Consider the following 56,432-nt stretch of genomic DNA (forward strand, 5'->3'; position numbering starts at 1 on the left):
TACGGCGGCGGGTCGGCGGCGGTGTACCAGCCGCTGGCCCGGGCGCTGGGCGACCGGGTGGAGGTGCTGTCCGCCGAGCTGCCCGGCCACGACCCCGCCAGGTCCGACGAGCTGCCGCTGCCGCTGGCGGAGCTGGTGGATGTGCTGGCCGCCGAGGTGGCGGCGACCGCGTCGGGCCCGGTCGCGATCTACGGCCACTGCGTGGGCTCCGCGCCCGCCGTCGCGCTCGCGCGGAAGCTGGAGGCCGACGGCGTGCCCGTGCTGGGCGTGATCGCCGCCGCCAGCTTCCCGGCCGCACGGCTGCCCGGCCTGGCCAGGAAGCTGTTCCGCGGCGACCGTCTGGTCTCCGACCGGCTGTTCCGCGACGCGCTGCGCGCCTCCGGCGGGCTGCTCGACGACATGGACGAGGCCGCCAAGGCGACCGCGGTGCGCGCCATGCGCCACGACTCCACGCAGGCGCAGGAGTGGTTCACCCGGGAGCTGGCCGCCGACGGCCCGCGACTGACCGCGCCGATCCTGTGCCTGGTGGGCGAGCGGGACCGGGCCACCCAGCTGCACGAGGAGCGCTACGCCGAATGGGGAGCCTTCGCGTCGAGGGTGGCGCACGCCGTGCTGCCCAGGGCCGGTCACTACTTCCTGCGTCATCAGGCCGAGCCGCTGGCCGCCCTGCTGTTCGACCAGCTACGGCGCTGGTCGGACGGCGAGCTCCCGGATCCGGTGCGCGCGCCGGACCGGACCGGCCTGCGCTCCTTCTACACCGTCGCCGGCGGACAGTTCGCGTCGGCGGTGGGCAACGCGCTCAGCGCCTTCGCGCTGGGCATCTGGGCCTACCAGCGCAGCGGCGAGATCCTGGACCTCGCGCTGGTCACGATGCTGGCGCAGATCCCGGCCGTGCTGCTCACCCCGCTGGGCGGCGCGCTGGCCGACCGGGTGGACCGGCGGCGGATCATGCTCGCCTGCGACGCCCTGTCCGGGCTGGCGATGGGGGCGCTGGTGCTGCTGATGGCGACCGGCCGGCTGGAGTTGTGGAACGTCTGTCTCGTCGTCGCCGTCACCTCGATGGTGACGGCGTTCCACCAGCCCGCCTACCTGGCCGCGATCGCGCAGCTGGTGCCCAAGCCGTACCTGCCGCAGGCCAACGCCATGGCCAACCTGGGGTTCGGCGCGGGCAACGTGGTCGCGCCGCTCGCGGGCGGCGCGCTGATCGGCCTGTTCGGGTTGTCGGCCGTGATCTCCATCGACGTGGCCACCTTCGCGATCGGCGTGGGCACGCTGCTCGCCGTCAGGTTCCCCGACCGGCTGTTCCACCGGCGTGAGGAGAGCTTCCGGGCCGCGCTGAGCGGCGGATGGCGCTTCATCCGCCGGCGGCGGCCGCTGCTGGTGATGGCGGTCTTCTTCGCGGTGGTCAACTTCTGCACCGCGCTGATGTGGGTGCTCATCACCCCGATCGTGTTGTCCATCGGCAGCTCGGCCGACCTGGGCGTGGTGACGGCCGCCGGAGGTCTCGGCGTGGCGGTGGGCACGGGCGTGATCCTGGTGTGGGGCGGCAGCCGCCGCCGGGCGACCGGCATGATCGCCTTCGTGATCGGCTCCGGGGTCGGTGTCGTCCTGATGGGCGCGTGGCCGGTCGTGGGGCTGGTCGCGGTCGGCCTGTTCGTCCGGCTGGCCTGCATGAGCATCGGCAACGCGCACTGGCTGTCGGTCATCCAGACCAAGGTGGGCCCGGATCTGCAGGGCCGGGTGCTGGCGGTGAACGTCATGCTGGCCACGGCCATGCAGCCGCTGGGCTTCCTGTCGGCCGGGCCGCTGGCCGAATGGGCGGAGCCGCTGACCTCCCGGCCCGGCGGCGGCGCCGCGGCGGTGTTGCTGGCCAGCGGCGTCCTGCTGGTGATCTGGGGCCTGCTCGGGCTGCGTCACCGGCAGCTGCACCACATCGAGGACCTCATCCCCGACGCGGCGCCGCCCTCGGAGGCCGCCGCCGACCTGAACGCGATCCAGGAGAAGGTGCTGAACGGATGACCTTGGTATCCGCGTCCGACGTGCGGGCCGCCGCGGCCCGCATCGCCCCGTTCGTCCGGCGCACGCCGCTGCTGCGGCTGCCCGGCGAACGCCTGTGGCTCAAGCCCGAGAACCGGCAGCCCACCGCCTCGTTCAAGGTGCGCGGGGCCGCGAACGCGGTGGCCCGGCTGGCCGGGCGGGGCATCACGCATGTCGTGGCCCAGTCCTCGGGCAACCACGCCCAGGCCATCGCCTACGCCGCCGCCCGGCACGGCCTGCGGGCCACCGTCGTCCTGCCCGACACCGCGCCGGAGCTCAAGGTGGAGGCCGCCCGCGGGCTCGGCGCCGAGGTGGTCATCGTGCCGCCGGCGCTGCGCGAGATCACCTGCCTGGCGCTGGCCGACCATCTCGGGGCGACCGTCGTGCGTTCCGACGACTTCGACGTGATCGCCGGGCACGGCAGCGCCGGGGCGGAGATCGCGCTCGACCTGCCGGAGGCGGGCACGATCCTGGTGCCCGTCTGCAACGGCGGGCTGCTGGCCGGCGTCGCGGTGGCGGCCAAGGCCGCCGACCCCGCGATCACCGTGATCGGCGTCGAGCCCGAGCTCGCCGCCGACGGCGCGGCCAGCTTCCGCAGCGGCAGCCGGACGGCCTGGCCGGTGGAGCTGACCTACCGCACCCGGGCCGACGGGTTGCGCGGCCCCGTCCTCGGCGAACTGGCCTGGGAGCACATCCGGCGGCACGTCGACGACATGCTGACCGTTCGCGAGGACGACATCGACGCCGCCGCCGACCTGCTGTGGGACCGGCTGGGCGAGCGGGCCGAGCCCAGCGGGGCCGTGACCACCGCCGCCTACCTGGCCCATCAGGCGCTTCTGCCGGACGGGCCGGTCGTGGCGATCATCTCCGGCGGCAACGTGGCGCCCGCCCTCCAGCCGGCGGCCCGGCAGGCGGAGTGACGCCCGCCCGCGCGTCCCATGACGGCTGCGGTCCCATGGGACGCGAGGGCGGGACGGCCGCTACGCCTCTTCGGAGACCCCCAGGTACATCACGCTCGGGTGCGCGGGGTTGAAGGCGATCGAGGTGACCCGGTCGTAGGCGTTGTGGTTGACGGTGACGCGGTCCTTGCGGGACTCGTACTTGTAGATGTCCGTGCCGATCGCCGACCATCCGGTCCCGAAGTCGAAGTAGAGGACGTCCGCGTCCTTCGGGTGCGGGGCGAGCAGCGGGCCGTTGGGGATCGTCACCACCGCGTCCTGGTCCACGGCGGGGGTGAAGTTCCGGCCGCCGTCGTCCGAGCGGTAGATGTGCCGGCCGCCGGACGGCACGCCGGCGTCCAGCTCCGCCAGGTTGAGCCCCATCGCCCACACGACGTTCCCGGCGGCCGGGGAGATCGCGGCGCTGAACACGTTGACCCGTTCGCCGTCCCCGGCCAGCCCCGCCGCCGAGGTCCAGGTGCGACCGCCGTCGAAGGTGACGCGGGCGCCGGTGTCGGAGGCGCCGAGCACCACGTGGTCCAGGTCCTGCGGGTCGAACACCGCCGTGTAGGACATGCGGGTGTCGCTGGGTGACCAGGCCGGCACCCCGACGGGCTGCCAGGTGCGCCCGCCGTCCCGCGACTCGTGCAGCTGGCCCTGCAGGTCGGACGCCCGCAGGCGGTCGCCGTCGCCCCGGTCCACGCCGATCCCGATCAGGTCGCCGCCCGGCCCGCTGAGCGGCGTGACGCCCTCGGGCGTGGCGAGCGCCAGGTTGCCGTCGCGGTCCCAGGCGTAGGCCCGGCCGCCCTGGGCGGCGACCAGCTCGATGTAGGAGCCCTTGACCTCGCCGGCCACGTTCCAGGTGCAACCCGCGTCCTTGGAGGCCAGCAACTGCCGGTTGGACATGGCCAGCAACTGGTTCGGCCGGTCGAGCGCGACCAGCCCGGTGGTGTAGACGACCGGGCCGAGCACCTTGCTGGTGGACGCGATCTTCTTGCCGTCGTTCCACGCGTACGTCACGGAGCCGTCACCGGCGACCGTCTGGCAGACCGGCCGGCTCCAGCCCGAGCCGTCGAAACCCTCACTGGAGGTCCTCGCCATGGCGGGCGTGGCGGCGGACAAGACCGTCAGCGCGGTCGCGAGCCCGATGGTGAACGCCTTCTTCAACACTGCCTCCCCGACAGGAATCTGGTACGCGTTCGTTCCTATCGGTGAATTCGATGCTCAGGCTAGGTCTGACCGCGGCTGGTTCACGCCATGGCAGGCATCTGACACACTGTTCGATCATGAACGCGGATGACAACGCCCTCGCCGCCGTCGGCGTGGACGCCGAGGACGAGCAGATCTACCGCACCCTGTTGCGCCGGCCGCGCACCACGCTGCCCGAGCTGGCCACGCACACCGGCCGCAGCACCGTGGCCCTGCGCCGGGCGTGCTCCCGGCTGGAGGCGCTGGGCCTGGTCAGCCGCATGGCCGGCCGCCCGGTCCGGTACGTGCCGACCAGGCCCGACGTGGCGGTGGCCGCCCTCATCTCCCGCCGCGAGGAGGGGCTGGCCCAGGCCAGGCTGGCCGCGCTCGCGCTGCTGGCCGAGACGCCGCGGACGGAGAACCTGGCCCCCGAGGAGCTGGTCGAGGTCGTCCAGGGGCAGGCGGCCGTGGTGCAGCGGTTCACCCAGTTGCAGCAGACCGCGACCGAGGAGCTCCTGGTGCTCGACCGGCCCCCGTACGCCCAGGACCCCTCCCAGCAGAACGCCCCCGAGATGGAACGCCTCGCGCACGGCCTCGTGGTGCGCGGCATCTACGACGCCTCGGCCCTGGAGATCCCCGGCAAGCTCCGTCTCGCCCAGGAGTCGGCGGCGGCCGGGGAGCAGGCCAGGGTGAGCCCCGAAGTGCCCATGAAGCTGGCCATCGCCGACCGCAGGACCGCCATCCTGCCGCTGAACGCCGACGCCTCGGCCCACTCCGGCAGCGCGGTCATCGTGCACTCCTCGTCGCTGCTCGACGCGCTGGTCACCCTGTTCGAGGTCCTGTGGCGGACGGCGCTGCCGCTCCCGCTCTACGACGCGCGCTCCCGCCCGGCGGACCTGCCGGACCCCGAGCTGTTCACGCTGCTCGCGGCCGGGCTCAAGGACGAGGCGGTCGCCCGCCAGCTCGGGGTGAGCCTGCGCACGGTGCACCGCCGGGTCAGCGAGCTGATGGACCGGCTCGGCGCCCGTACCCGCTTCCAGGCCGGCCTGCTCGCGGCCCGCCGCGGCTGGTGCGACGTGGACGCCTGACCGCCGGTCCGGACGGACAGGAGCCTTGTAGCATCGGGGCATGATCTTCACAGCGAGCGCCGCCGACGTCGCCGTCGTCCTGGGGCCGGGCGGTCCGGTGGGCACGGCCTGGCTGCTCGGCCTGGCGGCGGGCCTGCGCGCGGCGGGCGTGGAGCTCGCGGACGCCGACCTGCTCGTCGGCACCTCGGCGGGCGCGATCACCGCCGCCGCCCTGGCCACCGGACGAGACCTGGACGAGCTCGCCGACCTGCCGCCCGCGCCTGCGGGCCGGCGGGCCGGGGACCCGACCGTGATGCCCCGCGTCCTGCAGATCCTCAACGCGCCCGGCGCCGACCCGCGGGAGGCGCTGCGCCAGGCCGGCGCGCTCGCCCTGGAGGCCGACGCGCTGCCGGAGGAAGACCACCTGACCGCCATGCGACGGCTCGTCGGCACCGGCCCCTGGCCCGCCCGCCCGCTGCTGATCACCGCCGTGGACGCCGTCAGCGGCGAGCCGGTGGTCTGGGGCGGCGACAGCGGCGTCCCGCTGCACGCCGCCGTCGCCGCCAGCAGCGCCGCCCCCGGCCACGCCGCCCCGATCACCGTCGGCGCGCGCCGGTACATGGACGGCGCGCTCGGCGGCGGGTCCAACGCGCACCTCGCCGCGGGCGCGGGCACGATCGTCCTCGTCGAGCCGCTCGGGCACCTGTTCCCGGGCCCGGAGATCGAGCGGGGCGTGCGGATCCTGCCCGACGAGGCCGCGCTGGCGGCGTTCGGGCCGGACCTCGGCGACCGGAGCCGGTGGGGGCGGGTGTACCTGGAGGGGCACCGCCAGTCCGCCGGGCTCGCCGACCTGGTCGGGCCGTACCTGCCGGGCCGCTCCGCCCCGGCCTGAACCGGGGCGTGCCCGGCACGCAGCGGATCGGGGCAGGTGCGCGTTCCCTGTGCATGAAACTTGAGATCGTCGCCCGCGCGTCCCCGCCGCCGCCGGCCGACGCCGCCGACGCGGTGGTGGCCGGCCTGTACCGGGAGCACCGGCTCGCCCTCGTCCGCCTGGCCCTGCTGCTCGTGGGCGATCGGGAGAGCGCCGAGGACGTCGTCCAGGACGTCTTCTCCAGGTTGCACGGCAAGAGCCCGGCAACCCTCACCCTGCCGTACGTGCGGGTCTGCGTGCTGAACGCCTCGCGCTCGCTGCTGCGCAGGCGCAGCGTCGCCGCCAGGGCGATCCTGCGGCGGCGCGACGACCCGGTGGACTCGGCCGAGACGATCGCGCTCCTGGGCGAGTCGCGGCAGGAGATGCTCGCGGCGCTCGGCCGGTTGCCCCGGCGGCAGCGCGAGGTTCTCGTCCTGCGTTACTACCTCGACCTGTCCGACGCGGACATCGCCGAGGCGACGCGCCTGCGGCAGAGCACGGTACGGTCCACCGCGTCCAGAGCTCTGGAGCGGCTTGAGCGCGAACTGGGAGGCCGAGCATGACCACGATCGAGGACCGGCTCAGGGACGCGATGGCGGCCAGGGCGGAAACCGTTCAGGACGACGGGCGGCCGTTGGTGGCGCCGTCGCCGCGCCGGGGGCCGGCGGCGGCCCGGTGGTGGTGGGCGCCGGTGGCGGTGGCGACCGCGACCGCCGCCGTGGTGGGCGTCACCGTCCTGGGGACCCGGACGATCGGCTCCCCGCCGCCGTCCGCCGCGGCCCCGGCGGCCGCCGGCAGCCTGTCGCCGCCGGTCGAGAAGGTGTGGCCGGGCGCGGTGCACGAGATCCCGGCGACCGGCCCCGGCGGCCGCACCTTCACGCCGGACGTGTTCGTCGCCGACCGGGTGGTGGCCGGCCGGGGGCTCACCGGCAACCGGCTCGACGGCATCTGGTCGTACGACCTCGACAAGCGCGTGTTCACCCAGGTCGCGCCGCTGCAGGACGTCACGGTCATGAACGAGCCGCTGGTCTTCGGCGACGGCTACCTGGCCTGGTCGACGCTCAGGGACGACCGGTCGGAGATCTGGGCGGTGCCCGTCACCGGGGGCGTCCCGCAGCGGATCGCGGCGCTGACGGCCGTGCTGACCAGCGACAACGCCTACACCGGGATCAGGAAGCTGGCCATCGCCGGCGGCATGGCCGTGTGGTCGCCCGCCGACGGCGGCGTCTACCGGGCCCCGCTCAAGGGCGGGAACGTGTCCCTGATCAGCGGGACGAGGGGCTTCTACCTGGTCGAGTGGCCCTGGGCCGGCTGGCCGGCGCACGACCGGACGGTCGACCATCCCATCGACCGGCCTCTGGAGCATCTGAAGAACGTGCTCACCGGCCGGTCCAGGAACGCCGTCGCGGCCAAGAAGCGCTCGTCGTGGACCGACTGCGGCCCGGTGTGGTGCCTCAACAGGACGACGGCCTGGCGGCGCGACGGGACGGACCGCCGCGACCTGCCCGGCAACGCCACGGGAACGCTCATCTCCGGCCGCTTCGTCCTGCTCAACCAGAAGGACGCCGGCGGCGGCCAGGTTCTGGCCCTGCACGACGTCGCCACGAAGCGCACCGGCCGGCTGTTCCCCGTGCCGACGCGCAGGGGCGACAAGGCCCCGCCCACCCTGCACGCCCAGGAGGGCATGGTCTGGTTCCGGACGGCGCGGGGCGCCCAGGTGGTGATCGACCTGAAGGCGGCCGGCCGCTGAGCGAGGGCCGCCGCCCGGGAATCGTCCGGCCGGACAGGCATAGCGGGAGCCGCCCGCGCGCGTCTCAGGGGTGTCATTCACACGTTAGGAGGTGGTCGTGGACCCTGCGGACGAGCAAGGCTTCCGCGAGTTCGTCTCTGCGCGCTCGCCTGCCCTGATGCGGCTCGGCTTCATGCTCAGCGGCGGCGACCAGCACGCGGCGGAGGATCTCGTGCAGGCGGCGCTGGCCAAGCTGGCGGCCCGGTGGCGGCAGGTGGACGCCCCCGAGGCGTACGTCCGGCAGATCATGTACCGGCAGCAGGTGAACTGGTGGCGCGCGATCGGGCGGCGCGGCGAGGTGGTCCAGGCGGAGCTGCCCGACCGGCCGGGGGCCGACGGCACGCACCAGAGCGACCTGCGCATGGTGCTGCGCGCCGCCCTGGCCCGGCTCACCCCGAGGCAGCGCGCCGTGCTGGTGCTGCGTTACTTCGAGGACCTGCCGGAGGACCGGATCGCCGCCATGTTGTCCTGCTCGGTCGGCACGGTGCGGAGCACCACGTTCCGGTCGCTCGCCCGGCTGCGGCAGATCGCCCCGGAACTGGCTGCGGAACTGGAGGTCACCACATGAACCGGCTGCTTCGCGACACCATGGAGGAGTGGGCCGACGAGGTGCGGCTGCCGCACGACCTGGCCGACCGGGCGCTACGGCGGCGTGCCCGGCCGCCGGTCATGGCGGTGGCGCTGGCCGCCGGGCTGGCCGTCGTCGTGGCGGTGCTGGCCGTCGGGCTGCACGGCCGGAGCACGACCGTACGCCCGGCGAACGGGGTCACCGTGCCCGTCCGCCCCTCGGTGACGTCCACGGACGTGCGGGCCGACGTCGAGAACGCGCCGCCGAAGAAGTTCGTGGCGGCGGGGGACGTGGCCGTCTCCGCCTACTTCACCACCTGGCTGGAGAAGACGCCCGGCGGCGGCGAGCGCGTGCGGCGCACCTGGCACCTGTACGACCCCCGCTCCGACGGCTACGAGAAGACGCCGTGGGCCTGGCTGGACGTGGCGCCGGGGCTCCAGCTCGCCGCGGTGCTCCAGGGCGAGCGGATCGGCAGGCGGGTGGGGATCGTCGACATGAACACCCGGCAGGCCCTGGCCTGGATCGACCTGGAGCACGACGTCGGCTCGCTGGTCTGGTCGCCGGACGGCACCAGGGTGCTGGCCACGGCGTACTCGCGGTACCCGGAGCGGAGCCGCAAGCAGATGGACAAGAACTCCTACACCGTCGAGGAGTTCGCCCAGCCCCGGATCGGCTACTACGTCATCGACGTGGCCACCGGCCAGGCCGCCTACCACCCGCTGCCGTCGCTGGACCGCGACGACAACCCCGGGAACATGAACGCGCGCCAGGACCTCGGCTGGAGCCTGGACGGGTCCATGCTCTGGGAGCCCACCGACACCATGCCCGACAGGTTGTGGCTCGGCCTCGACGGCGCCCGCCGCGACGGCCCGGCCGGCGACCGGTACATCGACTACTCGGGCTGGTCGAAGGTCTCGCCCGACGGCAGGCTGGTGCTGGACCGAGACCTGCCGCCGTCGGTGCCGGGCCGGCAGCTGGTGCTGCAGCACCTGGCCTGGGCCGACAACGAGAACGTGGTGGTGCTGGGGTGCGCGGGCGCGTGCAAGAACGAGTTCGACAACGGCCTGGCGCTGGCGAGCGCCGACGGTGAGCGGATGATCCAGCTCACCGGCAGCCGCGACCGCGGCGGCGACGAGACCTGGCAGTGGGTGCTCACCCGCCGGAACTAGCTCCGTCGTCGGCCCCGAGCCCCGTGCCCCCTCGGGCACGGGGCTTTCCCGTGCCACTTGCCAGCCACTGAACATGTGTTTAGTCTACTGAACATGTGTTCAGACCTGACCGCTCAGGCCAAGATCCGCAACGCGGCCATCGCGCACTTCGCCCGTGACGGCTTCGCCAGGACCAACCTGCGCGCCGTGGCGGCGACCGCCGGGGTGAGCCCCGCCCTGGTCATCCACCACTTCGGCAGCAAGGAGAAGCTCCGGAGCGCCTGCGACGGCCACGTGCTCGGCGTCCTGGTCCGGCGGGCCGGCCGCGCCCGCCCGAGCGGCATGCAGGACCTCTTCCGCGAGTACCTGTCCAACCCGGAGGAGTACCGCCTCCAGGTGCGGTACATGCTGCGCGCGATCGAGGAGGACACACCCGCCGCGGCCACGTTCGTCGAGACGCTGGTGGAGGAGTCGGAGCAGGTCCTGCGGGCCGGGATCGCCGACGGCTCGATGCGGCCGTCCTCCGACGTGCGGGCGCTGGCGGTGCTGACCGTGCTCAACAGCGTGGCCACGCTGACCATGCCGCCGTCCCTGGCGCGCGCGCTGGGCCACGAGCAGTTCGGCCCCGACGTGCTGCGCCGCCTCGCGCTGCCCACGCTGGAGCTCTACACCCACGGGCTGTTCACCGACGACGCCGCCCTCAAGGCCGCCCGGGCCGCCCTCGACGACTCACCACAGGAAGAGGACTGACACGATGACCATCCCCCTCCCCGGCCTCACGCCGCTGGAGAACACGCTCTGGCTCACGCTGGCCGGCAAGGCGCTCGACTACCGGGCCGAGCACCCGATCCTGCGCGACCGGACGGCCTACGACCTGGCCGCGAGACTCGACCTGGACGCCGCCCGGTTCAAGCTCTCCGCCAGCCCCGTCGTGGGCATCGCCCACCGCTCCCTGGTCATGGACGACATCGTGCGGCGGTTCGTCGCCCGCCGTCCCGACGCGGTCGGGCTCGACCTCGGCGCCGGGCTCGACACCCGCGTCCACCGCGTCGACCCGCCGCCCACCGTCGACTGGTACGACGTCGACCTGCCCGGCGTGGCCGAGGCCCGGCGCCGGCTGCTGCCGGAGCGGCCGCACGCCCATGTCATCGGCCGCGACCTCAACGACCCGCACTGGCTGGACGAGGTGCCCTCCGACCGTCCGGCCGTGATCGTCGCCGACGGGCTGATCGGGTTCCTGTCGCAGGAGGAGCTGGCCACCCTCCTCGACCGGCTCATCCGCCACTTCCCCGAGGGCGAGATCTGCTTCAACGGCTACACGAGGTTCCACGTGTGGGCGGCCAGGAGGTATCCCGGCACCCGGTCCGTCGCGCCCTTCCTGAAGTCGCCCGGATACGACACGCCGCAGGACATCGAGCGCCTGGAGCCCCGGCTGAAGCTGGTGCGCGAGATCTTCCTGACCCGCGAGCCCGAGGTCGCCGGCTACCCGTGGACGACCCGGCTGGCGAGCCGGCTGACCTCCTGGAGCACGTCCCTGTCCCGCAAGGGCACCGCCGTCCAGCACTACCGCTTCTGAGCCACGGGCTCGGCCCGGCCCTACCTTCGACTGGCTCTCCACCGATCCCGAGGTAACGGCGGCGAACTGGAGCTGGGTTACCTGCTGCGCCGCGGCGCGTGGGGCGCGGGCTTCGCGTTCGAGGCCGCGACGGCCGTGTTGCGCGCCTGACCGCGCCCGCCGGGGTCACAGTCCCGACATGGACGCGGCCAGGTACTGCCCGAGCTGCGGGATGCGGGCGTCGGACAGGCGGCTGGACGGGCCGGAGATGCCGGCCGCGCCGATCAGGGAGCCGCGGATGCGCACCGGCACCGCGACGCACCGGACGCCGTCGAAGGTCTCGTCCCGGTCGACCGCGTAGCGGGCCTCGCGGGACTCCTCCACCCGGCGCCGCAGCTCGATGGGGCCCTTGGCGGCCTTCTCCGTGCCGCCCGCGTAGGACAGGCGGGCCAGGTGGGTGTCCAGGGCCTCGGGGTCGAGGGCCGACAGGTAGGCCTTCCCCAGCGCCGAGCAGTGCATCGGCCGGATCGTCCCTAACTGTTCGGAGACGGCCACCACGTGCCGGGTGGGGAAGAAGGCGAGGTAGACCATCGTGTCCTTGGCCGGCACCGCCAGGATCGTCGCGTCGCCGCACTCGTCGCGGATCGAGGCGAGCACCGGGTCGATGATCTGGCTCCAGTCGGTCTCCGGCGCCTGGATGAGCCCGTAGAACTTGGCCGGGACGATCGTGTAGCGCTTGGTCGCCTCGTTGCGGGCCACGTACCCCGTGGCGACCAGCTCGGCGAGCAGCCGCAGGGCGGTGCTGCGGTTGACGTCGAGCTCGCGGGCGAGCTCGGCGGCGGTCAGCGGTTCGCCGGAGAGCAGTTCCAGCGCCCGCAGCGCGCGCTGTATGGGAGAGGCGGTACGGCCGTCGGAGAGGTCGTTCGTACTGGGGCCCTGGTTCGTCGTCATGACAAGGATTGTCCGCCGTTCAGGCCGAAGAGGTGATCAACTGCTTCGCGGTTGGCCCTGAAGGATCTCTCGGCCTGGTCCTCCCAGCCGAAGACCTGCACGGTGAGGATGCCGTCGAACTCGACCGACGCGAGCGCCCGGCGCACCTCGGCCCAGTCGATCTCGCCGCGGCCCAGGTCGAAGTGCTGGTGGATCCGGCACGGGACGCCCGGCGGGTTGACGATGGTGCGGCCGGGCCGGAAGGTGTCGGCGACGTGCACGTGGTCGAACCAGCCGCGGGCGTACTCCACCTGCTCGGTGGTGCTGCCCTGGAGGTGGTAGGCGTGCGGCACGCAGTGCAGGTAGCGCAGCCGCGGGCTGCCGATCTCCTTGATCAGGTCCACCGCGCCGGCGGTGGTCTCGACGAAGTCCCACGGGTGCGGCTCGGCGACGAGCTCGACGTCCTCGCGTTCGAGCACCGGAAGCAGGTCCTCGATCGAGCGCAGGAACGCCTTCCGGCAGGCGTCGGGCTGGTCCGGGTGGCCGGACAGCTCGGTGTTGATCCGCCGGCAGCCGAGCTCCACGGCGGCGGCGATGCCGTCCCGCCACCAGGCGACGGCCTGCCTGCGGACGTCCTCGTCGGGGCTGGACCACGCCTGGATCACCGCGACCGAGACGATCTCGACGCCGCAGGCGTCCGCCGCGTCGCGGAAGCCGCGCAGCTCGGCCGCCGAGGCGTGCATGGGGCCGAACGCCGGGATGAAGTCGTCGCGGTTGCCCATCTCCAGATGGCGGTAGCCGGCCTCGGCGGCCGCGCGGGCGGCGAGCTCGACCGGCCTGCCCTGGAGCATCGCCGGGTCAAGAGCGATCTTCATGCCACTTCTTCCTTCCAGACGCTGTCAGGGACGATGACCGCCTTGCCGGGGACCTGCCGGGCGCGAAGCGCGTCGAGCGCGTCGTTCACCTCGGACAGCCGCCACCGGGCGGTCGGTGAGAGCCGGATCTTCCCGGCCGCGGCCAGCACGATGATCGACTCCAGGTCCTCGCGGCGGCCCGACCGGATGCCCCGGATGCGGGCCTCCTTGCGCGCGACGACGGCGAAGTCCACGTCCGGGACGCGAGCGTACCCGGCCAGCAGGTATGTGCCGTGCGGGTTCAGAGCGTCCAGGCCCGGCGCCAGGACGGCGGGCACGCCCGTGCAGTCGATGACGGCGTCCACGGGCACGCCGGCCTCCTCGATCGAGGCGACGACGTCGTGGCCGACGGCCTGCAGCGCCCGGCGGCGCAGCGGACCGGGCTCGACGACCTGGACGGGCACGCCGCGCACGCGCAGCAGCTCGGCGCACAGGTGGCCGATGGGCCCGGCGCCGAGGACGAGCACGCGGCGCGGATCGTGCTCCAGCGCCACCCGGACGCTGTTGGCGGCGGTCGCCCCGCCGTCGACCAGCGAGGCGGCCTCCTCCCACGACAGCCGCGACGGCAGCTCGACGAGCTGGGCCGCCCGGACACGCAGGTGGTCGGCGTAGCCGCCCCAGGCGCCGAGCACGCCGGTGATCGACACCAGCTCCGGGCAGAGCCGCTCGTCGCCGGCCCGGCACGCCGCGCACGAGCCCTCGCCGGTGAACAGGGTGATGGTGGCCCGGCGGCCGAGCCATTCCCGGGCCCCGGCGCCGGCCTCCACGACCACCCCGACCGGCTCGTGGCCGAGCACGAAGGGCGTCTCGGGCCGGTAGGAGTGCCCGGCCAGGACGTGCAGGTCGGTGCCGCAGATGCCGCAGGCGTGCACCCGCAGGACGACCTCGTCATCGCTCTCGGGCGCCGGACGCGGCACGCGCGTGACGGCGAGCCGTTCGCTCGGGATCGAGGTGGCCACGGCGGCCTGCATGGTGGCCGTGGCTGACGGTGCTCCCACTGGGCGCCTTCTTCCGGGGGCAGGTTCGGTGTGCACCACAGCATCCACAAGTGTTGCGAAAGATGCAACCCCTTGACGTCTCACGCAACACATTGTCCGAATGCACTGAGCAGTGAATTGCCAGGAAACATGCGGGTCACGGGGGTTGACATGCCTGGAATGTCCCCCATAGCGTCGGGCACCACTAACGTCCCTTGGTGCAACACAGTTCGTCTGACGCAACACCTCGCTGCTGATCACAGCGAGAGGTCGAGCCCCCCAACGGCCGCCCGCAGGTGCTCTTCGTCGCCGACCTTGTGGATGAGACTTCAGGACGCGAGGAGTCACCGCCATCGAAATCCCTCCGGAAACCCCCTGCCCCGGAGGCTTCATGGCTCATTTCAAGGAGGACAGGATGCTCCGACACCATCGCTCCGCACGAGCTCTGACCGCTGTCGCCACCGCCGCCGCCATCGGCGCCACGGGCTGCGCCGGCTCCTCGATCACCACCAAGCCGGCCGCCGCGCCGACGGACGTGGGCACGTCGTGCGCCAAGTACGGCACCGTCAAGCTCACCGTCGGCATGTCGGAGGCCGGCGAGGCCATCGCCAACGGCTTCAAGGAGCAGGTGAAGTCCTTCCAGGCGGCCAACAAGAACGTCACGGTCGACCTGCAGATCAAGGACTGGGCCTCCTCGGCCAGCACCATCAAGCTGGTGATGTCCGGCAACAACCCGCCCGACGTCATGCAGGGCAACTCCGGCTGGGCCATCAACGGCGCCCTGTGGAAGGCGGGCCTGCTGCTGAACCTGGACCCGTACGCCAAGGCGTTCGGGTGGGCCGGGAAGTTCCCCGAATCGGCGCTGACGGTCAACAGGTTCACCGCCGACGGCAAGGCGCTGGGCGAGGGCAGCCTCGTCGCCGTCCCGCCCGCCATCCAGTACGTCGGCGTGTTCTACAACAAGGCCGTCCTGGGCAAGCTGGGCATCGACCCGGCCGGCCTCGACGACAAGGCGGCCTTCCTCCAGGCGCTGGACAAGGCCAAGGCGGCCGGCGTCACCCCCGTCATGCTCGGCGACTCGGAGAAGTGGCCGGCGCTGCACAACCTGTCGCTGTTCAACGGCTGGTACGTCGCCCCGGACACGATCAACAACTGGGTCTACAACAAGCCCGGCAGCACCTACGACGACGACGGCCACCTGAAGGGCTCGACCGACTTCCGCGCCTGGATGGAGAAGGGCTACTTCAACTCCGACGCGCTGGCGACCAGCTTCACCGACGCCACCAGCCGCTTCGGCAAGGGCCAGTCCGCCTTCTTCGTCACCGGCTCCTGGGCCCTCGGCGACGTCGGCAAGGCCCTGGGCGACGACGCCGGCTTCATGCTCTTCCCGGCCGGCGACAGCGGCAAGCACGCGGCCGTCGGCGGCTACAGCCTGCCCTTCAGCATCTCGGCCAAGACCAAGTACCCCGACTGCGCGGCGGCGTTCATCGACTACGTGACCGCCGGCGAGGAGGCTGTCGCGGCCCAGATCGCGGCCGGCCGTCCGTCGGCGACCAAGGCGGGCGTCAACGCCAAGATCGACGACCCGCTGCTGAAGCAGATGGTGGACGCCTACGAGCGGCTGTCGTCCGAGAACGGCCTGTTCACCTGGGAGGACTGGCCGACCCCGACGATGCTGACCTTCCAGGGCGCCGAGGCCCAGCGGCTGCTGTCGGGCGAGATCACGCCCAAGCAGTACAACGAGTCGGTCCAGAAGAACTGGGCCGACTACATGAAGACCCGTTCCTGACCCGGCGGGCGGCGCACGAGGCGCCGGCCCCGTCCCCCCCGTGAGAAAGGCTGTTCGTGGACAAGGTAGTCATCACCGTAACCGTCGACTGTTCCATGTCGTATCCCGGTTTCAAGGGCATGCCGAGGATCGACGACGTGCCCGCCGTCGCCGGTGAGTACGTACGGGCGATCGACTCCGGCGCGTCGCTCGTCCACCACCACGGCGTGCACTACCTGGAGGACTCGATCCAGGAGGACGGCCGCCAGCTCTCCCGCACCGACTACGACGGCTGGGCCGACCTGACCGACCGCATCCGCGCCGAGCGCGACTCGATCATCCAGTTCGGCATCGCCAGCGCCCGGCTGGAGGAGAAGGTCGCGCTCATGAAGCTGCGCCCGGACATGATGTCCTACGCCTTCAACGTGCACGACGAGTACTTCCGGCCCGACCCGGCCTATCCCGCCAACGAGCAGTACGCCATCCACACCCGCCCCGAGCTGGAGGCCTTCTGCAAGGCGGCCAAGGAACACGGCGTCAAGCCCGAGGTCGAGTCCTTCTACACCGGCGCGTTCTGGAACCTGGAGTTCATCCGCGACCAGGGCCTGCTCGACGACCCGGTCTGGACGACCCTGTTCCTGGGCTGGCCCGGCGGCGCGTGGACGCCCCCCACCGAGGACTCCCTGCTGTACCTGGTCCGGCACCTGCCGCCGCGGGTCAACTGGAACGTCAGCGTGATGAACCCGAAGATGCAGTGGCGCCTGCTGGCCATGGCCATGAGCCTGGGCGGCCACGTACGGGTCGGCTGGGAGGACAACCCGTACCTGCCGGACGGATCGCCGTCGCGCTCCAACGCCGAGCTCGTCGACGAGATCGTCAAGATCGCGCACCTGATGGGCCGCGAGGTGGCGACCCCCGACGAGGCCCGCGAGATCATCGGCCTGCCCGCGCGGCAGGGCGCGGCCCAGCCGGCGGCCGCGGCCGCCGGCCAGAGCGCCTAGGAATCCGTCAGGACACGCCGGCGCCCCGGTGCGGCGCGGAAAGACCGCGCCGCGCCGGGCGCGCCACGTAGGGAAGTGGATCGCACCATGGCCGTCACGGTCACCACAGACGCCGGCCCGGCGACCCCCGCCGGCAGGCGCCCCCGCCGGGGAGTCCGGCGGGGCGAGGTCCGCGGGATGCCGTACCTGCTCATCCTGCCCGGATTCATCTTCTACGCGCTGTTCGTCCTCGTGCCCATCGCCGACACGGTCCGCCTGTCGTTCCTCGAATGGGACGGGCTCTCGCCGCAGACGTGGGTCGGGCTCGACAACTACCTCCAGGTGCTGACCGATCCGAACACCTGGACCTCGTTGCGGGTCTCGCTCGTCTTCGTCGTCTTCGGCTGCGTGCTGCCGGTGGCGCTCGCCCTGCTGCTCGTCGGCATCATCGCGCGGACCAGGATCCGGGGGCTGAGCTTCTTCCGGTTCGTGTTCTTCCTGCCGTACACGATCGCCCTGGCGGTCGTCGCGATCGCCTGGCGCTGGCTCTACTCGCTGGACGGCTCGCTCAACGCGATCATCAAGGCCGTCCTCGGCGCCGACCTGGTGCGGCCGTTCCTCGGCGACGCCGGCCTGGCGCTGCCCGCCCTGGGCGTCGTCGCGCTGTGGGCGACGTTCGGCTTCGTCGTGGTCATGCTGCTGTCCGGCACGCAGCACATCCCGAAGGAGCTGTACGAGGCCGCGCGCATCGACGGCGCGGGACCGGTGCGCGAGTTCTTCACCGTGACCCTGCCCGGCATCCGCCACGAGCTGCGCGTGTCGCTGGTGATGACCCTCACCCTGTCCCTGCGCATCTTCGACCTGCCCCTGATGGCGACGCAGGGCGGCCCCGGCTACGCCACCACCACGCCGTCGCTGATGATGTACCGCGACGTCTTCGTCAACGGGCAGATCGGTCCGGGAGCGGCCATCGCCGTGCTGCTCACCCTGGTCATCTTCATCGGCGTCGGCCTGGTCAACCGGCTCGTCAGATCGGAATAACACGATGGTCTCCCGCCGCAGCAACACCATGTCCTACGTGGTCCTGCTCCTGTTCGCGGCCTTCGCGATCTACCCCTTCATCTCCACGACGCTCGTCGCCTTCAACCCGCCGGACGCGTCCGTGAGCGGGCTGGCCTGGCCGAGCCGGTGGTCCCTGGACAGCTTCGTCAGCGCCTGGGACAACCCGGACGCCGGCATCGGGCGCTCGCTGCTCAACAGCGTCCTGCTGTCCGGGGTGGTGGTGAGCGTGTCGGTCTTCTTCTCGATCCTGACCGGCTACGCCTTCGGGACGATGCGGTTCCGCGGCTCGTCGCTGCTGTTCCCGCTGTTCGTGCTCGGGCTGATCGTGCCGTACGAGGCGACCGTGATCCCGCTCTACTACCAGTTCAGGGCCTACGACCTGATCGACACCTACTGGTCGATGATGCTGCCGTGCATCGGCGGCTCGATGGCCTTCGGCACGTACTGGATGACGTCGTTCTTCACGTCCTTCCCCCGCGAGCTGCTGGAGGCCGCGCGGACGGACGGGTCGAACCGGTGGCAGACGCTGTGGCGGGTGGTCGTGCCCACGGCCAGCTCGCCGATCTTCGCCCTGGCCACCATCCTGTTCATCTGGACGTGGAACAACCTGCTGCTCGCGGTCGTGATGATCTCCCAGCCGGAGCTGCGCATGGTGCCCGCCGCGCTCAACTTCTTCGTCGGCCTGCAGTACGGCAGCAACTACCAGATCACCTGCGCCGCCGCGATCATGGTCGCGCTGCCGGTGATGATCGTCTACTACCTCCTCCAGCGCCGGTACGGCGCCGACGTGCTCGCCGGCTCACTCAAGGGCTGAGGCCGGCGCCCACCAACCATCCATTCGTCACATCCTCTACAGGAGAATTCACATGTCAGTGTCGAAGCCGGGCGTCGGCATCGCGGGTCTCGGGCTGATCTCGAAGACGCACGCGGCGGCCTACCAGCGCATGTCCGACGTGGTCGACCTCGTGGCCGGCTGCGACGTCGACCCCGGGGCGGCGTCGGCCTTCACCGCCGAGTTCGGCGCCAAGACCTACACCGGCCTCCAGGACCTGATCGACGACCCGCGGGTGGACGTGGTGGACCTGATCCTCCCCCACCACCTGCACTACGACGCCGCGATGGCGGTGCTGGACGCCGGCAAGCACCTGATCCTGGAGAAGCCCGTCGCGCCGACGTACGAGCAGTCGGTGGCCATCCAGCGCCGGGCGGCCGAGACCGGCGTGCACTTCATGGTCGCCGAGAACAGCCGGTACATCGCGGCCTACCAGGCCGTGCACCGGCTGCTGAGCGAGGGCGCCATCGGTGAGGTCATCCACGCCAGGACGTACCTGCGCTCCAACGAGAAGGCCCACCTGTCGATGCCCGGCTACTGGCGGACCCAGTACAAGCTCGGCGGCGGCCTGGTCATGGACACCGGCGCCCACTCGTTCTACCTGCTCAAGTGGCTGCTCGGCGAGTTCGAGGAGCTGACCGGCGTCTCCAGGAAGGTGTTCCCGCTCGACAACGAGATCGAGGACACCGCCGAGGTGTACGGCCGCATGCGCAGCGGCGCCCACTTCTCGTGCGGCTTCACCTCCGTCTCGGAGGTCCCGCACAGCGAGCGCCTGGAGCTCTACGGCACCGAGGGCGGCATCCTGGTGGACCAGATGTCCGACCCGGTGGTCAAGATCTTCCGCGGCCAGCACGACTACCAGGGCGAGGCGGTCGCCGAGGTGCCCTTCGGCCCCGACGCCTGGCACCCCGGCGGCTGGCACTACGAGTCCGTGATCACCGAGGTCACCGACTACGTGCGCGCCCTGGTGGAGGGACGCCCGCCGCTGATCGACTCCGGCGACGCCGTCTACGCCATGCGCGTCGTCGAGGCCGCCTACGAGTCCATCCAGTCCGGGAAGACGGTCACCGTCCCGGCCGGCGCGCAGCTCTGATCCGCCCCCACAGCAGAATCTGGACCTCCCCATGAGACTCATGCGCATCGGCGCCGCCGGCGCCGAACGTCCGGTCGTCGCGATCGACGACGAGACCTACATCGACGTGTCCGACGTGGTCGCCGACTTCGACGGCTCCTTCTTCGCCGCCGGGCTGGACGGGCTCGCCGCGACCGTCGCCGACCGGGTGGCCGCCGGCGCGGCCCGCCGCTTCGCCGGTGAACGCGTCGGCGCGCCGATCGCCCGTCCGCACCAGATCCTGTGCGTCGGCCTCAACTACGCCGACCACGCCGCCGAGTCGGGCCAGGAGCCGCCGGCCGAGCCGATCGTGTTCACCAAGGCGCCGAACACGCTGGTCGGGCCCGACGACGACGTGCACATCCCGCGCGGCTCCTCGGCCACCGACTGGGAGGTGGAGCTCGGCGTCGTGATCGGCGCCCGGGCTCACTACCTGGAGAGCGACGAGGAGGCGCGCGCCGCGATCGCCGGGTACGTGCTGGTCAACGACGTCAGCGAGCGCGACTTCCAGCTGCGCCACGGCGGCCAGTGGGTCAAGGGCAAGTCGGCCCCGACGTTCAACCCGTGCGGCCCCTGGCTGGTCACGCCGGACGAGCTCGGCGAGGTCGACGACCTGGGCATGTGGCTCGACGTCAACGGGCAACGCCGCCAGACCGGCTCGACGGCCCACATGTTGTTCGACCCCGTCTTCGTCGTGCGCTACCTGAGCCGGTTCATGGCGCTCGAACCCGGCGACCTGATCAACACCGGCACGCCCGCGGGTGTCGGCATGGGCTTCGACCCGCCCGTCTACCTGCGGCCGGGCGACCGGATGGAGCTCGGCATCGACGGCCTGGGCCGCCAGAGGCAGTCGGTCGTGGCCACCCCCTGACCGACCGGCGCGGCCCGCCCTGAACCGTCCGGACGGGCCGCCCCCCGGCCGCAGCCTCACGACGGAGCTGGACTTCCCGTTGGGCTGTCACAGCGCGGACCTATGCTCGTCGCCATGTCGATATGCGCCACCCCCGCGTCCCTGTCCTACGCCGACGCCGACGCCCGTCTGAGCGGCGCGTTGTCCGCCGCGTTCGAGAGCGGAGGAGAGTCGTCCGACCATGACAGCGTGCTGTTCTTCGACGGCGATCTCGCGGTCGACGGGGACTTCCTGGACGCCGTCAATGCCCTGCGAAGCGGGGACGACGAGGACGACGTCGAGCTGATCGTGATCACCGGCGATCTGACGGTCAACGGCCCGATCGCGCTCTATGAGGACCATCCCGGACTCTACGTCGGCGGTCGCACCGAGGCCGAGACCCTGGAGGCCGGCGACTGCGAGATCTACATCCACGACGGCGCCTTCACGCACCTCGTCTACGGCTGTTACAACCACGGCCGGCTACGGACCGGGACCGTCGAGACCCCTTGGGTGATCGTCTTCGATCACGCCATGGACGTGCACGCCGTCGGCGGGCGCTGGGTGGACAACTTCGGCGACGCCAAGGACGCCGACTACACCAAGCCGGGCATCGTCGAGGCGTTCGTGCCCGAGGTCGTCGACGCGGAGAACCGCTGTCTGGACGTCGATGCGTTCCTGGACCGGCTGCGGGCCGGGCTGCCGGTCCTGCGGCCCGGAGCCCGGACGGCGGCCGAGTCGGCCGAAGCCGACGTGTCCCGGTCCCGGGCCGACCGGGTGGAGCACCTCGATCTGACCGGTCGCAACCTCAAGGAGTTTCCCGCCGAGGTGCTCCGGATGCCGTGGCTTCGTACCCTGATCCTGGACGGCAACCCGATCGGCGGGCTGCCCGAGGCGCTCGGGACGCTCACCCGGCTGGAGCACCTGTCGGTGCGCAAATGCGAGCTGACCGCCCTGCCGGAATCGATCGGCGACCTGGCCGCGCTCCGGACGCTGTGCGTCGCCGGCAACCGGGACCCGGACCTGGACACGGTCGAGTTCACCCTGCCGGCCGCCATCGGCCGGCTCACCGCTCTGGAGGAACTCGACATCTCCTACCTGTCCGTCTCCGTCGACACGGAGTCGGGGTCGGAGTGGAACCTGCCGGAGGTGACGCGGTTCGTCCTGCCGGACGCCTTCGGCGACCTGGTCGCGCTGCGCAAGCTGGTCGCCGACGGGACCGACGTCGTGTTCCCCGACTCGGCGCACGGGCTGGCCGCCGTCGAGGAGGTGTCCATGACCGGCGGGAGCCACTACTTCCTGCGGACCTTCCCCGAGGCCGTCACCACCTTCCCGAACCTGCGCCGGCTCGACCTGAGCGGCAACTACTTCGACACCGTCCCCGACAGCCTGCTGCGGTTGACCCGCCTCGAAGAGCTCGACCTCGGCGACAGCCTCGGTCTGCTGCGCGACCCGCTGCCCGACCTCGGCCGCCTGCCCGCGCTGCGGGTCCTCGGCTTCGGCGGACACAGCCGCCGCGCCGGCACGCCCCTGCCGTCGCACGATTTCCTGCGGGAGCTGTTCGCCATGGAGCTGCCCGGACTCGAGGAGCTCCGGATCAGCCGGTGGCAGCGGAACACCAAGCGCCTCAAGCTCAAGCCCGAGCACTTCGCCGGGATCGGAACGTTCCGTCGGCTGCGGATCGTCGACCTGAGGTTCAATCAGCTCAACGACCTGCCGGCAGATTTCGACACGCTCCCCGATCTGGCGGCGGCCAACTTGTACGGCAACCTGTTCCCAAGGGCGGTCCGCGACCGGATCACCGCCGCACACCCGACCGCCCAGATCGACTTCGAGTAGGCGTTCGAGGCCGGCGTGGCCGGCATGACGGCGGAGCCGGTCGCCGGGGATCACAGCCACTCACCCGTCGCCGCGATCTGTTCGGTGGCCAAGTAGACGTCTCCGCCCGGCCGTCTGGTCGCGGCCACGGGCACGAGCTGTGGACTGTCGCCGCGCCGCCCGCACGCCCCCACGCTGCCGGCGCCGGAACAGTGAGTACACCGTCTGCCATGGACCGTACTCCTCGGGCAGGTCACGCCAGGGCACACCGGTCCGCCCGCGATGCCGGACGCCGTCGATCAGCCTGCGCTGGAACGACGCTGGTCGGCCCGTTGCCGCCACCGGCAACAACGGCTCCAGCACCGCCCACTGCGCATCACTCAAGTCCCCACGCGCCACACCGAGATCATCCCGGTGCAGCGCGATCAACGCGACAGGGTTCTCAAACCCGCCCTAGGAACGCCAGCCGGGCAGGCGGTCGGTCTCGCAACCGGCGTCCTCGATGGCCGCCACGATGAAGCTCTCCTCGACCGGGCCCTCGGTGAGCACGCTCACCCGGCCGGCCGCCAGGTTCACGTCCACGCCCACCACCCCCGGGATCAGGGCCAGCTCCCGCTTCACCGCCTCCACGCAGGTGGCGCAGCTCCCGGTGTTCAGGTCGGGGATGCCGTAGGTGACGAGGCTGTGGACAAGGGTGATCATTTAGTCCTCCGAAGTGCCGTACAGGGGTTGGGTATGGGGTGCGTTTCACCACGCCGTACCCTTTTCTGAGCTTGCCGCACGGCGAGCGGCGACGACAGCGAATACGACTTCCCTTTCCCGCCATGGCGGGAAGCGGACAGGAGAGGCACGTGAGCGACGAGGCCACCGCCAGGCGCGTGTACACCCGCATGCGCCGGCACCGGGAGTCGTTCGGCGCGGCCGCCGCCGGCCTCGGGCTGCGCGGCGCCGAGGTCGACCGGGCACGCGACCGGCTGACCCGGCTCGGCCTGCTCAACCCCGGCGCCGAGATCGCCGTCGACGCGATGGCGGCGCTCAGCCGCATGCTGCTCGGCGGCGAGGAGCTGCTCGGGATGCTCGCCGAGCAGCGGGCGGCCTCCAGGGAGCTCACCGAGCACTACCTGCGCCTGGACGGCGACCCCCAGGACGCCCGCGTCGAGTTCTTCCCCCGCTCCAACGTGGAGGCCCTGCGCGTGAAGCTGCGGGCGGCGACGGAACGGGCCCGCGAGGAGATCATGGGCATGCACATGCCGCACGCCTGGGAGCCCGAACGGCTGCGGGACTCCCGCGCCGAGGACGTCGGCGCCGTGGCCCGCGGCGTGCGGGTGCGCATCATGCACGCCCAGAGCCAGCTGGCCCAGCCGGTGATGCGCGAGCACGTCCAGGGCATGCTGGAGGGCGGGGTCGAGGTGCGCACCATGCCGTTCGTCCCGGTACGGCTGATCATGCTGGACCGCGAGCTGGCCGTGGTCGAGGTGATGCCCGGCGACCTCATGGCGGGCGCGATGCTCATCGAGGGCCGCGGGCTGGTCGCCTCCTACGCCGCCCTGTTCGACTACTGCTGGATGACCGCCTCGGAACCGGGCGACGTCCCCAGGGCAGCCGACGGCGAAGAGCTCAACGAGCAGCAGCGCGCGGTGCTGCGCCTGCTGGCCACCGGCGCCAAGGACGACGCCATCGCCCGCGCCCTGGGCGTCTCGAACCGCACGGTGACCAGGGTCGTGGCCGAGCTGACCGCCCAGCTCGGCGCCGACAGCCGCTTCCAGGCAGGCGTCCGCGCCGCCAAGCTCGGCTGGATCTGAGCCGGGGAGACACCCCGCCCGACCCGGAGGTGACGGGCTCGGCACGCCGGTGACATTGGTCAATGTGATCACGCTGATCCCATTGATCACTTGGCCACCGGCGTGCCGGGACCCGGCCTGTACACTGCCGCTGTTCCTGGTTTTCGTGGCGTCCGGCCGGGGCGGCCGTGCGACACCGTTCTCCTGGGGGGCGCGCCTGCGCCGCCTGCGTGTACACCCGATTCACGGATGGCATGGGGCAGGTGGGATGACGACGGTCGGAGAACCGGATCGGATCGTGCCCGAACAGGAGCGCCCGTGGCCGCGCGGCGCGGCGCGGCACTACCGTCGCGACCCGCTGGGGTTCGTGGAGCGGGCGGCGGACGCGCGCGGGCCGGTGTTCCGCCTGCCCGACGACGGGTCGCTGTGCGTGGCCGACCCCGCGCAGGCCCTGCGGATCCTGCACGACGAGGCGGGCGACTACGACGAGGTGTCCGGGTTCTTCCACGTCGGCGGCGGGCTGCTCGGGCCGCGGGCGACGCAGGTGGCGATCGGCCGGGCGGCCCGCACGACGTTGCGCGCCCACGTGGCCGCCCGCCGTGAGCGGCTGCCCGCGGTCGTGGCGGAGCTCGGCGAGGTCAGCGAGTGGCCGTCGGCCGGGCGGGCCGCCGTGCACCGGTTCCTGGCCGACGCCCTGCTGCGGCCGGACAGCCCGGCCGCCCTGCGGGAGCTGATGACGCACGTCGTGCGGCGCGAGGTGCTGATCCGTCCCGCCGGCCGGCTCGCGCGGTTGTCGCGGCGCGCCCTGTGGGCCCGCGTCGTGCGGACGGTCGCCGCCGAGGCGCGCGCCCGGCGGAGCGAGCAGGCGGGCGAGGCGCGGCCCGGCGACCTGCTGGACGCCGTCCTGGGCGCCACCCCGCCCGAGACGCCCGCCGAGCACGTGGCGCAGGTGTACCTGCTGCTCTTCCGCACCTCGATCGCGCCGGTGGGCCACGCGGTGGCCTGGGCGCTGCTGTCGGCGGCGGCCCACGGCGTCGACCTGGCCGCCGTGCCGCCCGAGTCGGCCGTACGCGAGTCGCTGCGGCTGTGGCCGGTGGCCTGGCTGCTCGGCCGCCCGGTGCGCAGGGCCCACCAGGTCGGCGGCGTGCCGCTGGAGCCGGGCGACAGCGTGTCCGTCTGCCCCTACCTCCTCCACCGCGACGAGCGGCACTGGCCGCGGGCCACCACGTTCCGGCCCGGCCGCTGGGACGGCCCCGAGCCCCGCGGCCCCTACCTGCCCTTCGGCGGCGGCCCGTTCACCTGCGCGGGAGCGGGCGTCGCCCAGGCGCTGGCCACCGACCTGCTGGCCGCCCTGACCGACCACGCCCACCTGGAGGTGCGCGGCGGCACCGGGCGGCCGCACGTCGAGGGCATCATCACGCCCCCGCCCTTCCGGTTGCGCCGCACGGCACGCCAGACCTGACCACCAGCGGTTCGTCGAGGAAGGAGGTGATCCCCCATGAGGAAGCTGCTGCGCCGCGTCACCGGCCGCCGGGTCAACCGGCAGGCCTGGTACATCTGGTAACCGAGTCCGAGCGGCCGCGCCGGGCCGAGGGCCCGGCGCGGTCACCCGGCCCGCCGGCCGTTCAGGAGGCACGCATGTCGCATGTCGAGGAGACCCTGGCGGCCTACGAAGGCGTCGCCGCCCGCTACGACGAGCTGAACGCGCAGATGGACACCGAGGCGCTGGTGGACCGCTTCACCGAGGCGGTGGAGCGGCACGGCGACGGGGGGCGGCGGCTGCTGGACGCCGGTTGCGGCACCGGCCGCAGCAGCACGGCGTTCAAGAAGCGGGGATTCGAGGTGACCGGCTACGACCTGTCCCCGGCGATGGCGGCGACCGCGCGGCGGCGACCGGGCGCCGACGGCATCCCGTTCCTGGTCGGATCACTCCTGAGCCCTCCGCCCGAACTGTCCGGCTTCGACGTGGTCGCCTGCGTGGACGTGCCCCTGACGTACCTGACGAGCGCCGGCCAGTTGCGACAGGCGCTGGCGGCGGCGCGCGACCGGCTCACCCCGGGCGGGCTGGTGGTCTTCGACCTGAACACCATCGGCTACTACCGGCGCACGTTCGGCGTCCCGGTGGTCGCCGACCGCGGTGACCGGTACGTGGCCTGGTTCGCGCACTCGCCGCGGATCGAGGCCGACGAGATGGTGATCACCCAGTTCGACCTGTTCGAACGGGCCGGCGCGGGCTGGGAGCGGCTGTCGATGCGGCACGTGCAGCGCCACCACTCCGACCGTACGGTGCGCCGGGCCGCCGAGCTGGCCGGGCTGCGCGTGGTGGCCGCCCACGGGCTGGTGGGCACCACGGTGCGCGACCCGGCCGACGAGGAGGCCCACGACCGGATCCTGTACGTCGCCCGTCCCGCCTGAGGTTCGCTATATTCAGAATATGGTGAATCTGCCGTCCGTCCTCTCCCTGTGGGGTTGCGACCTGCGTTACGCCGACAGCGGGGGCGACGGCGTGCCGGTGGTGTTCTCGCACGGCGCCGGGGCCGACCACGTGATGTTCGACGCCCAGGCCCGCCACCTGCGGGCCCGGGGGTACCGCGTCGTCACCTGGGACCTGCGCGGCCACGGTCGCTCACGACCGGCCGGCGTGCGCTTCACCGCCGAGCAGGCGATCGCCGACCTGTGCGCGCTGGTCGAGCACCTGGCGCTGGACCGGCCGGTGCTCGTGGGGCAGTCCCTCGGCGGCAACCTCAGCCAGGCCGTCGTGCGGCGGCACCCCGGCCTCGCCCGCGCGCTGGTCGTCATCGGCGCCGCGCCGAACACGGCGCCGTTGTCCCTGCGGGACCGCCTGCTGCTCAGAGCGGCCGCGCCGATGCTGACGATGATCCCCGCCGGCAGGCTGCCGCGGCTGATGGCCGACGCCTCCGCGACCACCCGGGCCGCCCGGGACGACGCCCGGCGGGCCTTCGGCCAGGTGCCGAAGAAGGAGTTCGTGCAGGTGTGGCGGGCCACCGTCGACTTCCTCTCCCCCGACCCCGGCTACCGCACGCCGGTGCCCCTGTGCCTGATCCGCGGCGAGCGGGACACCACCGGCAACATCGCCTCGGCCATGCCCGCCTGGGCCCGCGCCGAAGGCGTCGAGGAGATCGTCGTCCCCGGGGCCGGCCACATCGCCAACCAGGACGACCCGCGGGCGGTCAACGAGGCGATCGAGGCGTTCCTGTGCACGCTCCCGGCGCCGGGGCGGGCGCGGCGATGAGCGCGCGGCACACGTTCGTCACCTCGGTGGGCGACCTGCTGGCCTCGTGGAACCTGCCGCACGCGACCGGGCGCGTCTACGGGCTGCTGCTCCTCACCGAGCAGCCGATCTCACTCGACACCATCGCCGCCGAGCTGGAGCTGAGCAAGGGGGCGGTGAGCACCGCCGTACGGCAGCTCGACTCCTGGGGGCTGGCCAAGGTGATCCCGCAGCCCGGCAGCCGGCGGCTCCTGGTGGAGGCCACCGGGGGGATCGAGTCGCTGCTGGAGGCGAGCCAGGCGCGGGCCAGGACCCTGATCGCCGCGCTGCGCGAGGGCGAGGCGCTGGTGCACCCCGGACCCGCGCAGGAGCGGCTGCGGGACGTGATCGGGTTGTTCGCCGGTTATGTCGACGTCGGCGGCCAGATGCTGGCCAGGCACCGGGAGCGACGCCCCGGATCCGACACCGCGCGGCCCTCCTCCGCCGGGTAGGGTCCGCCCCACGACGTGGCGGCGGCCGTGAACGACTTCCACCAGCACCTGTGGGGCGCCGGCAGGACGACGCCCTGTCCGAGCGAGAAGATCGAGCGCGCCCTGAGCGCGATGCGCTGACGGGCCGGGGCCGAGGTCGCTGGTGACGACCCGGCCGCCGGTGTCATACCGTCACATCATGGACGAGCACCGCCAGAGCATCCCCGACGTTCTCCGCCCCGTACGGGACGCCGCCGCGGCCCTGGACGACGACCTCACCGACCTGGGCGACGCGCTGCGGGCGTTGCGGCGGGTCGAGGTGGAGGTGGAACTGGCGACCGACCTGCTGATGCGGCAGTCCAACGCGAAGGCGAACCAGGCCCGGCAAGAAACCCCCTGACCGCGCCCGGCAGCGGCCACTAAACTGTCCCCTTCGTTCTTGATCAAGAAGATGGAGGATGACATGTCTCGTCTTCGCGCGTTAGCGCTGACCGTCGTCGCGGGAGCCGTTCTGCTTCCCTCTCCCGCTCAGGCCGCGTCGGTGAAGGGGGTGAAGCTCGTCAACGGCGCGTCCGGCCAGTGTCTCACCGTGGCCGCGACCGAAGTGAAGAAGAACGGCGCCCCGGTCATCCAGTGGCCCTGCGACGGTTCCAGGCGCCAGCGCTGGTACGTCGTCAAGGACTCCGAGGGCGGCGTGAATTTCCGGAACGCGGTGTCCGGACAGTGCTTGGCCATCGCCCACGGGACCAGCAGGGAGGGCAAGCGGGCCATTCAGTGGCCGTGTTACCGGGGCAAGGCGCCGGAGCAGGTCTGGCGGACGAAGGCGGCGCGGATCAAGAATCTGGCCTCCGGCCGATGCCTGGCGATCGGAGAGGGCAGCAAGGTCAAGGGGACCATCGCCATCCAGTGGCGCTGCTACGGGGGCAACGCCCCTGAGCAGGTCTGGCACATCCGCAAGCACTGACCCGGCCGCGAGAACGGGAGCCACGGCGATGCCCGCGCCGGCCGGCACGACGTGAGCTCCCGAGGCCAAGGCTCCGGTGGACGCCCCGGGACCGGGCGTCAGGCTCTGACAACGCGCCCGGGCAGGGCGGTCGGCACCAGATGCTCGTCACGGACGACGAACTGACCGCCGACAAGAACGTGAACGAACCCGGAGGAATGCCTGACCGTCTCGGTGTAGGTGGCACGGTCGCTGACGGTCTCGGGGGCGAAAACGGTCAGGTCGGCGTCGCAGCCCGCCTGAACACGGCCCTTGCGCCGCATCGCCGGAACACCCGAGCCCACCACGTCGGCGGGGACGAGCGTGCACCGGCGCACGGCCTCGGGCAGTGACAGGACCCCGTTCTCCCGGACGAGCCTGCGCAGCGTCCGGCCGTAGGTGCCGGCCGTACGAGGGTGGGTGACGGCGTCCGGCCCAAGCGGCCAGGACAGCGGGTCGGGCGCCCCCGAGCGCCACAGGAGGGGGACGGCATCGGTGGCGACAGCGGCGTCGGTGAAGGTGAGGGCCCGCTGGATGTAGTCGAACTGAGCGGGGTCGTCCTCGTCGAGCAGGTGGACGAAGGCCGCCGAGCCGGGTTCGCTCTCGCGGATTCGACGCAGGGTGTCGGCGTCGGGGACACGGCCCTCGGCACCGAGCAGGCCGATGGAGTGCGGGGTTAGCCCGCGCCGGTGAAGGAGCTCCGGGGCGAGGAAGGCCGCGCCGACGCCGGTCATGCCCGCGCCGTAGGGGTAGGCCTCGGTGGTGACGCGCGAGCCTTCGGCGCGGACCTTCTCCACCAGGCCGAGCACGCGGTCGACATGACGGATGGAGGTGCTGTTGACGTGGCAGTAGTGCATGTGCGCGCCGGTCTCGGCGGCGGCGCGGACGACCTCCTCGGCGCCGTCGACGGGAGTGGTGGGATCCATCTCGACGAGTTCGCGGGCGTGGGTGTAGGTGGGCAGCCCGACGCGGGCGGCCAGAGCGGCCACGGCGAGGTACTCGGAGGGATCGACGCGGGGCGCGTAGCCGATGAGGATGCCGATGCCGAGCGCGCCATCGCCGAGGTCGCGCTCCAGCATGCCGACGATGCGGTCGACGACATTCCGCGGAGCGGCGCGCTGCCATTCCTCGCGGCCGATGTGGGCGAGGAAGTCGTCCAGGTCGCCGCTGGTGTCGAGGCCGAGGAGGACGGACATCCGGGCCACGGCCCAGGAGGTGGCGAAGCCGTAGTTGAGGGGCCTGCCCTCGATCTCGGCCCTGCGGTAGGCCGCGGCGACCGGGTAGGCGCCGGCCTCGAGTTCCAGGACGGTGGTGACGCCGTCGAGCGCCTGCAGGCGGTGGCCGGCGACGTCCATGCTGTGGCTGTGCAGGTCGATGAAGCCCGGACTGACGACCAGGCCGGTCGCGTCGACGGTGGTGACGCCGTCGAGCGGCTGGTCGGAGACGGCCTGGATGACCCCGCCGCTGACGCCGACGTCGCGTACGGCGTCCAGGCCGGTCTCGGGGTCGATGACCCGGCCGCGGGTGAGGACCAGATCGTACGTCGTCACGCGAGCTCCTTTGTTCCGAGGCTGAACTGTTCAGGGCGCTGGGGCACGATCAACGCGATCAGCGCGCCGAGGACGGTGGTGGCGATGAGCAGGCCGAAAGCAGCGGTGTAGGAGAACCGGTCGACCAGGAAGCCCATGAGGACGGGGGCGAGCACGCCGGCGATCTGGCCGCCGACGTTGACGACGCCCATGCCGGATCCGATGAAGGCGGGCGGCAGGGCGCGCACGGGCATGCCGAGTATGCCCATCGTGGAAAGGCCCGCCACGCCCATGGCGAGCGTCTGGTAGACGGTGAACCCGACAGCGGAGTCAGCCATCAGCATGAGCACCAGGAGCACGGCGGTGACCAGGAGCAGGGGAATGACGTAGAGCCGGGCCCTGTCGTGGAAGAAGCGGTCGAACAGCCAGCCGCCGAGGAAGGCGGTCGCGCACGCGACCAGGCCGGGGATGGCGGACATGACACCGGTGTTGATGAGGGAGATGCCGCGCTCCTCCAGCAGGTAGCTGGGCACCCAAGTGATCAGGCCGTAGCCGAGCATGTTGGTGGTGCAGAAGAGGGCGGCGAACTTCCAGACCGACGGCGAGCGCATGACGGTGCCCAGGCTGGTCCCCTCGTCCTGAACGACGTCGGAGCCGTTGAGGTGGGCGGGCAGCGCCTTGGGCAGCAGCTTCCAGAGCAGAACGCCGATGGCGACGCCGGCGGCGGCGGTGACCCAGAAGGTGTGGCGCCAGCCGAGGGCGAGGATGAGCGGCGCGACGAGGAGCGGGGCGACTCCGGCGCCGAGCTGGTTGGAGGCGAGCATGGCGCCGGCGGCGGTGGCGCGGATGGCGGGGGTGGTGCGTTCCGCGATGGCCTTGAAGGACGCGCCGGGAAAGAGGCCCTGGCCGACGCCGAAGAGAGCACGGATGACGAGGAGGGAGGCCAGGCCCCAGGCGATCCCGGTGAGCGCGGTGAAGACCGACCAGAGCAGCATGGAGACCATGAGCTGGCGGCGGGCGCCGAACTTGTCGGCGAGGATGCCGCCCGGCACCTGGCACAGCAGATAGACCAGGGAGAAGGCGGTGATCAGCCAGCCTTGCTCCGTCTTGGTGAGGGCGAACTCCTCGCCGATGAACGGCAACGCGACGGCCATCATCACCCGATCGACATAGTCGATCACCCAGACGCCCATGAGCAGGCCGACAGTGACGGTAGCCGTTTTACGTACGTGCGCGGGCGCCAAGGTGTGGGTGCCTTCGGCGAGTCCCATTCACAGGCCTCCAGGAGCTAGATCAATGTTCCAGCAACCCTCCCCCACCTCACCCGGGAGTGCTTCGTGCAGAATCATGAAGTCGGGGCGGCCGGCGGTGCAATTGCACCAAGATCTGTCCGCCGGTGGTGAACGCCTCGGTGGTGCTCCACCCGGGTCCAGGCGATGAGCCCCCGGAACGTCCCAGGACCTCAGTGCCGGCTCCCGCGCCGGCCTGCCCCTCATGGTCCGCCTGCCACGCTGCGGCACCCGTCCCTTGTAGCGCCCAGCTCCAGTCCGGACGCCCGGCCGGCGGCCCCTCGCCCCTCCCCCAGGCGCCGGGAGCCCGCGAGATCGTCGCGCCCAAGCCGAATGCCAGCGTTTGCCTTTATAGCGCGTGTGCAACTATTGTCGAAGCCTGCAAGAAGCAGTAGCAATAGTAAGAAGGGTCGCGCGATGCCTCTCGCACTCCTCGCCCTGGCCATCGGGGCCTTCGGGATCGGCACCACCGAGTTCGTGATCATGGGCCTGCTGCCCGAGATCGCCGGCGACTACGGTGTCTCCATCCCCACCGCCGGCCTGCTGGTCACCGGCTACGCGATCGGCGTGGTCATCGGCGCGCCGCTGATGACGGTGCTCGGCACCAGGATCAGCCGCAAGACGATGCTGCTCGTGCTGATGGGCCTGTTCGTGATCGGGAACCTGGTGTCCGCGCTGGCGCCCGGGTTCGGCGTGATGCTCGGCGGCCGGATCGTGGCCTCGATGGCCCACGGCGCGTTCTTCGGCATCGGCTCGGTGGCCGCCGCTGACCTGGTCGCCCCGCACAAGAAGGCCGGCGCCATCGCCACCATGTTCACCGGCCTGACCGTCGCGAACATCGTCGGCGTGCCGCTGGGCACCTTCATCGGACAGGCGGTGGGCTGGCGCACCACCTTCGCGCTCGTCGCCGTGCTGGGCCTGGTCGGCCTGCTCGGCATCGCCGTGCTCGTGCCCGCCGTCCCCCGGCCCGAAGGCACCCGCCTGCGCCCGGAGCTGACGGCGTTCCGCAACCCGCAGGTGCTGCTCGCGATGGCGATGACCGTGCTCGGCTTCGGCGGCGTCTTCGCCGCTATCACCTACGTCGCGCCGATGATGACGCAGGTCGCCGGCTACTCCGCCGACGCGGTCACCTGGCTGCTCGTGCTGTTCGGCGTCGGCATGTTCCTCGGCAACCTGCTCGGCGGCCGGTTCGCCGACCGGGCCCTGATGCCCCTGCTCTACACGACCCTCGGCGGCCTCGCGGTCGTGCTGGCGCTGTTCACCCTGACCGCGCACGACAAGGTCGCCGCCGCCGTGAGCATCTTCCTGGTGGGGGCGCTGGGCTTCGCCACCGTGCCGCCGCTGCAGAAGCGCGTCCTCGACCAGGCGCACGGCGCGCCGACGCTGGCCTCCGCGGTCAACATCGGCGCGTTCAACCTCGGCAACGCGCTCGCGGCCTGGCTGGGCGGCCTCGTCATCGCCGCGGGCCTGGGTTACACCGCTCCGAACTGGGTCGGCGCCCTGCTCGCCGCCGCGGCCCTCGCCCTGGCGTTCTGGTCCGCCGTCCTGGAGCGCCGGGCGCCCGCGCGGGAACCGGCCGGCGCCGCCGTCCCGGTTCCCGCTCTCGTCCACGACTGACGCCCTGGCCGCGCGTCCGTCGTCTCACCGTAGGAGAATCATCATGAACGTCACCACCGTCACCCCGCTGACCACCGCCGACGCCGAGGCACTGATCTCGGCCGCCCGCGCCGCCGCCGAGGCGGCCGGGGTCGCGGTCAGCGTCACCGTCCTCGACGCGGGCGGTCATCTGCTGGCCTTCCGCCGCGACGACCGCGCCGTGCTGATCTCCGGCGAGACCAGCACCCGTAAGGCCTACACCGCCCTCCAGCTGAACGCCCCGACCGCCGACCTGGTCGACCTCGTCAAGCCCGACGGGCCGTTCCACTCCCTGCCGACCGCGCTCGACCGGCCGCTGCTGTTCATCGGCGGCGGCCTGCCGATCCATCGCGACGGCCGCCTGATCGGCGCGATCGGCCTCGGCGGCGGCGCCCCCGAGCAGGACCACGGCTTCGCCACCACCGCACTGGAAGAACTCGCGGGTTAGGTCATCGCGCGGTCGGCACGTTCCTCGCCGCGGCGGCCATCTCCATCAGGACGTCGTCCACCGGTGTCGCCGCGACGCCGAGCATCTCGACCGTCGAGGACGCGTCGAGCAGGTGGGGCCGGTCGTACAGGTACAACATCTCGGGGAGCTCGGCCATGATCGAGTCGGTGCGCCCGATCTCCTCCAGCTCGCGCCGGGACATGCGCCCCAGCCGCGGCTCGGGCGCCCGGGCTGCTTCGGCCAGTCGCCGGGCGAGCGCGCGCACCGGAAGCTCGCTGGTGGAGGGCACGTGCCAGGCCCGTCCCCAGGACGCCTCGTTCCCCGCGGCGGCGATGAGCGTGCGGGCCGTGTCGCCGGTGTAGGACCAGCTGTGCGGCGCGTCCGGATCACCGGGACAGGAGACGGGCGCGCCGGCCAGCACCTGCGCCCCGACCATGAGCGTGAACGGCGAGTACGCGCCCGCGCCGAGGAAGTCGGCGGCCCTGACCTCGGTCACCCGCACCCGCCCCGCCTCGTGGGCGGCGCGGGCGTCCTGCCACATCCGCGCCCGGACCTGGCCCTTACGGCTGGTCGGCGCCATCGGCGCCCCGTCGGTGACGGGCCCCTCGACCGGCCCGTACCCGTAGGTGTTGCCCAGCATGACGTAATCGGCCCCGCTGCGCCCGGCGGCGTCCAGCAACGCGGCGGCCAGCGGCGGCCACTCGGCCGGCCAGCGGTCGTAGGGCGGCATCGCGCAGTTGAACAGGACGGCGGCCCCCTCGGCCAGCTCCGCCAGCCGGGCGGCGTCGCCGGCGTCGGCGGGCACCCGCTCGATCCGGGGATGGACCGGGCCACTGCCGCTCCGGGTGACCAGGCGGACCTGCTGCCCGTCTTCGGCCAGCAGCCGGGCGGTGGCCGATCCGGTGGCTCCGGCGCCGACGACGACATGAAAGGACACGATCTTCTCCAAACACAGGGGGACAGTGACACCGGTTGTCCACCCTGTACCGCCGGCGATCAGTACGATAGTGGCCCGAATGCCAAGTATCTGGAGGTTCGGGCCATGCATCGGGTGGCCGTCATCGCCGTCCCGCCGGCCACGACGTTCGACCTGTCCATTCCGGAGCTGGTGCTCGGCGAGATGACCGTGGACGGCCGGCCCGGCTACGACGTCCGGATCTGCACCGCCGAACCAGGTCCCGTCGTCACCGGCGGCAGCCTCCACGTCACCGTCCCGCACGGGCTGGAGATCGTCGAGGACGCCGACACCGCCATCGTCACCGGAACGGGCGCCCGCGACGACGTCGATCCGCGGGTCCTGCGGGCCCTGCGCCGGGCGGCGGAGGCCGGCAGGCGCGTCGCCTCGATCTGCACCGGGGCCTTCGTCCTGGCGCGGGCGGGGTTGCTGGAGGGCCGCAGCGCCACCACGTACTGGGCCAGGTCGGAGGAGTTCCGCCGCCGCTTCCCGTCCGTCGACCTGCGTCCTGACGTGCTCTACGTCGAGGACGGCAACATCTGGACCTCCGCCGGCCTGTCCGCCGGCATCGACCTGTGCCTGCACATGGTGCGCGGCGACTACGGCGCCGCCGCGGCCAACGCCGTGGCCCGGCTGGTCGTGGCCGCGCCGGTGCGTCCCGGCGGGCAGGCCCAGTTCATCGCCTCCCCGCTGCCGCCCGAGACCGGGCTCTCGCTCGCCGCCACCCGGGCATGGGCGCTGGAACGGCTGCACGAACCCCTCACCCGCGCCGACCTCGCCGCCCACGCCCGCACCAGCGTGCGCACGCTGACCCGCCGCTTCCACGCCGAGACCGGCCACAGCCCGCTGCAGTGGCTCCTCCACCAGCGGGTGGAGCAGGCCAGGGAACTGCTGGAGAGCACGGACCTGCCCATGAGCCAGGTGGCCCAGCTCAGCGGCCTGGTCACCACGGACTCGCTGCGCCAGCACATCTCCCACCGCACCGGCCTGTCGCCCACCGCCTACCGCGCGGCCTTCACCCGCGGAACGGCGTCCGGCGTGTCGCACCAAGCGCCGCAAAACCGGTAGTCCGCCTTCACCAGAGACCTGTGGGCGGCGCTCGGCCTCGGACCACAGCAGCGTGTTCAACGCCTTCACCTACGAGCGCGAACTTCTTCGAGCGCCCCCTGACCCGTTACGAGGCCGAGAACCGGCGCGACGGCCATCAGCGGCCACCTCAGCCGTAAAATTGCGCCCAGTACTCGACGGTCTGCCGACCCGAGACGGTGAAGGTCGCGCCGTACTTCTTGTGCCCGGCGTTGCTGACGCGCAGGTAGCGGGGAGTGCCGTCGCAGGGCCACTTGGCGCTCTTCATGATCCTCCAGGCTCCCCAGCGGTTCCGGTACTCGAACGCGGTGTTCATGGTCTGGCCCTTGCCCAGCAGCGCGCCTTGACCTGCATCACCCGGTGTCCGTACTTGCGGTCCCAGGTCACGCTTCAGTTGCTGACCCGCTTGGACTGGTGCTTGAGGGTGACCCACTTGGCGGTCGCCTGGTTGAAGACCCCCTCGGCCGCCGTGGCCCTCTGGACCGTGCTCGGCGCGGCGGCGGCTGGAGCCTGCTGAGCGACGGAGGCCTGAGCGGGGGCCGAGGCCAAGGACAGCGCAGTCGCCGAGGGGACGACTCCGTGAAGTGGTCAGTGGTCTGCGGCATGCGCTCACGGTCGCGTCTGGTTTGCCGCGTTTGTCAAATGGGCGTCAGCAGAGGTGTACTGCCATCCGGAAAGCTGATCATCCGATCACGCACGAGGGAGGACCGGTGGACTTCGCGATCTTGGGCACCATTCGCCTCAATGGTCCCGGCGGCCGGATCCGTCTCAGCCGCAAGCAGCGGGCCGTGATCGGGGTCCTGCTGCTCCACCCGAACGCGACCGTTTCCACCGAACGCCTGATCGGCGCCCTCTGGGACGACCCGCCCCGCTCGGCACTGTCCAACGTCCAGACCTACGTCCATCAGCTCCGCCGCTCCCTGGAGGGCAGCGGCCTGTGGCTGGGGACCGAGGGGTCGGGCTACGCCTGCGAGGTCCCGCCGGAGCGTCTGGACCTGCTGGTGTTCGAGGAGGGCGTACGCCGGGCGCGCAGGGAACGGGCGAACGGCGACCTGGTGGCGGCCGAGCGGGAGTACGCGGCCGCGGTCGCGTTGTGGCGCGGCACCCCGGCCGAGGACGTACCGCTCAGCGGGGCCGTGGCGCCGCGGATCACCGAGCTGGAGGAGCAGCTCGCGGTGGCCAGATCGGAGTGGATCGACGTACGGCTCGCGCTCGGCCACGACGGCCTCGCCGCCGAACTGCGTACCCTCGTCGCCGCCCACCCGCTGCGTGAGCGGTTACGAGAGCAGCTCGTGGTCGCCCTGCACCGCAGCGGTCGGCGGGACGAGGCACTCGACGCCTTCCGCGAGGCGCGTGAGCTGCTGGTGGCCGAGCTGGGCATCGAGCCCGGCCCGGAACTGCGCCGCCTGCACGCCGCGCTGCTGTCCGGCGACGCCGATCGCCGTTCGCCGCTGCTCCCCGGCGAGACCGATCACCACTCGCCGCCGGCCGCGGAGGCCGGGCGCCACTCGCCGCCACCGACGGGACAGGGCGGCCGTCCTTCGCCACCGCCGGCCGCAGCCGCCGACCGGCACGGCATGCCGCCTTCCCCGGACGTCGCAACGGGCGTCGCAACGGGGGTCGAAGCGGGCGTCGAAGCGGGCGTGCGGCCGATGGCGTTCCGGGGGCTGTGCCAGTTACCCGGCGACACCGCGGACTTCGTCGGGCGTGAGGGAGAGATCGCTGAGCTGCTGGAGCTGCTGCGGGCGGGCGCGGATCGGCTCGGTCCGCCCATCGTGGTCGTGTCCGGTCTGCCGGGCGTGGGCAAGACCACGCTCGCCGTACGACTGGCCCACCTGTTGCGGGCCGACTATCCCGACGGGCAGCTCTTCGTCCGGCTCGGACGGGACGCGCGCGGCCCCCGGGAGCCCGGCGAGCTGCTGGACGTGCTGCTGCGCTCGCTCGGCCTCGACGGCGCGCTCATCCCCGTCCCGGTCGAGGAACGCGCGGGACTGCTGCGTCAGCGGCTGGCCGACCGGGCGGTGCTCCTCGTGCTGGACGACGCCGTCGAGGAGGACCAGCTCCGCCACCTGCTGCCGGGCACCGCACGCGGCGCCGTCCTGGTGACCTCCCGCTCTCCGCTGCCCGCCCTGGAAGGCGCCGTACGGCTCACGCTCGACCTCCCCGACGAGAAGGACGCCCGGCTGCTGCTGGAACGCGTGGCGGGCCCGGACCGCATCGGTTCGGCGCCCGGCGCGGCCGAGCAGATCCTGCGTTCCTGCGGCCGGTTGCCGCTGGCCATCCGGGTCGCCGGAGCCCGCCTGGCCACCCGGCCGGTCTGGCCGGTCAGCGAGTTCGCCACCCGGCTGGCAGGACGGGGCCTGGACGAGCTGGTCGTCGGCGGGCTGGACGTGCGCGCGACGTTCGAGCCGAGCTACGCGGCGCTGCCGGAGCCGGCCAGGCGCGCGTTCCGGCTGCTGGGCCTGGCCGGGCTGGACAGCGTGGCGGAGTGGTCGGTCGCGGCCCTCCTCAAAGGACCCGCCACGGAAACGGCCGCGGCACCCGCCCGACCGCCCGGCTCGGACGGGGATCCGGACCAGGCGGGGGCGGCCGCACTGCAGCCGAATCCGGCCAAGCTGGGGGCAGCCGCGCTGGAGGCGGATGCGGCGCTGGAGACGCTGGTCGCGCGGGGCATGCTCACCTCGACCGAGGTGGACGGGGCCGGACAGCCCCGCTACCGGCTGCACGACCTGCTGCGGGTGTACGCGCGGGAACGAGCGCAGGCGGAGGAGACCCCCGAGGGGCGGCGTGCGGCGCTCACCTGGCACGTGCTGGAATGCCTGCGGCGTACCCGGGCCGCCACGCGCCGCCTGCCGATCCTGCTGGCCCCGCCGTACGAGCGCGAGCCGGACGAGGGACCGGCGCCCGACGTACGGGCGAGCGAGATGTGGCTGGCGGCCGAGCGGCGCACGCTGATGCTGGCCCTCAGCACCGCCGCCGAGCTGGGCCTGAACGACGTGGCGGCAGAGCTGGGGCACCACCTCACCAGCTATTTGATCATGGATCGGTTCCTGGCCGACGCCGAGCGGGTCCAGCGGATCGTGATCGGGCTGGGCGATGGGCGTGCCGCGCTGCGGGCCCGGCTGCTGCTGGCCACGGTGGAGATCGAATGGGGCAGGTTCCCGTCGGCCGAGACCATGTGCGGCGTGCTGCTGGCGGAGTTCGGCCGCGCCGGCGACAGGCATGGAGCGGCGTACGCGCTGATCGTCAGGGCCGCCGCGCGGCACGGCATGGGCCGTTTGGACGAGGCGCTGGCCGACGCGTACGCCTGCCTCGACCTGATGGCGGCGCACGGCGACGCCGCCGGGCTGGCGTACGCGTGGACCTGGCCTGTCTGGATCCACGTCGAGCGCGGTGAGAACGGGCGGGCCGTGGAGATCGCCAGAGCGCGGCTGGAGGTGACCGACAAGGACGACTACGCCATCCGCGGCAACCTGCTGCGCGGCCTCGGCACCGCCCTCTACCAGCGGGGCGAGACGGCGGAGGCCGTCGTCCGCTACCGGGAGGGCCTGCTGACGGCGCAGGCGCTCGGCGATCGCGCCGAGACGAGCAAGGCGCTGCGCAGGCTGGGGGAGGCACTGGGTGCGCTGGGCCGCTTCGAGGAGGCGGCCCAGACACTGGCGGCGAGCCTGCGGCTGTTCGTGGAGAGCGGCGACACCCTGGGGGAGGCGCTGGCCGGGCACACGCTCGGCGTCGTGCACCTGCGCCAGGGCGAGCCCCGCCGGGCGGTGGCGGACCTGCGGGCCGCGCTGGAACGGCTCGGCGGCGACGGGCCTCCGGTGTGGCGAGCCCGCGTTCTCAGGGAGCTGGGCCGGGCCTATGAGCTGCTGGGGCGGCACGAGGAGGCGGCGGCGGCGTGGCGCGGCTCCCTCGTCCTGTTCGGCGACGCGGCGGAGGGACGGGAGGTGGCCGCGCTCCTGACGCCCTGACCACCGCCATTCGCCGGAGACGGGAGGGGGCCGCGCTCCTGACCACCATCATTCGCCGGAGACGGGGGCCGCGTTTCTGGCGCCCTGACCGAGGCTATTCGCCCAGCCGCCACACGACCGGCACGCCCTGCGTTCCCGCCAGCCTGGCCTCCTTGCGCGCCAGCCCCGGTGTGGCGCCCTCGGCGACCAGCACGCCCTCGGGCGACAGGGCGGCCCACATCCCGGCGGGCGCGTCGGCCACCTCCAGCGCCCGGTTCACCTCCGGCCGGGCCGGGACGGGCGTCCGGCGCGCCTGCCGGCGCCGCCAGTACAGCCACTGCACGACGATCAGCGGCCCGAGCACGGTCAGCAGCGGCAGCAGCCGGCCATGGGACAGGACGAAGGCGATGGACAGCGCCAGCAGGACGGCCTCCAGGCCGGCGGCACACCACGCGGCCGCCTTCCCGTACGCCCGCAGTGCCACCACCGGCCAGATCGACAACATCAGGCAGTCGCCGAGCCCGATGAGGGCGGGATCGTCGCCATAGGAGGAGGCCAGCACGGGCGCGAACGGCAGCCCCTGCATCCGCTGGACGAAGTCGGCGGTGAGCGACGTCAGCCCGGTGGCCAGCGTGTCGTACAGGGTGAGGGCGGCGGCCAGGGCGGCCACCTGCGCGGGCGTGATCGCCGCCTGCACCCACATGTTCACCACGCCGACGACGAGCAGGATCAGCAGCGCGTCGTTGATCACAAGGAGCGCGGCCGGCCATGCCAGCGCGAAGGCGGTGACGTCGGCGGCGCACAGGAGCAGGGCGGCGAGCATTCCCCACCGGCCGCCCAGCACGGGGGCGAGGGTGAGCTGGGTCAACGTCAGGACCACGAGCCCGAAGATCGACACGACGACGCCCGTGGGCAGGTGCAGGTACGCGAACGGCATCACGACCAGCGTCACCACCATGACCGCGATGTCCGCGCCCACCATCCGGCCGACCGGCGGTCTGGGCATGACGTAACGGCGCAGGTACGCGGCGGTGAGCGCGACGGCCAGAACGACGAGGGCGTACAGGGCGAGCACGTACGGGGTCATCACAGTCCTCGCTCGAAGCTGATCTCCAGCAGGTCCGTGCGCAGCCGGCAGGGCGTGGGCAGGTCCTCGGCGCTCTCGACCAGGACGATGCCGGTCAGGGGCAGCCCGTGGGCGCGCTCCTCCAGCCGGCCGAGCAGGCCCTGCTCGGCCTTGCCCGCGACGACGTACAGGAGGGTGCCCTCCAGGGCGTACCGGGTGGGCAGCGGCAGCGCGTGCTCGGCCTGCAGCAGGTCCAGCACGTCACGCGTGGTCAGCCCGCCGGGCGACCTGCGGCCGAGCACCCGCGAGGTGGCGGGCAGGGCGGCGAGGGCGCACGTCGGGGGCTCGGCCAGAACCTGGACGAGGTCGCCGGTGACGTACCTGAGCAGGAGCGTGGTGTCGCGGAACGCGGAGTACGGCGTCACGACGATCGTGCCGACCTCGCCGGGAGCGGCGGGGGCCAGGGTCTCGGGGTCGAGTATCTCGACCAGGCCCTGGTCGGCGGACAGGTGCAGATGACCGTCGGGGCAGACGCGGCCGGACACCGGGGCGATCTCGGTCATGCCGTACCCGTCGCGGACCTCGGCCCCGAAGGCGTGCTCCGCCCGCTCGCGCAGCGCGTCGGTGAGGACCTCGCCGCCGGACCAGATGGTCGTCAGCGCGAAGTCGGCGGCCCGCCAGCCGCCCCGCTCGGCCTCCTGCACGAGCGCCGCGAGGTGGGAGGCCGGCACGTTGAGGTGAGACATCTGCGCGCGCTTTCCCGGGACGTGCAGCGGAGTGGCCAGCCGGTCGAGCGTGGCGGCCGGGTCGATGGTGCCCAGGTGGGCGAACACGGCCCCGGTACGGGTGACGGCCCGTTCGGTGAGGATCTGCGCGACGGACCGCGAGCTGCTCGCGTTGGCCCACACGTCGTCCGTGCGCACGTTCCCGGACATCATGAGCGAGAGCGCCGACAGGCATGACAGCAGCTCGATCTCGTAGGCGGAGAACCACACGAGCGTGGGCGTGCCCGTCGTGCCCGTCGTGTGCGCGAGCACGGATGGCCTGGCCCGGTCGGAGACGAACGCCGCCGGCCTGCCGCGCAGGTCGGCCTTGGAGGTGGGGGCGATCGAGGACAGGGTCTGCGGGGTGATCGAGGCCGGGTCCACGCCGTGCTCCGCGAACCACCGCCGGTAGTAAGGGCTCTCGGCCGCCGCGTGGGCCACCGTGCGCCGCAGCCGCCGCCGGGCGAGGTCCTCCTGGAGCTCGGGGTCGTTGCCCGCGATCAGGTCGTCGGCGCCCTCGCCGGGCGAGCCGAACGTCTCCAGCGTCTCGCGCATGTCGTCGACCAGCGTGTGGACGTCCCGCAGCCGGAACCTGCGCCCCGACATCATCGACCAGGCGTAGCCGAGCTGGCGTACCGCGGTGCCGAACACGCCGCTCTCCTCCCGTCATGGTGTCCCCCGGGAGCGGGCTCCCGGGGGATCACTCGCTGTTCGTCAGACCTGCAGCCCGAAGATGGCGCTGGACAGGGTGCTGACGGCGTACTTCGCGTAACGACGGGCGGTCTTGACCATGACGAACTCCCAGTTCTTCAGGGGGCGCACCGATCGCGCCCTCTGAGATCAAGAGTGCGAGCCGCTGCCAGAGAGCCCCTACACAGTCACTACAAGGTCATTACAAACCGCTGGTGGCGGGCCCCGTCCGCACTACAACACCGCGGCTCCAACCTGTCGGCCGGCAGCAGCGCCGGACGGTTGGCCGGCGCCGCCCCCAGCCCCCGCCCGAGCCGACTCACCCCCGGACGGCTCACTCGGCCACGCCCGCCCAGGCAGGCCGGCAGCGTGGACCTGCCCGACCCCGACGGGCCGCTGACCAGTACGATCGCGTCGGCCAGGTCCTCGTACGAGACACGAGCCCGGCTTCGCTGGTCGGCCGGGCTCGGGACCGGTCAGGACGGCTGAAGCGATGAGGTTGAGCGCGGCGGACTCCGTCACGCCAGCGCGTCGAGGACGGAGGCGGCGGCGACCGCTGCCGGATCGTCGCCGTCACGCAGCCGTTCCAGGGCCGCAACCGCCTGATCGCGGCCGACGTCACCGGCGAGCAGTCCGACCGCGATCCGGTACCGCACCCCCCGATCGCCCTCAACGGCGAGCCGCGCCAGCAGCGCCCCGGCCGAAGCGCCGAGCGCGGCCCGCCCCCGGACCCGGAGATCGCCGTCCTGTAGCGCGTCGTCGAACACCCCGGTGAACATCCCCGGCGCCCCCAGCCGGGCGAGCGCTTCGAGCGCGACCATCCGGACGGGCGTCCGAGCCGACTCGGGCGGGTCGTCATGATCCCGATCATCGAACTCGCCCGGATCCCGCACGAGAGATGCCACGGCCGCCGCGTCGCCGGAGTCCCCGTGCGCCGCGAACCACCGCAGCGCCTCGGCCCGCATACCGGGATCGGCCGCCGACAGACGCGCAAGCATCTCCGCCCTCACGCGTCCATGATCCCTCCAATGACGGGAACAACAAGTCCGACGAGGAACGCACAGCGCCCGAAACCGGACGCCGACGTCGAGTACAAGGACAGGCAGGGGTGGAGCGTCAGGTGCGGGCAGATGTCGGTCAGCTGGCGGCCGACCGCGTTGCGTCTGCGTTCCTGACGATCAGGGGGGCGATGACGCCTGCGGCGACGAAGAGCAGCGCCAGGACGCCCCAGGTCCAACCGCCCGCCAGTTCGAGCATGCCGGTGATCAGGATGGGGCCGAGAACGTAGCGGCTGACCGAGCGACCCATGCCGAACGCCGCCAGGTACTCGCCCTTCTGGTCGTCCGGAGAGAAGGCGTACGACAACGTCCATGCCGCGGGGACAGCGATCAGTTCCGCCGCGGTGAGCAGCACCAGCGCGGCACAGAAGAGCGCAAGAGGCATCGACTGGGCCGCGTACCAGAACAACAGACAGGCGGCAGCAGCGAATGCCGCAGCGACGGGCTGAGATCGCCGGGCAGCTCTCAGGCTTGTGATGTGGCGTGCCACGAGAGCTTGGAAGACGAGCGCGAGGACTGTGTTGATGGCGTACAGCGCCCCGAGTAAGCCGTCCGGCAATGTGGTCGCTCGGGCGAGCCACAGCGGAAAGGCGAGGTTGAGGATCGGTTGCCAGAGCTGCAGCACGCCGTCCACACCAGCCAGCGAGAGCAGTCGCGGGTCACGTAGCACGCCCCAGCCTCGCCGGACCGGGGCGGGCGCTTCGGCTCGAACCGGTTGGGGCAGGGTGGCGAAGGCCGCAGTGACCAGAAGATAGGCCGCCGCGTTGGCCAGGATGATGGTCCGGAAGAGACCGGTGCCGGCCAGCAGCCCTCCGAGTGGGCCGCCGATGCTGATCGCCAGATTGATCACCGTCCGGTACGAGGCCAGCACCCTCACCCGGCTGTCCCCTTCGACGATCTCTGCCACGTACGCCTGGGTCAGGGCAGTCGCGATCTGGTCGGCGACCGTGATGACCGTGACGACCACGAGGTACCCCCACCAGTCTCCGACGAAGGCGTAGGCGGCGGTTCCGGCAGCGCGTAGGGCGTGCACCAGCACCAGGGCCCGCCGGACGCCGTAGCGGTCGGCCGCCCGGCCCAGCGGCACCGCGGCGGCGATGGCCGCGGCGCCCGCGATGCTCATGCCCAGCCCGACTTGACCTGCGGCGAGCCCGACCACGCCGGTGAAGTAGACGGCCGAGAAAGCTAAGAAGAGCCCCGAGCCGAGGAAGTCCACGAAGCTGGCGCCGAGCAGCCGCCGCACCGCTCGACGCTCGGCGTGAACAATATGTTGTGTCATAGTCGCACTATCTTGCACCCTAGGGCAGCATTGCGCCATGAACGATCCCGCCGAGGCCGTAGGCCACACCCTCGCCGCGAACCTGCGCGCCGCACGTCAAGACCGAGGCTGGCGGCTGGAAGAGCTGGCCACCCGGTCCGGCGTCAGCCGCGGCATGCTCCAGCAGATCGAGACCATGCGCACCAACCCCAGCATCGCGACGCTCGCCCGGATCAGCGCCACGCTGGGTGTTTCGATCGGCGAGTTGGTCGAGCCCCCGGAGGAGCTCGGCCGCGTCTCCCGTGCCGCCGACGCCGTGGTTCGCTCCGAAGGCCGCGCCAGGCTCTTGATCAACGACAGCCAGCCGCCTTTCACCGAGCTGTGGGAGTTCCGGCTGCCTGCCGGCGACAAGATCTCCACGCCCGCGCATCCGCCCGGCACCCGGGAGCTGTTGCAGCTCCACTCGGGCAGCATCGCGGTGACCGTCGGCGGGGCACTCTTTCAGCTCGCCGCGGGAGACGCGCTCCGCATGCGGGGCGACCGCCCGCACGCCTACAGCAGCCAGGGCCCGGAGCCGGCCCACTTCACGATGGTCGTGGTCTATGCCGGGGCCCGAGACCCTCGCTACGCGGGCCTTGTACCGGGCTGATTCGACCGGTCTGCCGTGAAACTCCGTCCTATGGCGCTCATGTCGCGATGACTGGAAAGGTGTCCGGCCACGCCCATCCGGGTGAGGATCCATCAGACTCACAGATCCTTCGAAGGCGCAAACCAAGATCGAAGAAAAACACGTGACGGCCGCGGACAACAGCGGGACGCCCGGGCCGAGGTCAGGAGCGTTCGGCGGTTCGGGATAATGCCTGGGTGATTCGCGGACGTATACCCGTTTTGCCCCTCTTGTTGCTGTTGGCGTCCACTGCGGGCTGTGGAGTGGCCGACTCGGTTTTCGGCACGTTCAAGATCAGCGTGTCGAGCAAGTCGATGGAACCGACGATCATGCAGGGCGCGCGCCTGCCGGTGCGCCGGACCGATGGGGACTACTCCCCCCGCCTGGGTGACGTCGTCGTCTATCGAACCCCTCAAGGCTGGACCGGGATCACCCCGGACGTCCTGCTCGTCTCGCGGGTCATCGGCGTACCGGGAAGCACGGTGAAGTGTTGCGATCCCGCCGGGCGGCTCCAGGTCGACGGCAAGGCGCTGGACGAGCCGTACCTTGCCGCTCCGCCGGCCTCGCATCGGCGGTTCGACGTCCAGGTGCCGCCCGGCCGGTTGTGGGTGATGAGCGACAATCGACACATCGCCCTGGACTCTCGCGCGTATCCCACCGCTCCCGGCGGCGGGACCATCAGCGTTTCCGACGTCAACGGCGTGGTGAAGCTCGCGAGACCCTGACACGCCCGCCCGCAGGGCCCGCGGCCGATCGACGGCGACCTTCAGTTGCGCGTTCTTGGCCTGTCGGGCGCGTTCGTGCGTCAGTACCTGTCGAGCAACGGCCGGCTGCGATCCCATGGCTCGAGCCCGCCGTTCTTCTCCGCCTGCCGGCGGGCGAGACCGGACAGCGCTTCCAGCACGATCCGGCTGCCGAGCATGGCGGTGATGTCGGATTGATCGTGGCCAGGAGCGACCTCGACCACCTCGACGCCGACGATGGGCAACTCGTAGGCAAGCCGTCGGACGGCGTCCAGCAGTTCGCGTGAGGTCAGTCCGCCGGGCTCGGGGGTGCCGGTGCCCGGGGCCATTCCGGGATCGACCACGTCGACGTCGATCGACAGATACACGCCGTCACAATCGTCGACGGCGATCTGCGCGGCCTCGTCGAGACAGGTGTTCAGGCCGCGCTCGACGACCTCGGTCATCTCGTAGGAGCGCATCCGCTGTTCGGCCATCCAGGTGAGCGTCTCGGGCCCGGGCCAGTAGCCGCGCAGCCCGATCTGCAGAAACCGGTCACCCCTGGCGGCGCCGGACTCGATGAGGCGGCGCATCGGCTGCCCATGGCCGATGAGCGAGCCGAAGGAGCTGTCTCCGGTGTCGGCATGGGCGTCGAAATGCATGATCGAGACCCGGCCCCAGCCGACTGCGCGGGCGACGCCCGTGACGTTCGGCAGGGCGATGGAGTGATCACCGCCCAGGACGAGCGGAATCTTCCCGGCCGCCGAGACGATGTTCACGGCCCGCTCCAGGGCCGCGTGGGCACCGTGCGCGTCGCCGCTGAACATCTCCACATCTCCGGCGTCCTTGACCTTGAGGTCGAGCAGGCCGTCCACGCCCAGGGCCAGGGAGGGCCGGGTGCCGTCGTGCCCGAGGTAGCAGGCCTGGCGGATGGCGCCGGGACCGAATCGGGCGCCTGCCCGGTAGGAGGTGCCGCCGTCGTATGGAGCACCCAGGATGACGACCTGAGCCTCGCTCCAGGTTTCGGGCTGGTCGAGATCACAGGCAGGCACGCCGAGGAACGTGAGGTCAGGGCCGTACATGGCGCCGTAACGGGTCATGTCGACCATCGTGTCAGCCAGGCGATACGGCCGGAATGCCATGGTTTTAGGCAGCGGCTCCATAGTGGCTATGGAGCTGCGCGCGAAGCCGTTCGACGAGGGGCGGCTGCGGGCCGGCAGGGGTGACGAACAGGACGCTGCGCGCGCCGATGTCCTGCGCCGTCTCCCGGGCGACGACGTCGTGCCCCTGCTCCAGCGCGAGCTCGGGCACCAACGCGACCATGCCGCCGGCGGCCACGAAGCCGTGGATCACGCTGTAGTTGTCCGTGCGAAGCACGATGCGGGGGCGGAAGCCAAGCGATTGGCAGGTGGCGAAGAGCGTCTGGTCGCTCGGGTCGTAGCCGCCGGCGGAGATGATCCAGCCCTCCTCGGCGAACTGCCCGAGGTCGACAGGCCCGGCGGGGGCGTGCTCCACGGGCAGCAGCAGGCGGAAGGGATCGTCGAACAGTCTCTCCACGTGCAGATCCCATCCGTAGCGCGGGGTGACACCCGCGACGTCGTAGATCAGCGCACAGTGCAGCGACCTGGACCTGACCCGCGTCAGCAGCTCAAGGGGCTCGGCCTCGGTCAGTTCGACCCGGACCCCGCTGCCCTCGGTCGCTCGCCGCAGCGGGCGTGGGAGCAGTTTCGTGGCGGCCGTGGTGAAGGCGCCGACACGCAGAGTGGCCAGGCCGTGGGCCAGCCGGGCCTGCACGTCCGACTCCACCACGGCGATCCGGTCGAGCACCCCGGCCGCGTGCTCCAGCACCATCGCGCCGATGTCGGTCAGGACGGCGCCGGCAGGGCTGCGTTCGACCAGCCGGGCGCCGAGGTGGGATTCCAGGGCCTCCAGGTGGTAGCTGATCGTGGGCTGGCCGAACCGGAGCTGCCGTGCCGCCCCCGCCAGGGAGCCGTTCACCGCGACGGCGCGCAGCACCTGGAGCTGACGCAGGTCAATCATGCAGTCGGGGCACCGCCTCAAGCAGGGTGCGCCTTGAGCGATGACGAGGCGCACGGACCAGTTCCGCAGTCGGTCCAGTCTCCACGATCGGAGGTGGTGCATCACGACGGTGGTGAGATCCCCGGGGAGGCCGTGCGACGAAGCCTCCTGCCCGCAGGCGGTCGCTCACAACAGGCTCGCAGCGGTCAGCGCGATGCCGACGTGCGCCCGGACGGCGGGCCCGAGTCCGACGAAGGTGAGTTCGCTCTCCTGCTCAGCCGATGCGACCAGGGTGTTCGACACCTCGGCCAGGACGCCCGCGACCTCCGCAGTCAACGGCGACCTCTTCGACTCCTCCCGGAGAAACGCCGTCAGATGTCCCGTGCAGCGCAGGGTGTCGAGCCGCACGTCCTCGGCCACTGATCGGGCGTAGGCCAGGGTGCACGGCTGGTCGGCCGGCTCCGGGCCAGGCTCGGGACCGGCGTCCAGGGATCGCAGTTGCTCCAGCACCCCCCGGCCGCGCGGGGTGTCGAGCTCGTGGTGGGCCCGGACGGCAGCGACCCAGCCGGCCATGCGAACGGCCAGGTCGGCTCTGGCTGCCTGGGCGGCGTCGTGGACCTGCCGGAGGGTCCGATCGCTGGGAGCGTCGTCGGCCATGCCGGCATGGACCCACATCGGTGGCTCCTGGACGACGCCCACGGTGCCGTGGGCCAGGGCGTACTCGGTGCTCGACAGCATGCCGCCCGCTGGATCCGACATCTGGAAGAGCCCTGGGCCGAGGACGTGCACGTCGAGTTCGGGACGGCCACCGTGAATGGGCAACCCTGTCGCCTCACCGGTCGCCCCGAGCCCTTCGACCAGGCCGGGCAGATCCCGGGTGACATACGCGAAGAGACCGCCGGCCTCGCCGTTGTGCATGGTGATCAGCAACGCCGGCCGCAAGCTGTCGATGACGGCGGCGACCGCCGCCGACTCGGGGATCGGGTCGAGGCCGGGCGGATCGAGGTCGGGCCGGGAGAACGTCCACTCGTACTGCTCGGGGAACGGGGGGCGGTAGATGTGCTCGGCGTAGTGGCGGCGGGTGTAGGGGCCGGCGTACCAGCCGTAGTTGAGAGCGGCGCCGTCGGGGTCCACACACGGCACGAGATGCCAGACCAGGCCCAGTTCCTTCACCAGCGCCGGATCCTCGGCAAGGAGTTGGCCGAGGGCCAGGGCTCCCAGCGTGCCGGTGGGCTCGTTGGGGTGGGGCATGCCGGTGACCACGGCGTGCCGGTCACCGCGTGCGGCCCCTGCGCCCACGGAGAGCATAGTGAGCGGCAGCCCGGCACGAGAGGCGCCGATGACCTCGAGCGCCGTCGTCTCCGGGTGTCGCGCGTGGATCCGCCGCAGCCGATCTTCGATCTCGGGCAGGGTCGGGAAGTGGGAGGCGTCCGGAACCCGTCCGAGGTATCGCTTGAGTGGTTCCATGCTCAGCGTCCTCCGAGCGTCGTGAGCCAGGGCGAGTAGAGGCTGTAAGGGCTGGCGGAAGTCACGCCGCCGAGGCGGTTGTTGAGGAACATGGCGCCGAGGCTGTAGGCGACGGGAATCCACACCTTGTCGCGGGTGATGGCCTGCTGGGCCTGGACGACGAGCTGAGCGCGCCGCTCGGCGTCAGGGGTCGACCGGGCTTGATCGAGAAGCGCGGCGACCTTCGGGTTGTCGTACCCGCCGAAGTCGGCGGCCGATCCCGGCGTTCCGATCTGCTGGTAGAGCTCAAGGGGATCCGGGATGTCGGCGAACCAGTCGGTGACGAACGCGTCGACCTTGGCGCGGGCGTCGGCGCTGGAGAACAGCGGGTAGAAGTCCGCGTCGGGCATCGACTTGATCGTGATGTCGAAGCCCGCCTGCTTGGCGTTGCTCTGGATGGCTTCACCGACGCGCACGAGGTCGGCCGATCCGGACGGGACGGCGAGCGTGACGGCCGGGTGGGGGGTGCCCGCCTGGGCGAGGAGTCGTCGGGCGGCGGCGAGGTCCCGCCGGGGTTCGGGCAGCGCGTCGTAGGCCTGCTGGAAGGTGGCGGTGGCGTAGCCGAACGCGCCGGGCGGCACGATGGCGCGCAGGGGTTTCGCGGTGGGGCCGAAGATCGTGGAGATGATGCCGGGATAGTCGACGGAGTACGACAACGCCTCGCGCACCAGGGGGTTCGCCAGCGGACCCGTGCCGGTGAGCCGGGTGGGCACCACAGCGGTCTGCGCGGTCGAAGGCCCGAGGTACAGCTTCCCGCGGGCCGTGTTCGTCAGCTTGGACAGGGCGGCGCCGCCCGGGACGGAGAACGTCCCGTCCACGTCGCCGTTGGCGAGAGCGGAGGCGACGGTGCTGTCGTCGGCGATGAAGGTGAACGTCACCCGCCGGGCCAGGAGCGGTCGCCGGCCCGCGCCCCACCAGCGGTCGTTGGCGGCCAGCGTGAGGCTGTCGCCCTTCTTCCACGACTCCACCGTGTACGGACCGGTGCACACGATGCCGCCCCGGGCGCTGCCGAACGCTGTGCCGGCCTTCTCGGCGGCCGCCTTCCTGACGATCTGCGCCATCGGGGTGGCGAGCATCCCGGTGAAGACGGTGTCCGGCTGCTTCAGGGTGATCGTGACCGTGCGGGCGTCGGTGACGGTGACCTTCTCCAGGCGGACGGCGAACTGGCTCCAGTAGGACCCGGAGGCGGGGTCCGTCACGCGCTTGAGGCTGAAGGCGACGTCCTCGGCGGTCAGAGGGTGTCCATCGCTGAAGGAGACCCCCGGCCGCAGGTGCACGACGTAGGTGCTGGGGTCCGGTGTGCTGATCGACGTCGCCAGTCCCGGCTCCACGGAGCCGCCAGGCGTGAAGGTCAGCAGCGATTCGCACACGTTGGAGCTCACCCACAGGTCGGCTCCGTTGAAGGCCTTCGTGGGGTCGAGGCTGGCGGGCTCGCCGGGGAGGTTCCACGTGACCGACTCGACTCGTCCGGTGGCCGCGGGTGCGGCGACCGGATGGCCTTCCGGCGCGGTTGCCGGCCTGTCGTCGTGTGCGCGCCCGCAACCGGTGAGAACCAGGACGGCGCCGACGACGGCTGCGACCGGTCCGGCCGGCCGGCGTCGACGAAGCGGATGGGACATCGTGTGCCTCCTGAGGACGAAACAGGGGAAGGACCGACGAAGGTGTTGAACATTTGCACAAGAAAGTCTTGAACACAAGTACAACTTTGGGTTGAATGTCCGCCATGCCGACCCACTCGCACCCCAAGGGGGAGCAGACCCGTCGCCGCATCCTCGACGCGACTTTGCAGGTGATCGCGGACGCGGGAGTCCGTGCCGTCACCCATCGCAGCGTGGCCAGGCAGGCAGCAGCGGCACCCGGGCTGATCACCTACTACTTCTCCAGCACCGACGCGCTGATCGCGGGCGCCTTGGCCGATGTCGCCACGCAGGAGGCCGCGGCGTTCGCACGGCTGCGCGCCCAGGTGGAGGAGACCGGCGACGACCCGGCCGCACTGGTGGAACTGTTCGTCGCCGAGGTCATGAGCCGTGCGGGCGAACGGAAGGTGGCCACGACCGCCACCCTGGCGCTGACCCTCGAACTGGCAGGACAACACTTCGACCGAAGCGCCTTCGAAGCATGGGAGGCGAGCGGGTTCGCGCTGTGCGACGCCACGGTCCGGGCGCTGGGCGGCGAGCCGGATCCCGACCTGACCCAGTTCCTGTCGTCCACCCTCGACGGCCTGTTCCTGTCCGCCGTCATATCGCCGAACGCTCACTACCTGGAGAGCGCGACGCGGGCGGGCCTGACCCACCTGTTCGACGGACTCAGGATGCGTGAATCCGATCAGCGACCGGCCGGCTCATGACCAGATTCGTCCTGTCGCGCATCGGCATCTTCGTGGCCACGCTCTTCGCGGCGAGCATGGCCGTGTTCGCCAGCATCCTGCTGGCGCCCGGCGACCCCATCGACTTCCTCCTGGGCAACCGGCCGTCCACACCGGCGCAGCGCGCCGCCCTGGCCGAGCAATACCACCTCGACCAGCCCTTCGCCGAGCGCTACGTCTCCTGGCTGCGCGGACTGCTCAGCGGCGACCTCGGCGAGTCCGTTCAGCAGCACGCGCCGGTCTCGGAACTGCTGCGCACCGCCGCTCCGACGACGGCGCTGCTGGTGCTGATGACCTTCCTCATCGTGGTGGCGGCGGGGTTGCTGCTCGGCGGACTGGCCAAACGCCGGTCCCGGCTGATCGACGACGGCGTCTCGGCCCTGATGAGCGTCAGCATCGCCACCCCGGCGTTCGTCGCCGCGACCGTCCTGATCTCGGTGTTCGCCGTGGGGTTCGGCTGGTTCCCCGTCTTCGGCCAGGGCACGGGATGGGGTGATCGCCTCCATCATCTCGCGCTGCCCGCCGTCGCGCTGTCGGTCGGCTGGTGGCCCGTGGTCGGCTCGGTCGTCCAGACGTCCATCCGCGAGGAGATGGGACGGGAGCACGTCGAGACGGCGTTCGGCCGCGGCCTGCCACGCCGGCACGTGTTCCGCAGGCACGTCCTTCGCAACTCCCTGGTTCCGATCGTGACCGCGGCCGGGCTGTCCCTGGCCGGCATGGTCGTCGGCGCCGCCATCGTCGAGACGGCCTTCCAGCTCAACGGCCTCGGCGGACTGCTGATCAGTTCGGTGACGCAGAAGGACTTCCCCGTCGCGCAGGCCATCGCGATGGTGCTGCTGGTGATGTTCGCGCTCACCAACCTGCTCGTCGACCTGCTCGCGGCCTTCCTCGACCCACGCGTCCGCTCCCAGTGGAGTCCGTCATGACCTTGCTCGATCAGCTCACCCACCCGGACAGGTCGGGCATGCGGCGGCGTCTTCCGCGCATCGCCGGGCTGGACCTGCCCGGCCACCTCGCCCTCGCGGGCGTCGTCCTGTTCGCCGTCCTGGCGCTCTTCGGGCCACTGCTCGCCCCGCACGACCCCGACGCGGTCGAGCTGTCGCAGGCGTACTGGGGGCCGGACGCAGGTCACTGGCTCGGGTACGACGGACAGGGCCGCGACATCGTCTCCCGGCTTCTCGTCGGCGCCCGATCCAGTTTCCTCGGCCCGCTGTCCATCGTCGTCCTCGCCACCACGCTGGGAATGGCCGTGGCGGTGGTCGCGGCCTGGCGGGGCGGGTGGGTCGACACTGTGCTGGCCGGCGTCCTGGACGCCGCCATGTCCTTCCCCGGGCTGCTGCTCGCCGTCCTCGCCGCCGCCGTGCTCGGAACCGGCCCGCTCGCCCTGGTGATCGCCCTGGCGCTGGCCTACGTGCCCTACGTCGCCCGCGTCGTGCGATCAGCCGCACTGGCCGAGATCGGCAAGGACTACGTCGACGCGCTCACCGCGCAGGGATTCTCCGGGATGGCGATCTGCTCGCGGCATGTCGTCCCCAACGTCCTGCCGATGGTCATGGGCCAGGCCGCGCTCACCCTGGCGTGGGCGACGGTCGACCTGGCCGGGCTGTCCTACCTGGGGCTCGGCGTGCAGCCGCCCTCGGCCGACTGGGGGGTCATGGTGTCGACGGGGCAGGCCGGCGTCCTGGCCGGATATCCCGCCGAGTCGATCGCGTCCGGGGTCTGCCTGATCGCCGCGATCTGTTCCTTCTCCCTGGTGGGAAATCGTCTGCTGCGCCGAGCCGAGGAGTTGGCCGCATGACCCTGTTGACGATCCGCGACCTGAACGTCAGTCTCACCGTCGGTGGACGGCGGCGCCTCGTCCTGCGCGACCTCGGCATCGAGGTGGCCGCGGGCGAGACGGTGGCCCTCGTCGGCGAGTCCGGCTCCGGCAAGTCGATGACCGCCCGGTCGATCGCCCGGCTGCTCCCTCACCGGGCGACGGTGTCGGGCACCATCACGGTCGACGGCCAGGACGTGCTCCGCCTGGACGAGGCGGCCCTGCGCCGCTACCGCGCCACGAAGATCGCGATGATCCACCAGGATCCGCGCGTCCACATGAACCCCGTGCGGACCGTCGGGGACTTCCTGGTGGAGGGCCTGACCACCACCGGAGGGTTTCGCCGTGCCGCCGCCGAGTCCAAGATGGTCAAGCTCCTCGACGAGGTCGGCATCTCCGACGGCCGAAGACGACTGCGCCAGTATCCGCACGAGCTCTCGGGCGGGATGCTGCAACGCATCATGATCGCCGTGGCGCTCGCCGGGGATCCCCAGCTCGTGCTCGCCGACGAGCCGACCACGGCGCTGGACGTGTCGACCCAGTCCGAGGTGACGGCGCTCCTGGACGACCTGCGCCGGGATCGCGGCATGGCGATGTTGTTCATCACCCACGACCTCGAACTCGCAGCCGCCATCAGCGATCGCGTCGCGGTGATGTACGCCGGGGAGATCGTCGAGGTCGGCGCCAGCGATCGGCTGCTGACCGCGCCGCAGCACCCCTACTCCGCCGGTCTGCTGGGCGCTCGCCCCGACCTCGGGCGCGCGCTTCCCCGCTTGCGGGCCGTACCGGGACGACCGCTGGCGGCTTTCGAGGCTCCGCCAGGTTGTGCCTTCTCCGACCGGTGTGACTTCGCGATCGACCGGTGCACCCGGGAGCATCCGGCGCTTGACATGACTTCCGCGACACCCGCGCGATGCCTGAGACGCGCCGAGATCACGCTCACGACCGTACCGAGCGTCGGCGCCCGGGAACGACCGGCCGCCTCCGGCGAAACCGTGCTCCGGGTCACCGGACTGTCGAAGGACTTCCCCGGCCACCGAGCCGTCGACGACGTCTCCTTCTCACTCGCCTCCGGCGGTTCGCTCGGGATCGTCGGCGAGTCAGGATCAGGGAAGACGACGGTGGCCCGGATGCTGGTCGGGCTGACCACGCCCACCGCCGGGACGATCACGGTCTGCGGCCGCGACCGCTCCTCACCCGCTGCGCGGCTCCGCGAACGCCGGGATCGCGCTCGGGAACTGCAGATCGTGTTCCAGGACCCCTACTCCACGCTCGACCCGCGCCGATCCGCGCAGGCGTGCCTCGACGAGGTGCTGCGCCTCCACCGGCCCGAACTGGATCGGCGCGCACGCGCGGCCAGGATCCGCGAACTCGCCGACATGGTGGGGATCGACGAGCGGCAACAGCAGGCGTTCCCCCGCCGGCTGTCCGGGGGACAACGACAGCGGATCTCCATCGCCCGAGCGCTGGCGGTGGAACCCAAGGTGCTGATCCTCGACGAGTCCGTCTCGGCGCTGGACGTGTCGATCCAGGCGCAGATCCTCAACCTGCTCGACGACATCCGGCACGCCACCGGGGTCAGCTACCTCCTCATCAGCCATGACCTGGCCGTCGTCCGGCAGCTCACCGAGACCTGCGTCGTCATGCGGCAGGGCCGCATCGTCGAGAGCGGGCTCACAGGTGACGTGCTGGACCGCCCCCGACATCCGTACACCCGAGCCCTGCGCGGCAGCGTCCCCACGCCCGGCTGGAAACCGACGCGCCGTCCTACGAACGCGAGCGCCTGAGCAGCGGTCCCCACGTCACGCCTCGGTGCGCCCGTCGGCACGGTGGCGCGTGGACCACGCCCCGCCTCCGCTCCTTGTCTCTCACGTCATCCGCCTGGCAGAAACCTTGGCGCTCCGGCCAACAGCAGCCGGGAAACCCGCCTCCACAATGACGCGTATCCCCCAGAGAAGGGCGTGCAATGATACGAGCACTCGTCCTGGCCCTCAGCCTCCTGGTGGCCTCCGCCCCGGCCGCCGGGGCGAAGCCAAAGATCTCCGACCCGGTTTCGGCCGCACTGGACACCGCGTTCGCCAGAGCCTCCTCGAAGGTCGGCAACCCCGGCGTCCAGGCAGTCCTGCTGCGCAACGGCACCCCTGTCTGGTCGACCGTCTCCGGCAAGGCGATCAACAGCCCGACAACGCCCGTCACCAGCTCGACGATGTTCGCCTACGCCAGCTTCAGCAAGCTGGTGCTGGCCACCTACGCTCTGCACCTGGTCGAAACCGGCACGCTGTCCCTGGACAGCCCGATCTCGACGTACCTCGGCAACGACGTCCCCGGCTCCACCACGGTCACCCTGCGCATGCTGCTCCAGCACACGGCGGGCTACCCGGACATCTACGGCGCCCCCGAGACCGCCGGCCTGTTCCCGCCCGGCGACCGCTACGACCCGAACCGGCCCTACACCTGGTCCATGCTGGCACCGGGAATCCACGCGCCAGTGGCGCCGGGCACGAAGTGGGAGTACTCCAACACCGGCTTCGTCATCATCGCCCACCTGCTCAGCAGGGTGTCCGGCGGCGACGCCGCACTGGCGAGCGGCATCCGCGCGTTCGTCCAGCGGACGGGGGCGACCAGCACGGAGTTGACCGCTGAGCGATCCGACAGCGCGTTCCTGC

At 71.9% G+C, this 56,432-nt stretch carries 54 protein-coding genes (1 of these 54 running past the window's edge); 36 read left to right on the top strand and 18 right to left on the bottom strand.

Features of this window, described 5'->3' with window-relative positions:
- Together ACFYYW_RS36570 and ACFYYW_RS36575 are read left to right on the top strand one after the other, a co-directional pair.
- On the top strand, positions 1–2,019 hold a 2,019-nt coding region (locus ACFYYW_RS36570), incomplete at its 5' end, for an MFS transporter (protein ID WP_387655866.1).
- Complete coding sequence (locus ACFYYW_RS36575) at positions 2,016–2,957, top strand: threonine/serine dehydratase (RefSeq protein ID WP_387655869.1); 942 nt, start codon at positions 2,016–2,018, stop codon at positions 2,955–2,957. The genes ACFYYW_RS36570 and ACFYYW_RS36575, both read left to right, overlap by 4 nt.
- A gap of 60 nt (positions 2,958–3,017) precedes the next feature.
- Here ACFYYW_RS36575 and ACFYYW_RS36580 read toward each other — a convergent pair whose 3' ends face one another.
- Positions 3,018–4,142, bottom strand: coding sequence for a WD40/YVTN/BNR-like repeat-containing protein (locus ACFYYW_RS36580; protein WP_387655872.1), 1,125 nt, complete (start codon positions 4,140–4,142; stop codon positions 3,018–3,020).
- A gap of 119 nt (positions 4,143–4,261) precedes the next feature.
- Between ACFYYW_RS36580 and ACFYYW_RS36585 the strand changes: the two genes are divergently transcribed.
- From ACFYYW_RS36585 to ACFYYW_RS36625, 9 genes are all read left to right on the top strand, one after another.
- Positions 4,262–5,251, top strand: coding sequence for a helix-turn-helix domain-containing protein (locus tag ACFYYW_RS36585; RefSeq protein ID WP_352330704.1), 990 nt, complete (start codon positions 4,262–4,264; stop codon positions 5,249–5,251).
- A gap of 40 nt (positions 5,252–5,291) precedes the next feature.
- On the top strand, positions 5,292–6,122 hold the full coding sequence (locus ACFYYW_RS36590) for a patatin-like phospholipase family protein (protein WP_387655877.1): 831 nt from the start codon (positions 5,292–5,294) through the stop codon (positions 6,120–6,122).
- Positions 6,123–6,175: 53 nt separating this feature from the next.
- Positions 6,176–6,703: a sigma-70 family RNA polymerase sigma factor gene (locus ACFYYW_RS36595; protein WP_387655880.1), complete on the top strand. Its 528-nt coding sequence runs from the start codon at positions 6,176–6,178 to the stop codon at positions 6,701–6,703.
- Complete coding sequence (locus ACFYYW_RS36600; RefSeq protein WP_387655882.1) at positions 6,700–7,890, top strand: hypothetical protein; 1,191 nt, start codon at positions 6,700–6,702, stop codon at positions 7,888–7,890. The genes ACFYYW_RS36595 and ACFYYW_RS36600 overlap by 4 nt, the downstream gene beginning before the upstream one ends.
- 97 nt (positions 7,891–7,987) lie before the next feature.
- Positions 7,988–8,497 carry a SigE family RNA polymerase sigma factor gene (locus tag ACFYYW_RS36605; RefSeq protein ID WP_387655884.1) on the top strand — a complete coding sequence of 170 codons (510 nt, stop codon included), beginning with the start codon at positions 7,988–7,990 and terminating at the stop codon, positions 8,495–8,497.
- Positions 8,494–9,666: a hypothetical protein gene (locus ACFYYW_RS36610; RefSeq protein WP_387655887.1), complete on the top strand. Its 1,173-nt coding sequence runs from the start codon at positions 8,494–8,496 to the stop codon at positions 9,664–9,666. The genes ACFYYW_RS36605 and ACFYYW_RS36610 overlap by 4 nt, the downstream gene beginning before the upstream one ends.
- 93 nt (positions 9,667–9,759) lie before the next feature.
- Positions 9,760–10,395 (top strand): TetR family transcriptional regulator, encoded by a 636-nt coding sequence (locus tag ACFYYW_RS36615; RefSeq protein WP_387655889.1) that lies wholly within the window; start codon positions 9,760–9,762, stop codon positions 10,393–10,395.
- 4 nt (positions 10,396–10,399) lie between these two features.
- A complete protein-coding gene (locus ACFYYW_RS36620) occupies positions 10,400–11,221 on the top strand; it encodes a class I SAM-dependent methyltransferase (protein WP_387655892.1) in 822 nt (273 codons plus the stop codon).
- A 30-nt stretch (positions 11,222–11,251) separates the two neighbouring features.
- Positions 11,252–11,371: a GNAT family N-acetyltransferase gene (locus ACFYYW_RS36625; protein ID WP_387656467.1), complete on the top strand. Its 120-nt coding sequence runs from the start codon at positions 11,252–11,254 to the stop codon at positions 11,369–11,371.
- A gap of 15 nt (positions 11,372–11,386) precedes the next feature.
- Here ACFYYW_RS36625 and ACFYYW_RS36630 read toward each other — a convergent pair whose 3' ends face one another.
- From ACFYYW_RS36630 to ACFYYW_RS36640, 3 genes are read right to left on the bottom strand one after another with little or no spacing between them, the layout of a single operon-like run.
- On the bottom strand, positions 11,387–12,151 hold the full coding sequence (locus ACFYYW_RS36630) for an IclR family transcriptional regulator (protein WP_387655894.1): 765 nt from the start codon (positions 12,149–12,151) through the stop codon (positions 11,387–11,389).
- On the bottom strand, positions 12,148–13,005 hold the full coding sequence (locus ACFYYW_RS36635) for a sugar phosphate isomerase/epimerase family protein (protein WP_387655897.1): 858 nt from the start codon (positions 13,003–13,005) through the stop codon (positions 12,148–12,150). Before ACFYYW_RS36635 ends, ACFYYW_RS36630 begins: the two co-directional genes overlap by 4 nt.
- Positions 13,002–14,042, bottom strand: coding sequence for an alcohol dehydrogenase catalytic domain-containing protein (locus tag ACFYYW_RS36640; RefSeq protein WP_387655899.1), 1,041 nt, complete (start codon positions 14,040–14,042; stop codon positions 13,002–13,004). The genes ACFYYW_RS36635 and ACFYYW_RS36640 overlap by 4 nt, the downstream gene beginning before the upstream one ends.
- A 394-nt stretch (positions 14,043–14,436) precedes the next feature.
- Here ACFYYW_RS36640 and ACFYYW_RS36645 point away from each other — a divergent pair, with 394 nt between their 5' ends.
- From ACFYYW_RS36645 to ACFYYW_RS36675, 7 genes are all read left to right on the top strand, one after another.
- On the top strand, positions 14,437–15,810 hold the full coding sequence (locus ACFYYW_RS36645; RefSeq protein ID WP_387655902.1) for an ABC transporter substrate-binding protein: 1,374 nt from the start codon (positions 14,437–14,439) through the stop codon (positions 15,808–15,810).
- Between the two features lie 95 nt (positions 15,811–15,905).
- Positions 15,906–16,790, top strand: a complete 885-nt coding sequence (locus ACFYYW_RS36650; RefSeq protein WP_387655905.1) for a 3-keto-5-aminohexanoate cleavage protein — start codon at positions 15,906–15,908, stop codon at positions 16,788–16,790.
- An 87-nt stretch (positions 16,791–16,877) separates the two neighbouring features.
- Positions 16,878–17,810 carry a carbohydrate ABC transporter permease gene (locus tag ACFYYW_RS36655; protein ID WP_387655908.1) on the top strand — a complete coding sequence of 311 codons (933 nt, stop codon included), beginning with the start codon at positions 16,878–16,880 and terminating at the stop codon, positions 17,808–17,810.
- A 4-nt stretch (positions 17,811–17,814) separates the two neighbouring features.
- The gene (locus ACFYYW_RS36660) at positions 17,815–18,645 is read left to right on the top strand and encodes a carbohydrate ABC transporter permease (RefSeq protein WP_387655910.1); all 831 of its coding nucleotides are present in this window, start codon (positions 17,815–17,817) and stop codon (positions 18,643–18,645) included.
- Positions 18,646–18,697: 52 nt separating this feature from the next.
- Complete coding sequence (locus tag ACFYYW_RS36665) at positions 18,698–19,756, top strand: Gfo/Idh/MocA family protein (protein ID WP_387655912.1); 1,059 nt, start codon at positions 18,698–18,700, stop codon at positions 19,754–19,756.
- A 31-nt stretch (positions 19,757–19,787) separates the two neighbouring features.
- The gene (locus ACFYYW_RS36670; protein WP_387655914.1) at positions 19,788–20,645 is read left to right on the top strand and encodes a fumarylacetoacetate hydrolase family protein; all 858 of its coding nucleotides are present in this window, start codon (positions 19,788–19,790) and stop codon (positions 20,643–20,645) included.
- Positions 20,646–20,759: 114 nt separating this feature from the next.
- Positions 20,760–22,502, top strand: coding sequence for a leucine-rich repeat domain-containing protein (locus ACFYYW_RS36675; protein WP_387655916.1), 1,743 nt, complete (start codon positions 20,760–20,762; stop codon positions 22,500–22,502).
- A gap of 60 nt (positions 22,503–22,562) precedes the next feature.
- Here ACFYYW_RS36675 and ACFYYW_RS36680 read toward each other — a convergent pair whose 3' ends face one another.
- Positions 22,563–22,880, bottom strand: a complete 318-nt coding sequence (locus tag ACFYYW_RS36680) for a transposase (protein ID WP_387656470.1) — start codon at positions 22,878–22,880, stop codon at positions 22,563–22,565.
- 54 nt (positions 22,881–22,934) lie between these two features.
- Positions 22,935–23,183, bottom strand: a complete 249-nt coding sequence (locus ACFYYW_RS36685; protein WP_352360044.1) for a heavy metal-associated domain-containing protein — start codon at positions 23,181–23,183, stop codon at positions 22,935–22,937.
- Between the two features lie 149 nt (positions 23,184–23,332).
- Here ACFYYW_RS36685 and ACFYYW_RS36690 point away from each other — a divergent pair, with 149 nt between their 5' ends.
- The 7 genes from ACFYYW_RS36690 (at position 23,333) to ACFYYW_RS36720 (ending at position 28,928) form a co-directional block, all read left to right on the top strand.
- A complete protein-coding gene (locus tag ACFYYW_RS36690; protein ID WP_387655920.1) occupies positions 23,333–24,283 on the top strand; it encodes a LuxR C-terminal-related transcriptional regulator in 951 nt (316 codons plus the stop codon).
- A 277-nt stretch (positions 24,284–24,560) separates the two neighbouring features.
- The gene (locus ACFYYW_RS36695) at positions 24,561–25,724 is read left to right on the top strand and encodes a cytochrome P450 (RefSeq protein WP_387655923.1); all 1,164 of its coding nucleotides are present in this window, start codon (positions 24,561–24,563) and stop codon (positions 25,722–25,724) included.
- Between the two features lie 176 nt (positions 25,725–25,900).
- On the top strand, positions 25,901–26,677 hold the full coding sequence (locus ACFYYW_RS36700) for a methyltransferase domain-containing protein (RefSeq protein WP_364419940.1): 777 nt from the start codon (positions 25,901–25,903) through the stop codon (positions 26,675–26,677).
- 19 nt (positions 26,678–26,696) lie between these two features.
- Entirely contained in the window at positions 26,697–27,515 is an 819-nt protein-coding gene (locus ACFYYW_RS36705; RefSeq protein ID WP_387655926.1) for an alpha/beta fold hydrolase, read from the top strand.
- Positions 27,479–27,985: an HTH domain-containing protein gene (locus tag ACFYYW_RS36710; RefSeq protein WP_364419936.1), complete on the top strand. Its 507-nt coding sequence runs from the start codon at positions 27,479–27,481 to the stop codon at positions 27,983–27,985. Before ACFYYW_RS36705 ends, ACFYYW_RS36710 begins: the two co-directional genes overlap by 37 nt.
- Positions 27,986–28,163: 178 nt before the next feature.
- Positions 28,164–28,364: a hypothetical protein gene (locus tag ACFYYW_RS36715; protein ID WP_352331148.1), complete on the top strand. Its 201-nt coding sequence runs from the start codon at positions 28,164–28,166 to the stop codon at positions 28,362–28,364.
- A gap of 39 nt (positions 28,365–28,403) precedes the next feature.
- Positions 28,404–28,928 (top strand): RICIN domain-containing protein, encoded by a 525-nt coding sequence (locus ACFYYW_RS36720; protein WP_387655931.1) that lies wholly within the window; start codon positions 28,404–28,406, stop codon positions 28,926–28,928.
- A gap of 98 nt (positions 28,929–29,026) precedes the next feature.
- On the opposite strand, the gene ACFYYW_RS36725 is transcribed toward ACFYYW_RS36720, so the two are convergent.
- Positions 29,027–30,496 (bottom strand): amidohydrolase family protein, encoded by a 1,470-nt coding sequence (locus tag ACFYYW_RS36725; protein WP_387655934.1) that lies wholly within the window; start codon positions 30,494–30,496, stop codon positions 29,027–29,029.
- Entirely contained in the window at positions 30,493–31,746 is a 1,254-nt protein-coding gene (locus tag ACFYYW_RS36730) for an MFS transporter (RefSeq protein WP_352329566.1), read from the bottom strand. The genes ACFYYW_RS36725 and ACFYYW_RS36730 overlap by 4 nt, the downstream gene beginning before the upstream one ends.
- Positions 31,747–32,181: 435 nt before the next feature.
- Between ACFYYW_RS36730 and ACFYYW_RS36735 the strand changes: the two genes are divergently transcribed.
- Both ACFYYW_RS36735 and ACFYYW_RS36740 read left to right on the top strand, forming a co-directional pair.
- Entirely contained in the window at positions 32,182–33,381 is a 1,200-nt protein-coding gene (locus tag ACFYYW_RS36735) for an MFS transporter (RefSeq protein WP_387655937.1), read from the top strand.
- A gap of 43 nt (positions 33,382–33,424) precedes the next feature.
- The gene (locus tag ACFYYW_RS36740) at positions 33,425–33,847 is read left to right on the top strand and encodes a heme-binding protein (RefSeq protein ID WP_387655940.1); all 423 of its coding nucleotides are present in this window, start codon (positions 33,425–33,427) and stop codon (positions 33,845–33,847) included.
- 1 nt (position 33,848) lies between these two features.
- On the opposite strand, the gene ACFYYW_RS36745 is transcribed toward ACFYYW_RS36740, so the two are convergent.
- Complete coding sequence (locus ACFYYW_RS36745) at positions 33,849–34,784, bottom strand: NAD-dependent epimerase/dehydratase family protein (protein ID WP_387655943.1); 936 nt, start codon at positions 34,782–34,784, stop codon at positions 33,849–33,851.
- Between the two features lie 105 nt (positions 34,785–34,889).
- Here ACFYYW_RS36745 and ACFYYW_RS36750 point away from each other — a divergent pair, with 105 nt between their 5' ends.
- Entirely contained in the window at positions 34,890–35,870 is a 981-nt protein-coding gene (locus tag ACFYYW_RS36750) for a GlxA family transcriptional regulator (protein WP_387655946.1), read from the top strand.
- Positions 35,871–36,018: 148 nt separating this feature from the next.
- Here ACFYYW_RS36750 and ACFYYW_RS36755 read toward each other — a convergent pair whose 3' ends face one another.
- Positions 36,019–36,204 (bottom strand): hypothetical protein, encoded by a 186-nt coding sequence (locus ACFYYW_RS36755; RefSeq protein ID WP_387655949.1) that lies wholly within the window; start codon positions 36,202–36,204, stop codon positions 36,019–36,021.
- 394 nt (positions 36,205–36,598) lie between these two features.
- Between ACFYYW_RS36755 and ACFYYW_RS36760 the strand changes: the two genes are divergently transcribed.
- Entirely contained in the window at positions 36,599–39,856 is a 3,258-nt protein-coding gene (locus tag ACFYYW_RS36760; protein ID WP_387655951.1) for a BTAD domain-containing putative transcriptional regulator, read from the top strand.
- A 94-nt stretch (positions 39,857–39,950) separates the two neighbouring features.
- On the opposite strand, the gene ACFYYW_RS36765 is transcribed toward ACFYYW_RS36760, so the two are convergent.
- From ACFYYW_RS36765 to ACFYYW_RS36780, 4 genes are all read right to left on the bottom strand, one after another.
- Positions 39,951–40,922 (bottom strand): hypothetical protein, encoded by a 972-nt coding sequence (locus tag ACFYYW_RS36765; protein WP_387655953.1) that lies wholly within the window; start codon positions 40,920–40,922, stop codon positions 39,951–39,953.
- Complete coding sequence (locus ACFYYW_RS36770) at positions 40,922–42,316, bottom strand: phenylacetate--CoA ligase family protein (protein WP_387655956.1); 1,395 nt, start codon at positions 42,314–42,316, stop codon at positions 40,922–40,924. The genes ACFYYW_RS36765 and ACFYYW_RS36770 overlap by 1 nt, the downstream gene beginning before the upstream one ends.
- 557 nt (positions 42,317–42,873) lie before the next feature.
- Entirely contained in the window at positions 42,874–43,365 is a 492-nt protein-coding gene (locus ACFYYW_RS36775) for a hypothetical protein (RefSeq protein ID WP_387655959.1), read from the bottom strand.
- A 127-nt stretch (positions 43,366–43,492) separates the two neighbouring features.
- Positions 43,493–44,656 carry an MFS transporter gene (locus tag ACFYYW_RS36780; RefSeq protein ID WP_387655961.1) on the bottom strand — a complete coding sequence of 388 codons (1,164 nt, stop codon included), beginning with the start codon at positions 44,654–44,656 and terminating at the stop codon, positions 43,493–43,495.
- Positions 44,657–44,729: 73 nt separating this feature from the next.
- Between ACFYYW_RS36780 and ACFYYW_RS36785 the strand changes: the two genes are divergently transcribed.
- Together ACFYYW_RS36785 and lepB are read left to right on the top strand one after the other, a co-directional pair.
- Positions 44,730–45,320 carry a helix-turn-helix domain-containing protein gene (locus ACFYYW_RS36785; protein WP_387655964.1) on the top strand — a complete coding sequence of 197 codons (591 nt, stop codon included), beginning with the start codon at positions 44,730–44,732 and terminating at the stop codon, positions 45,318–45,320.
- Positions 45,321–45,601: 281 nt separating this feature from the next.
- Positions 45,602–46,063 (top strand): signal peptidase I, encoded by a 462-nt coding sequence (gene lepB / locus ACFYYW_RS36790; RefSeq protein ID WP_387655967.1) that lies wholly within the window; start codon positions 45,602–45,604, stop codon positions 46,061–46,063.
- 80 nt (positions 46,064–46,143) lie between these two features.
- Here the strand turns inward: lepB and speB are convergent, their stop codons facing one another.
- From speB to ACFYYW_RS36810, 4 genes are all read right to left on the bottom strand, one after another.
- On the bottom strand, positions 46,144–47,223 hold the full coding sequence (gene speB, locus ACFYYW_RS36795; protein WP_387655970.1) for an agmatinase: 1,080 nt from the start codon (positions 47,221–47,223) through the stop codon (positions 46,144–46,146).
- The gene (locus ACFYYW_RS36800) at positions 47,207–48,100 is read right to left on the bottom strand and encodes a LysR family transcriptional regulator (RefSeq protein ID WP_387655973.1); all 894 of its coding nucleotides are present in this window, start codon (positions 48,098–48,100) and stop codon (positions 47,207–47,209) included. The genes speB and ACFYYW_RS36800 overlap by 17 nt, the downstream gene beginning before the upstream one ends.
- A gap of 165 nt (positions 48,101–48,265) precedes the next feature.
- The gene (locus tag ACFYYW_RS36805) at positions 48,266–49,546 is read right to left on the bottom strand and encodes a M14 family zinc carboxypeptidase (protein WP_387655976.1); all 1,281 of its coding nucleotides are present in this window, start codon (positions 49,544–49,546) and stop codon (positions 48,266–48,268) included.
- Between the two features lie 2 nt (positions 49,547–49,548).
- Positions 49,549–51,204, bottom strand: a complete 1,656-nt coding sequence (locus ACFYYW_RS36810) for an ABC transporter substrate-binding protein (RefSeq protein ID WP_387655979.1) — start codon at positions 51,202–51,204, stop codon at positions 49,549–49,551.
- Between the two features lie 104 nt (positions 51,205–51,308).
- Here ACFYYW_RS36810 and ACFYYW_RS36815 point away from each other — a divergent pair, with 104 nt between their 5' ends.
- The 5 genes from ACFYYW_RS36815 to ACFYYW_RS36835 form a co-directional block, all read left to right on the top strand.
- Positions 51,309–51,932, top strand: a complete 624-nt coding sequence (locus tag ACFYYW_RS36815; RefSeq protein WP_387655982.1) for a TetR/AcrR family transcriptional regulator — start codon at positions 51,309–51,311, stop codon at positions 51,930–51,932.
- Complete coding sequence (locus ACFYYW_RS36820; RefSeq protein ID WP_387655985.1) at positions 51,929–52,876, top strand: ABC transporter permease; 948 nt, start codon at positions 51,929–51,931, stop codon at positions 52,874–52,876. Before ACFYYW_RS36815 ends, ACFYYW_RS36820 begins: the two co-directional genes overlap by 4 nt.
- Complete coding sequence (locus tag ACFYYW_RS36825) at positions 52,873–53,748, top strand: ABC transporter permease (RefSeq protein WP_352326472.1); 876 nt, start codon at positions 52,873–52,875, stop codon at positions 53,746–53,748. Before ACFYYW_RS36820 ends, ACFYYW_RS36825 begins: the two co-directional genes overlap by 4 nt.
- Positions 53,745–55,553 (top strand): dipeptide ABC transporter ATP-binding protein, encoded by a 1,809-nt coding sequence (locus tag ACFYYW_RS36830; protein ID WP_387655989.1) that lies wholly within the window; start codon positions 53,745–53,747, stop codon positions 55,551–55,553. Before ACFYYW_RS36825 ends, ACFYYW_RS36830 begins: the two co-directional genes overlap by 4 nt.
- Positions 55,554–55,732: 179 nt before the next feature.
- Positions 55,733–56,432, top strand: the 5' portion of a protein-coding gene (locus ACFYYW_RS36835) for a serine hydrolase domain-containing protein (protein ID WP_387655992.1). The gene runs 446 nt beyond the window's last position; 700 of the gene's 1,146 nt are visible here — the first part of the coding sequence; the start codon lies at positions 55,733–55,735; its stop codon lies off the right edge, out of view.

The sequence above is a fragment of the Nonomuraea sp. NPDC001831 genome (assembly GCF_042892035.1).
In the GTDB taxonomy this organism is placed as follows: domain Bacteria; phylum Actinomycetota; class Actinomycetes; order Streptosporangiales; family Streptosporangiaceae; genus Nonomuraea.

Bases quoted from the DNA above. Each gene is read 5' to 3' on its own strand.
- ACFYYW_RS36655 (WP_387655908.1), top strand. From the start codon at position 16,878: ATGGCCGTCACGGTCACCACAGACGCCGGCCCGGCGACCCCCGCCGGC.
- ACFYYW_RS36755 (WP_387655949.1), bottom strand. From the start codon at position 36,204: ATGAACACCGCGTTCGAGTACCGGAACCGCTGGGGAGCCTGGAGGATC.
- ACFYYW_RS36575 (WP_387655869.1), top strand. From the start codon at position 2,016: ATGACCTTGGTATCCGCGTCCGACGTGCGGGCCGCCGCGGCCCGCATC.
- ACFYYW_RS36740 (WP_387655940.1), top strand. From the start codon at position 33,425: ATGAACGTCACCACCGTCACCCCGCTGACCACCGCCGACGCCGAGGCA.
- ACFYYW_RS36810 (WP_387655979.1), bottom strand. From the start codon at position 51,204: ATGTCCCATCCGCTTCGTCGACGCCGGCCGGCCGGACCGGTCGCAGCC.
- ACFYYW_RS36615 (WP_387655889.1), top strand. From the start codon at position 9,760: ATGTGTTCAGACCTGACCGCTCAGGCCAAGATCCGCAACGCGGCCATC.
- ACFYYW_RS36585 (WP_352330704.1), top strand. From the start codon at position 4,262: ATGAACGCGGATGACAACGCCCTCGCCGCCGTCGGCGTGGACGCCGAG.
- ACFYYW_RS36730 (WP_352329566.1), bottom strand. From the start codon at position 31,746: ATGGGACTCGCCGAAGGCACCCACACCTTGGCGCCCGCGCACGTACGT.
- ACFYYW_RS36700 (WP_364419940.1), top strand. From the start codon at position 25,901: ATGTCGCATGTCGAGGAGACCCTGGCGGCCTACGAAGGCGTCGCCGCC.
- ACFYYW_RS36670 (WP_387655914.1), top strand. From the start codon at position 19,788: ATGAGACTCATGCGCATCGGCGCCGCCGGCGCCGAACGTCCGGTCGTC.
- ACFYYW_RS36815 (WP_387655982.1), top strand. From the start codon at position 51,309: ATGCCGACCCACTCGCACCCCAAGGGGGAGCAGACCCGTCGCCGCATC.
- ACFYYW_RS36715 (WP_352331148.1), top strand. From the start codon at position 28,164: ATGGACGAGCACCGCCAGAGCATCCCCGACGTTCTCCGCCCCGTACGG.
- ACFYYW_RS36765 (WP_387655953.1), bottom strand. From the start codon at position 40,922: ATGACCCCGTACGTGCTCGCCCTGTACGCCCTCGTCGTTCTGGCCGTC.
- ACFYYW_RS36620 (WP_387655892.1), top strand. From the start codon at position 10,400: ATGACCATCCCCCTCCCCGGCCTCACGCCGCTGGAGAACACGCTCTGG.
- ACFYYW_RS36825 (WP_352326472.1), top strand. From the start codon at position 52,873: ATGACCTTGCTCGATCAGCTCACCCACCCGGACAGGTCGGGCATGCGG.
- ACFYYW_RS36685 (WP_352360044.1), bottom strand. From the start codon at position 23,183: ATGATCACCCTTGTCCACAGCCTCGTCACCTACGGCATCCCCGACCTG.
- ACFYYW_RS36735 (WP_387655937.1), top strand. From the start codon at position 32,182: ATGCCTCTCGCACTCCTCGCCCTGGCCATCGGGGCCTTCGGGATCGGC.
- ACFYYW_RS36660 (WP_387655910.1), top strand. From the start codon at position 17,815: ATGGTCTCCCGCCGCAGCAACACCATGTCCTACGTGGTCCTGCTCCTG.
- ACFYYW_RS36590 (WP_387655877.1), top strand. From the start codon at position 5,292: ATGATCTTCACAGCGAGCGCCGCCGACGTCGCCGTCGTCCTGGGGCCG.
- ACFYYW_RS36665 (WP_387655912.1), top strand. From the start codon at position 18,698: ATGTCAGTGTCGAAGCCGGGCGTCGGCATCGCGGGTCTCGGGCTGATC.
- ACFYYW_RS36805 (WP_387655976.1), bottom strand. From the start codon at position 49,546: ATGGAACCACTCAAGCGATACCTCGGACGGGTTCCGGACGCCTCCCAC.
- ACFYYW_RS36610 (WP_387655887.1), top strand. From the start codon at position 8,494: ATGAACCGGCTGCTTCGCGACACCATGGAGGAGTGGGCCGACGAGGTG.
- ACFYYW_RS36820 (WP_387655985.1), top strand. From the start codon at position 51,929: ATGACCAGATTCGTCCTGTCGCGCATCGGCATCTTCGTGGCCACGCTC.
- ACFYYW_RS36595 (WP_387655880.1), top strand. From the start codon at position 6,176: ATGAAACTTGAGATCGTCGCCCGCGCGTCCCCGCCGCCGCCGGCCGAC.
- ACFYYW_RS36785 (WP_387655964.1), top strand. From the start codon at position 44,730: ATGAACGATCCCGCCGAGGCCGTAGGCCACACCCTCGCCGCGAACCTG.
- ACFYYW_RS36630 (WP_387655894.1), bottom strand. From the start codon at position 12,151: ATGACGACGAACCAGGGCCCCAGTACGAACGACCTCTCCGACGGCCGT.
- ACFYYW_RS36635 (WP_387655897.1), bottom strand. From the start codon at position 13,005: ATGAAGATCGCTCTTGACCCGGCGATGCTCCAGGGCAGGCCGGTCGAG.
- ACFYYW_RS36800 (WP_387655973.1), bottom strand. From the start codon at position 48,100: ATGATTGACCTGCGTCAGCTCCAGGTGCTGCGCGCCGTCGCGGTGAAC.
- ACFYYW_RS36675 (WP_387655916.1), top strand. From the start codon at position 20,760: ATGTCGATATGCGCCACCCCCGCGTCCCTGTCCTACGCCGACGCCGAC.
- ACFYYW_RS36600 (WP_387655882.1), top strand. From the start codon at position 6,700: ATGACCACGATCGAGGACCGGCTCAGGGACGCGATGGCGGCCAGGGCG.
- ACFYYW_RS36650 (WP_387655905.1), top strand. From the start codon at position 15,906: ATGTCGTATCCCGGTTTCAAGGGCATGCCGAGGATCGACGACGTGCCC.
- speB (WP_387655970.1), bottom strand. From the start codon at position 47,223: ATGGAGCCGCTGCCTAAAACCATGGCATTCCGGCCGTATCGCCTGGCT.
- ACFYYW_RS36830 (WP_387655989.1), top strand. From the start codon at position 53,745: ATGACCCTGTTGACGATCCGCGACCTGAACGTCAGTCTCACCGTCGGT.
- ACFYYW_RS36750 (WP_387655946.1), top strand. From the start codon at position 34,890: ATGCATCGGGTGGCCGTCATCGCCGTCCCGCCGGCCACGACGTTCGAC.
- ACFYYW_RS36705 (WP_387655926.1), top strand. From the start codon at position 26,697: ATGGTGAATCTGCCGTCCGTCCTCTCCCTGTGGGGTTGCGACCTGCGT.
- ACFYYW_RS36645 (WP_387655902.1), top strand. From the start codon at position 14,437: ATGCTCCGACACCATCGCTCCGCACGAGCTCTGACCGCTGTCGCCACC.